The following is a 49935-nucleotide window of genomic DNA, read 5'->3' on the forward strand; positions in this document are numbered from 1 at the left end:
TTTTCTAATGGTGCTTTACTGTCTTTATCTATTTTTGTGATTTCTACATTCCCCGTATCTACCATTTCATTTTCTACTTTTAATGATAGGACTTCGGTCATGCCTTTTTTAATTTCAAATGATACTGGTTTTTCTAACTTTTTATAACCAGGTAAACTTTCTACCTCTACTAATTCATACTTTCCTACTGATAAATCTGAAACATTTGCTTTTCCTTCTTTATCTGTCGTTACTTTTTTAACTTCGTTACCTTTCTCATCTTGGACAACGAACGTTACTCCCGCTAACGGTGCTTTATTATCTTTGTCTATCTTTGTTATTTCTACATTCCCCGTATCTACCATTTCATTTTCTATTTTTAATGATAAGACCTCGGTCATGCCTTTTGTAATTTCAAACGATACCGGCTCTATTAATTTCTTATAACCTGGTAAACTTTCTTTTTCAACTAATTTATACTTTCCTACTGATAAATCATCAATTGTTGCTTTTCCATCTTTATCTGTTGTTACTTCTTTTACTACTTTATCTTTTTCATCTCGTACTTCGAAGACTACGCCTTTTAATGCTTTCTGGCTGTCTTTATCTACTTTTTTGATTTCTACTGAACCTTTATCTAACTGTTCATTCTCTACTTTTAATGATAGGACTTTCGTCATACCTTTTGTAATTTCAAATGACACTGGCTCTGTTAGTTTCTTATAACCTGGTAAGCTTTTCGTCTCTACTAATTTGTACTTTCCTACTGAAAGATCTGAAACGTTTGCTTTTCCTTCTTTATCTGTTGTTACCTCTTTGACTACTTTATCTTTTTCATCTCGTACTTCGAAAACTACGCCTTTTAATGCTTTCTGGCTGTCTTTATCTACTTTTGTGATTTCTACTGAACCGTTTTCTAACTGTTCATTCTCTACTTTTAATGATAGGACTTTCGTCATACCTTTTGTAATTTCAAACGATACTGGCTCTGTTAGTTTCTTGTAACCTGGTAAGCTTTTCGTTTCTACTAATTTGTACTTTCCTACTGAAAGATCTGAAACGATTGCCTTTCCTTCTTTATCCGTCGTTACTTTTCTTACTACTTCACCTTTCTCATTTTGGACTTCAAATTCGACATCCGCTAATACTGAACCGTTTTCTTTGTCCACCTTTGAAATTTCTACATTACCTTTATCTGTCATTGCATTTTCTACTGTTATCGGGAATATACCGTCCCCTGTTACATTTACTTCGAATTCTGTTTCTTTTAATTGGTATCCTTCAGGCGCTTTCGTTTCTTTTAAAATATATTTTCCTGGCGCTAACGGTTTAGAAATTGCCTTACCATCTTTATCTGTAATAATATGCTCAACTACTACACCGTCTTTTACTATATCAAACTCTGCATTTGCTAATGGTTTTTCACCATTTTCTGAATCAATTTTCTTTAATTCAATTTGACCCTTTTGCAAAGTATTTTTAATTTCAATTGCTTTTGTTTCTCCAGCTTGAAGTGTAACCTCTACTGGAATCATTAATTTTTGATACCCTTCTGGCGCTACTGTTTCATAAATTTTATACGTCCCAGGAGCTAAAGTTTGAGGTACTGAAAAGCCGTTTTCGTCCGTTATCAATTTTGCAACAACTTCATTTGCACTATTTCGAACTTCAAATTCAGCACCTTTTAACCCTTTGTTCGGATTCTCAGCATCTATTTTATGAATCGATACTGTACCTTCTTTTGGAGCTTCAGGCGGCGTAACAGTTACTTCTTTCGATGTTAATGTTTTATCATCAAAATGTAATTCCGCTTTATTAGGAATCTTCTTATCTACGTAAGAAGATAAATCTGCATTAGCTTTAATTTTCGCCTTAATGCTGAGGTTAATTACCTGGTCTTCATATGACTTATAGTCAAAATTATCACCAAACGTAAATGTTACTTCACTCTTTTGTTTATCTATATTTAACGTTCCTTTAGAAGTAATATCTTGACCATTTTGATCATATACTTTTGCCTCTAATACTTCTAAAACATCTTCTAAATCATCACTAATTACCATTGACGTATAATTAGACGGGTTTTTCGGTATATGTGTACCAACTTGGTATTGAATAGCTTGATCCATTTGTGTTAACTGCTGATTCTCTACAAGCTTACCATTCTCATCAACTATATTTTTTTCAATGCTAGGTGGATTATCGTCACCTGAACCGGTTCCTCCCCCACCACTTACAAATACTTCTCCAACTTTTTCTTCAGTTACAATATTTTTACCTTCTAATTTCACTGTATTTTTATGAGGCTTTGCAGCAGGATTAGTAATTTTTGTTTTATATCTTAAAATATAACCTTTTGAACTGTCTGGAAATTCAATTGTAAATCCAGTTTTCGTTGCATTAATTTTAATTTTAGATAAATCTGCTGGCTTAATATTTGTTGGTGCATAGCCATCTTCAAATACAGCCTCTTCTAATACTAAGCTATCTGTAATTAATTCATGCCCAGGTCCTAATGTGTCTGTTAATTTAAGATCTTGCATTTCTGTTCCAGTTGCATTTACATATACAAGCCAATCAGCAATGGACGGATCTTCTTGATTATAAGAACCCCATTTCAATAGATTATCTGTATTGGGCTGTGGCTTCGGTCTCTCTGTCGTATTATTTACACTTACTTCTTTATTAACGATTTGACCATCAACGTTAAATTCTAATGGAATTTCTTTGACACCATCATATGCTTCTAGCCCAAAGTAGAATTCTACGAATAAAGAACCTTTAATGTTATTCTTTCCTTCTACGTAATCACCCATAGTACATGTCAATAGACCCTTTTTCATCTCACATGTACCAACTGTTTTTCCTTCAGCATCTTTTAAAGGAAAACTCATATTCATAAGATCTTTTCTAAATTCTTTTGGCATATCAATTGTGAATTGATCTCCACTTTTTATTTTTTCTTTAGCTGACCACTTCACTTCTACTTTCATACCATCTGAGGCTTGATATGGTTCAGACGTTGTACCATCAGTACGGGAGATATTAATCTCGTCCACTGGATTTTTTATCACAGCGGCTTGAATAACTGGAGCCCACACATTTAGCACTGAAAATAATACTAGAAAAACTAATGAAACCATCGAAATATACCTTTTAGTACTTTTCATTTGCATAATTCCCTCCTATTTTTTATATTTATATAACAAAAAAAGACCGTCCGGTTGCATCAAAAATGTGCAACCAGACGATCTTAGTAACCAATATGTATTACCGTAGACTCTAAGCTTTGCGGCCTATCCTTTCGAATAGTGTGCTAAAAATATTTTTTATTCTTTTTTTGTTTCATTTTCCTCTTAAACCAAATATTACTATACCGTCTGGACGGTTATAATTCAATACTCTATGAAATTGTTCTATTTTTCTAATAAAAAAAATAATTCACCAGTGCATTAAATAAGCAATGGTGAATTATTTTACATTATATAGTTCGTATATTCTATTTATACGAATTGCAAATAAGAGCTTGAATCACTTTCTCTCTTAATTCGGGGCTTAGTCTTCCAACCCCTAAATATTCCGAATACCATAATCCATCTGCCGCTAATCTAATAATTGTGGCACAAACTGAATCTATCTCATCATTTTCTATTTTATGTTGCAGTTGCTGAAATGATTGTTGTAACGGTTCAAGTAATTCAGGTTTTAGCATTAATGCTGCCATCATACTACTACCCAGCTCTTCTACTCTTCTCTCATTACTTAATCTTTCCTCTACAAAAGAACGTACCCACCTTCCTTTCTTCTCTAAGTCTTCCGCTACTTTATTGTGAATAGCGTCTTGATACTCCTCCGTCCCTTTGAGTATCATGCTCTCTATTAAAGCTTCTTTATTTGAAAAGTGATACAACAATCCACCTTTACTTATCCCCGCCTCTTTTGCTACCGCTTCTAAAGTTAACTTAGCAACCCCTTTACATTGCACAATTTGAGAAGCGGCTTCTAAAATCTTTTGCCGTGTTATACTTGTACTCATTCCTTTTTAAAACCCCATTTCTACTAAATTTATATAAATACGTACCTTATTTTTAATATCGCTGAGTAATAATAAATATTTTCTTTATACAACAAAAGCTTCATTGCCTTTGAATTGTTCGTTGCTTCTTCTATTAAAAATTTCCATATCATTCAATATGATAACATTAAATACCGAAAGTTGACTATACATCTATACTTTTATATTCATTGAAAATATATCCATAAACACGAAATGTATAAAAATTGATTATCCTTATATATCTAATCTATAATTTAAAGAGGTTTATATTTTCATAAAAATAAAGTGGAATTTTATAAGGCTGATTCCATTGGAAAAATTCTCTATTAGTTATTTAATATGCTTACTGGTTTTTTCTATCATTGTGAACGTTTTATAGTATACACTAGTTCCAAATTATGCTGACTCCTGGGGACCGATTTGGGTATCTATTATTATGTTTCCAATTCTTGGAAGCATCCCTTTTCTTATCGGTTGTTTATTTGGTGAATTTTGTTATAGAAAAATAAAAAGAAGTCACGAATTAAAGATCGGAATTCCTTTATTTATATTGTTAGGTATTTCTTACAATCATTTATTCTTTATGTGGTTTAACGACAGAGATTTTTTATCCTTTTATTTAGAAGCTTTTCTGGATACTGGCCTTCCTATTACTGTATCATCTTTACTGTTTTATCTTGTAAGACGGCGTTAATTCTTTATTCACTACATAAAAAAATGTTATTACTCCTGTTACATTGAGTAATAACATTTTTATTTTAAGCTATTTAACAAATTTGTTTCCAACTAGCATCCTTCACATCTTCACTAGTCGGCTTTCTAACTGATTTCACAAAACATTCCTCGCAAGCACCAAATGCAATGAAATTTTTCTGTGCTTGTCTTAACGAGACTTCATTCGCCCCGTCTTCCGTAAAAGACGAGCCATTCTATTTAATCCGCACTTAATCTCTTCTTATACCAATCCTGCATTCTCTCCGCATCTGCTACTCTCGTATGCTCTAGTTTATAATTGGATGATGCGTTAGAGAACTTATACGTACATAAATCCGCTCGGCGCTGGAAATATGATTGTGTCTTTTCCATTGATTGGACGTGCCTTCTTCTAACAAGCCCTGTATATTTGCCGACGCTGCGATATACAAGCGTAATTTGCTCTCCGTTTACACAGTAACCATTTGTTTTAAATGTTGCGTATCCAAGTGTAAAGATGAGGATTGCTAGCGGAATTAATGCCCACATGATGTAATACTTTTCAAAGTATATACTTATTCCAGTAAGCGGGATTGCTAGCATAGCGAAGAATATAAAACTATCAATGAGATAGCGGCGTAATGCTGCTTTTGGTAATGAAATAATGTTTTTATTCAGTTCATATGGTAGTTGTAAATGTGCGAGTAACTGTTGTACGCGATCTTTTCGAATGATAGGATGCAACGTAACTTTTTCTTTCTCGTCCCCCAGTCCTTTACTTTGAATCACTTCTACTTGTACAGCACAATAACCGAATGGCTGACGCAAAATACTTTCTTTTATCGTAATACCTTGAATACGGTGCAATTTTAGTACAAGCTCTTTCTTTTCAAGCAAACCTTGCGAAATGCGGACTTCGTCATTCCTTCGATTCACTGTGAAATCTCCATGTTTTAGCGCATAACCGATTGTCGATATAATCCACGAAAGGACGATCAAAATGGCTACCATGAAAATCCAGCCATATATATCATGTTCCATTACATACGACTTTACGCCATTCTCTATCCATTTTGGAATGTACTCATCTACTTGGTGGTACACGAAAAAGATTAATGAGAATAATAGTCCAAACTGACCAGATGTAACAGATGCTAATAAAATTTCTTTCCAAGTTAATTTGTATTCTGTCGCTTGTTTTTCTTCTGTAACGCTTTCTTTTTCGACTACTTTTTCTGATGTATCTTCTGCTTTCACTTCTGGAGTTGGCTCATTTAGCATTGCAATAAGCTCTGTTGCCTCTTCTACTGTAATACCAGCTAAGCTAACTTCTGCATCATCGCCTCCGCCAGCTGTTTCAATCTGAATTTTCTTTAAACCGAGCATTTGATATAACACGTTAGAACTTGTGTTAATCGTTTGAACACGTTCTTTATTTAAATAGCTCTCCTTCTTCACAAAGAGCCCTTGTTTCACATGTAATACGTTATTTTCAACCCAATATGTTGTGTAGTACCATTTTTCAAACGCTGAAAAAACGGTGAGTAAACCGAATCCAGCGGGAATTAAATACCAAAACGGGAATTTTCCGTTTAAGCTAAACATGAAAATAATGAGTGGTATAAAGTCTGTTATTTTTAATTCTAATAACATCGTAATGGGATGCTGCCTCTTATACATCCTCATCACTCACTTTCGCTAATTCTGCGATTTTCGTTTTCAACATTTCCGCTTCATACATCGTTAAGCCTGGGATGCTGTGAGAAGTTGCCGCCGTTGAAATGTGTAATTCTGCTAAGCCATATTTTCTCATAATCGGCCCTTGTTCAATCGTCACGTGTTGTACACGAATCATCGGCACTAATACGCGCTTTACGACGAAAAGACCGTGCTGAATTTCAAGCTCTTCTTCATTTAATTGATAACTGTAATAACGTTGACGTAGTTTCGGGAATAAGAAGTACGAAAATGGTGCGAACGCAACTGTTAGCCCAATCATCACATACAAAATCCACGCCCACCAATCAAACTTTATCATGAGGAAAAGGTAAGCTAAAATAACGAGGATACCAATCCCTTCTTCAATGACAGCACGAACTTTCCACACCTTGACCATGTCAGGGTGAATTTCATTCTTCAATGGATCCATGTAACCACTCCAAATCTAGTAATCTAATATATGAATACTCTCAAATTATATTTTACATAACTTTACAGGGAATTGAAATTCAATCTTCTTTCTTCTCGGGAATAAAATATCCGAACCACAGTAGCCAAATGAAACCGATTAGCTTCATCCAACTTCCATCCGCTTGAAAAGCTTCTATCATGCCTGGAATTTTATACACTCCAATGAACCCAAGAAAACCGAGCCACCAGTTTTTTTGCATTTTCACTTTTATTCCTCCTTCATTACGTTTTTCACATTTTGAATCCAAATTTCTTTATACTTTAACTGGAATCCCATCAGCATGTAATTACTCATATTATCGATTACGAGCGCTAACGTATGAGCATTTTCTTCCGTTGCATGTTGTGACACAACGTCAAGTTCTACACCTTTCTTCAATAAATCGTGGAAACCATTTAAGAAATTTTCTTGTATTTCAAATAAGCGTTTCTGATACTTTTCATTTCGCGCCGCAGTTACGATGAATTCATTTATAACACGTAATATTCCTTCTTGGCCTTCATACTCAGAGAGCATATGTAAACCATCGGCAATTAATTTTTCTGCAAAGTTTTCTTTCGTATATTGTTCTTTATTGAAATAACTCACGAAATGATACCCAGAAAAAATTTCTTCAAATAAAAAATCAACTAACGCTTCTTTAGAAGAAAAATGATAATAAATAGCCGGTTTTGAAATACCTACCTCTTTCGCGATCATGGAAAGGCTCATTTTCTCAATGCCGTGCTCTGCCATGAGTTTAAATGATGCCTCTACAATGTTTTGCGATGTTTGTAAATTCTTTGTCATACTGTACCTCACTTATTTTTACTTACCGGTCGGTAAGTAAATTATAAAATGAAACGAAATGATTTGCAAGTTAGTTAGCGTTCCAGGAGGAATTTATTGGTAAATAAAGAAAAGTATAAAGTAAAAGCAACATATAACAATAAGGAGGATATTCCTATGGGACTTGGCGGTAAAGGCGGTAGTGGTGGCACTGGTGGCGGTGAAGCTGGACAAGACGGTAAGAGCGTTAGTAGTGGGTATATAGTACTCATTGTGCTCTTTATCGTATTGATTGTAGTCGGAGTTGGCTATAACGGCATTAACTTCTAAAAAAGCATCCTACATTACACATGTAGGATGCTTTCTTTCTAATTTCTATTAAGTATTCGCATACGATAACAATTCATCGTCACTTCTCCGAGCCTTTGCAGTAATTGATAGTTCGCATATGCGCCGACCGGGGCACCGATTATTGGTACGAGCTGAAGCATTTTTGCTAAATCGATATAGTCTCGGTACTCTGTTTGGAACTTTTCCCAGTCCATATGATTTTCTTCTTCTGTATCCCACGTTTCGATTGCTTTCCATATTTCTTTTCGGTGATCGTCACTTGAAAAGGCAAGTTGAAAAACGTGAAGGATAAAAAGGCGCTCTTCTTTGTTACTTGTATCAAATCCGTACAATGTTGCGGCATCGAATAAAAATTTAATTTTAATGCCGAGTAAAAGCGGAAAATCAGCAAGGCCAAGGAGAATACCGCCAGCTCCCGTCCCTGCTCCTTCTGCCGCTGCTATTTTTTTGTACTCATCCATTTTTTTACGTACTTCGTCGTCTCTTCTTTGCAATGACCAGTTCGTCTCTTTTAATTTCGGCTTTATAAAGTTTGATCCAGCACTAATCGTTTGCACCATCATCCGAATCGTTTCCGTTAATACTTTTTGCACTTTCGCCGGAATAAGCTGTTGCACTTTCGTCTGCACTTTCTTAGAGAACCGTGTCATCATAGAAGAATCTTTCATGAATGTAGCTTTCCACTGCTCCAATTCTTTTATAACCTTCTCTTCGTATGTAATCATAGGTTCATTCCCTTCAATTTAAACGCTCAATACGTTTCGCCCCGTATTGATAAACGAAACCGATACTAAATACTATGCTTACGACTAGTAAAATTCCCGTCATCATGAAATCTTTCGTCGCAAGGGCGAATATAACTGTAAATACAACGCTGCCGGTAATAAGGATCGCATTTAATAAGACAAGAAAATCTTTCTTCTTCTCTTCTCCCCCTACCGGATACAAATCAAGCCAAATCTTCATGCGGTGATGCTTCCATAAAGTTAATAGCTGATAACCGATTAAGTATAGGAAAATAAGGCTTACGATAAATCGTCCATATAAAAACGGAATGAAGTAAAGAATAACTCCTCCAAGCGCGAGCAGGCGCACATATAAGCCGAAATAGTTACCAGATCGTAAAAACGTTCTCGTATATAAGTATAAATATGTACGCTTCTCACCAATCATCGAAAGAATGAAATCAAGCCATTTTCTACGTGCTACTCTTTCTTTTAATGCTGGTACATCAACGAACATGTTCGCGATGCGGTACAGCAGCATCATCTTCTTACCTTCTTCAGAAATTAAGTACTCCCAGTTTAGCGGCTTTCCCTTCACCATTTGATGCAGTACTACAAGGTATAACACCATGAGAAGGACGATTCCGCCAACAAAAATAACGGAAGTACGCTCTACAAGGAAGTACACAAATAAACCGTTTAAAATAAAACGAATGAACCAATCAGCTCTTTGTATATTTTGATCTGTTAAAAATGATTTTTCCCATGCGACGAATAAGTTCCACGCTTTTACAATGACAAACGCGAGTACAATCCATATGTAAGCCGCTCCTGTTTGCTTCATTTGCTGGAAGTATAACGGGGCAAGCGCTGCCGCTACGATTGCGATTATGTATAACTGAATCATAAACGTAAAGAGAAATGCCTTTGTAAAGTACGGTTTTAACTTTTCTTCAACTGGCAGCAAGTAAACGAGATCTGCTTCTTTTAATAACGTTTGAATGGATCCGGCCGTTAATACGAGTCCGAGCAACACTGCCATAACAAGCGCTGTCGGAAATGAAGGTGTTAACGTTTGTAACCATTGCTGATAATAATACGCTCCTGCGCCGATGATAAATACGAAAATAAATTTCAAATGATCATTAAATACGTATTTACTATATGTACGAACTTCTTTTAGAAAGTGACGAAATCGTTCTTTCCATAATGCTGTGCTATTCATAATCTTCTTCCTTCGTTAATGCAATATAAATATCATCTAACGTTGCACCTGGCATATTAAACTGTGATTGCAGTTCAGATAATGTTCCCTTCGCTCTTACTTCGCCTTGATGCAAAATAATAAACGAATCACAATAACGCTCTGCCGTCGCTAAAATATGTGTACTCATTAAAATACCTGCACCGCTCTTTTTCATTTGATCCATCATTTGAAGGAGTGATTGAATCGCTAACGGATCAAGCCCAACGAAAGGTTCGTCCACAATGTAAAGAGATGGTTCCACTAAAAAGGCACTCATAATCATTACTTTTTGTTTCATCCCTTTTGAGAAATGAGATGGAAACCATTTCAAACGATTTTTCATGCGAAATTCTTGTAATAGTTGTCCTACACGTTCTTCATATTGTTGTTCATCGACACCGTACGCCATCGCTGTTAATTTCAAATGTTCTTCTAGCGTTAGCTCATCATATAATACTGGTGTTTCTGGGATGAACGAAAAACTAGAACGGTACGCTGTCATATCATCACGAATTGTTTTCCCGTTAATTGTGACAGTTCCTTTTTTCGGTTCCATTAAACCGATAATATGTTTAATTGTCGTACTCTTCCCGGCTCCATTTAAACCGATTAAGCCGACAAGTTCGCCTTTATTCACAGAGAACGAAACATCTTTTAGTACAGGTCGTTTCGTATATCCTCCTGTAACATTTTCTACACGCAATAACTCGCTCATACGACACCACTTTCTTCATTAGTATTCATTCTATATTCATCTTACCAAAAATAGCGCCGTACTACATAGTATCGATGCCCTCAAAAAAAAATTTAAATTTGTTAGCATATATTTTTACGAAAGCGGACATCATAATTAGTGAAGAAGGAACACATTGAAAAAGCAACCACCAATTGATGAGTACAACAACATAGTGAAGTCATCATGAAATGGGGTGTCCATGTTGGACAAAGAAATTTACACATAACCAGATCATTTGTTTCATTTTAGAAACGGGGTGTCTCCGAAAGAGCATATACTGTTTTAAAAAATAAACAATTTCCTTTTATAAAGATTGCAATTCATTTCACTTGAAAATGGGGTGTCTACGGCAGAAACTTTAGCCGATTTACCGTGCATTTCTTAAATAAATGAGGTGTCTGCGAAACGTAAATTACGATAATGCTTTTTCAATCCCTCTTCAGAAAACAGGAAGCTGAGTCAGCTTCCTGTTTTTCGTGTTTGTTCTCTTATATAATTATGGTAAAATACGGCTAAGGCTACTTGAAAGGATGAGATCAATGAACCATACAGCGGACAATTGTATTTTTTGTAAAATTATTGACGGGCAAATCCCTTGCTCAAAAGTATACGAAGATGAACATGTGCTTGCATTTTTAGATATTAGTCAAGTAACAAAAGGACATACTCTTGTTATTCCAAAAGTTCACAAACAAGACATTTTTGCGTTAACGCCAGAAATCGCATCACACATTTTTTCTGTCGTTCCGAAAATCGCAAATGCGATTAAAGCAGAGTTTAATCCAGTTGGCTTTAACCTACTTAACAATAACGGTGAAAAAGCTGGACAAACTGTGTTCCACTTCCACCTTCATTTAATTCCACGCTATGGTGAAAACGATGGTTTCGGTGCTGTTTGGAAATCACATCAAAATGAATACACAATGGAAAATTTACAAAAAATCGCAAGTACAATTGCAAATAGTGTGGAATAGTGACACTATAATAAGAAGTAATACATAACAAGCCACTTTCCTAAAGTGATTACATCTTGCATGGCTTGTTTCTCCATTCAAGATGCCGGGGACTGTGCACTGCACACTTTTCTTTCCCTTGTCTTAAAGATATGCATATTTTTTCACATCATGAATACGAACAAAAAATAAGGAGGTTTCCTTTTATGTCAAAAGCTAAATCCTTTATTACAGGTGTCATTTGCGGCGGAGCAGTTGCTGGATTAGCCGTTCTTTTCTCTACTCCTTCTTCTGGTAAAGCTATGCGCGGTAAGCTGAAAGAAAAAGGAACTGATATTAAAAAGACTTTAGCTGATATTACAGCTGATACAAAATTATTAAAACGTCAAATCGTTGAAACTGCTTCGGAAGGTAAAGAAGTGTTTCAAGAATTAAAAGAAGATATGCAAGACACGCTTTCTAACTGGAAGCAAGATATTTCTCAAAACAAACGACATATTGAGCAAGAAATTTTGGACATTCAAAAATCAATTGAGAAACTACAAGAAGCTGTTCCGGAAAAAGCGTAAACAAATTCCTGCTTAGTTTTTTGCATATAACAAATATTTTTTATATAAATTGACCTTAACACGGCATATCACACAGATATGCCGTGTTTTTATGCATTTACAATATATGTTATCACTTAACAGGTAAGGACAACACATGTATTCACGACTCATAAAACGCTTCCATAGTTATGCATGATTTGTATAGAATGTCATTTTTCCGAAAAATTTTCACAATTCTCACAAAAAGACTTTATTAATTTTTACTTTACTGGCATAATAGATAGTAATGAAAAAGAATGTTAAAGTGGGTGAGTAAATGAAAAGTGGAGAAAAAGATTACTCGGTAAAAGAAGCGATGATTTTCAGCCAACGCATTGCTCAATTATCGAAAGCGTTATGGAAATGTGTAGAGAAAGATTGGCAACAGTGGATTAAGCCTTACGATTTAAACATTAATGAGCATCATATTTTGTCAATCGCTTATCATTTAAAAGGGGCTTCTATTTCTGAGATTGCTAAGTTTGGAGTTATGCACGTATCAACGGCGTTTAACTTCTCGAAAAAGCTGGAAGAACGCGGCTATCTTGTATTCTCGAAAAAAGAAGATGATAAACGAAATACGTACATTGAGATTACAGACAAAGGAGAAGAATTACTACTTCGCTTAATGGAGGAGTATGATCCTGAAAATAACTCTGTATTTAATGGGGCTCTTGCACTTCGTAATTTCTATGGTAAGTTCCCAGAAAATATCGAACTTATCGCTATCTTGCGCAACATTTACGGACAAGACTTCATCGATATTTTTGAGAAATCATTAGAGAATATTGAAGAGAATTTTACGGAATCCGATCAGAAGTTAGTTAAGAAGTAATCTATTTATTTTTTCGCAATCATGCTTAAGAATTCATTCATAAGCGGATTAAATAAACCTTGTTTTGCTAGCGCTTCCGCAGTTTCGTGTACTTCGAGCTGATGTGGAAGCGCTTTTTCAAATTGATCTAACAGCGCATCGAACAAAAGAAGCCCTTCTGCTTTCTCCACTACATATTGCTCGTTCAATATTTCACAAAGATTTAGTATACGTTCAATATCTTTTTTACGAGCTTTTTTCTTTATGATCAAAGAATAAAATGGACACTTTTCTTCATCAATCATTTTAAATAGTAGGTCTACGTAGTATTCAGCTTGTTCTAATCTTCTAACAACGTCCATTTTCTCCCTCTCTTTCTAACACAAAGTCTTCTATTTCTGAATTTTATAACACGAACAAAATATCGTATGATACAATATATAAAGTATATGTATTTTACCAAAAGGAGGTCTCGCCTCATGACACTTATAACAGTTGTTTTTGTCGCATTCGCACTTCTTGTTATATTTTACACGAATTTCATGACACATACACTGTGTGAACGAAAACAAATAGCTGCGAGCCGCCAACCCGGTGTCTTTCGGGTTATTAATGTATGTATAACAATTTTATTAATTTCTAGTTATATAGAAATTATATTTCATGGAAAGTGAGGAAGGAAGCCCCTTCCTCACTTTTTTCCTCTATAAGCAAATTATACCTACTATAACCAATAAAATAAACAGTACAAGTAATAAAATAAGTTGAGAATTCATCCCCATCCCCCTCCTCTTTTCTGTATATGCGACATGCGCCCAATATGGAACACCTTCAAAATCTGACACGTACTGGTTAATTTTTCTTTATCAATATGAAATCGAGTCGAAATATGATATATTAAATTTTGTACATATTGCTTATACTATGAAATAAATGACACGCATCTTAACTTTATCCTCAGCCTCGGTAAGCCCTGTTAAGCGCGCTTTACCAATATACAAAGCAAAAGTATCAGTGAGACTTAATCGGGCTCTTATGAACTAAAATTCATTGGTGTAGGATAAATTAAAAATACATAATAGTAGGAGTGTTTATCGAATGAAGAAAGCTATGCTTGCCTTAGCCGCAACAAGTGTAATCGCATTATCAGCATGTGGAACATCATCATCAGACAAAATCGTTACATCTAAAGCTGGTGACATTACAAAAGACGAGTTCTACGATCAAATGAAGACACAAGCTGGTAAACAAGTACTAAACAACATGGTTATGGAAAAAGTACTTATTAAAAACTACAAAGTTGAAGACAAAGAAGTAGACAAAAAGTTCGATGAAATGAAAAAACAATACGGTGATCAATTCGATACACTATTAAAACAACAAGGTATTAAAGAAGAAACTTTAAAAACTGGTGTGCGTGCTCAATTAGCTCAAGAAAAAGCTATCGAGAAAACAATCACTGATAAAGAATTAAAAGATAACTACAAGCCTGAAGTTAAGGCAAGTCACATTCTTGTAAAAGATGAAGCGACTGCTAAAAAGGTTAAAGAAGAACTTGGACAAGGTAAATCTTTCGAAGAGTTAGCGAAACAATACTCTGAAGATACTGGTTCAAAAGAAAAAGGTGGCGACTTAGGATTCTTCGAACACGGTAAAATGGTTAAAGAATTCGAAGATGCTGCTTATAAACTGAAAAAAGATGAAGTAAGCGAACCTGTAAAAACACAATTCGGTTACCACATCATTAAAGTTACAGACATTAAAGAACCAGAAAAATCATTCGAGCAATCAAAAGCTGACATCAAAAAAGAAGTCGTTCAGAAGAAAGCACAAGACGGCGAATTCATGAACGATCTTATGATGAAAGAAATCAAAAAAGCTGACGTAAAAGTTGACGATAAAGATTTAAAAGATCTTTTCGAAGAGAAAAAAGCTGACGCTAAGAAAGACGAAAAGAAATAATGAATTGAAAAAAGCTTGGGCTTAGGCCCGAGCTTTTTTGTATACTCTCTTCTCTCGATAAATGAAATTATAAGGTTAATTCTCAAATAGATTAACCTTGGTCCTAAATATAGCAGTGATTTTTCAATTATATCGACTCACCAGTAAAAACTGACAGTGATTGCGATCCCCTCTTCAAAAACACAAAAAAACCTTGATCCACGTAGCACGGAACCAAGGTTTATCTTATTATCATTGATTAAATGATAAAATTATGTTAAATTAGTACAGAAACACGCTTTCTAAAATGAAAGGAACGTATTTATCCGTATCTTAATTGTACACCAAAACACATCTTCAGTCAACCTCTATTTTTCACTTTTAAAGGAGTGCTTACCGTATGAACAAAAAACTTGATTTAGAGCAAAAAAGATTGGATACCGTAATAGAAACAATTACGGAGCAAATTGATAAACTGGAAAACGAAACTGGCAGACGCCGGGCAGAAGTAATCCATATTCGTAAACACTTCTGGGATGACGTGAAAGTGAATACTGATACTTTTGATGATTATCTTGAAACAGTTATCAACTTAAGACAACAAGCTCAGTCACTAGCTGTCACACAAATTACCCATAAGCACACCTTTAATCGACTTGCCGCATTAAGACGCATGCATAAAGCACCTTACTTCGGACGAATTGATTTCAAAGAAGAAGGAGAATCTGCTGCGGAGAAAATTTATATCGGCGTAGCTACACTTACTGATGCAAGCGGAGAAAACTTTCTTATATATGACTGGCGCGCACCCATTTCGAGTGTGTACTACGATTATCCACCAGGACCGGCTGAATACAGTACACCAGGCGGCGTAATCCACGGTAATGTGGAGAAAAAATTACAATACATTATCCAAAATGGCGAGATTGATTCTATGTTCGATACGAGCCTTACAATTGGTGATGAAATCTTGCAGCAAGCGCTCGGAAAAGGTACAAACAAACATATGCAAAGCATCGTTGCTACAATTCAGCGCGAGCAAAATGAAATTATTCGTCACGATGAAGGCCGACTCCTTATCGTGCAAGGAGCTGCTGGTAGTGGTAAAACGTCAGCTGCCCTGCAACGAATCGCCTACTTACTATATAAATATCGCGAATGGTTAAAAGCTGATCAAATTATTCTCTTCTCCCCTAACTCTATGTTCAACAGCTACGTATCTAACGTATTGCCTGAACTTGGTGAAGAAAATATGCAGCAAGTGACTTTCCAAGAATATTTAAACCATAGACTAAGCAAGTCATTTGACGTTGAAGATCCTTATGAACAATTAGAATATATGTTAACCGAAACGAATAGCCCTACCTATAAAACGAGAAATGCGAGCATTCGATTTAAAGCATCAACCCAATTTTTCGAGATGATTAGAGCGTATAGACAATCCCTTGAATCTTCAGGCATGCTATTTAGAGGAATGAAATTTAGAGGAAAGTTAATTGTTTCTGCTAAAGAAATTACAGAGCAATTTTATAATACGGATTCCTCCCTCCGCTTCCATAATCGAATTGAAAAGTTAACGGATTGGCTAAATAAACAAATAGATGCAATTGAAAAAACAGAACTGAAAAAGCCTTGGGTAGAAGAAGAAATTGAATTACTTAGCAAAGATGAATACCAAAAGGCTTATAAATATTTACAGAAAAAAGGCGAGTTTGACGACAACTCCTTCCATGATTTCGAGAAAGAAACGAGAGTACTTGGACGTATGATTGTCCGTAAAAAATTGAAGCCACTTCGTAAAGGCGTTCAAACATTGCGTTTCATCAATTTCACAGGCATATATAAACAACTCTTCACAGATGCATCATGGGTTACTGGGGAAAAACCAAAAGAATGGGATGACATTTGCTCCTTAACAGTAAACATGCTTGATGAAGGAAAGCTATATTACGAGGATGCGACTCCATTTTTACTTTTAAAAGAATTAATTGAAGGCTTCCAAACGAATAGATCGATTAAACACGTACTCGTAGACGAAGCGCAAGATTATTCGCCGTTTCAATTTGAGTTTTTAAAACGTCTCTTCCCTGCTGCAAGAATGACTGTACTAGGAGACTTTAACCAAGCGATATTTGCCCATGCAAGTGAAGCAGTGAATTTCAATACACTTACTAGCTTATACGGACCAGATGAAACGAACGGCATCAACTTAACTCGTAGCTATCGCTCAACAAAACCAATTATTGAATTTACACGTGCTCTCGTACCGGAAGGCAAGAACATTCACGCCTTTGAACGTGACGGCGAGAAACCTACAGTGACGAAAGTATCGAATGACAGCGAACTGCACGAACATATTACTGCCAAAGTTGCTGAACTACAAAAACAACAGCACAATACGATCGCAATTATATGTAAATCTGCAGCTGAAAGCGCCGCTGCCTACGAAGCACTTCGTCATATCGAGAATATTAAACTTGTGAAAAGTAACTCAGCCGAGTATGAACAAGGTATTGTCGTGATCCCTGCTTACTTAGCGAAAGGTATCGAATTTGATGCTGTTATTATTTACAATGCATCTAAAGATGTATACAGCGATGAGAGCGTTCGTAGATTGTTCTACACTGCTTGTACGCGCGCAATGCATGAACTGCAACTTTATAGCGTTGGCGAGGTTAGTCCTTTTATACTTGGGGCTGATTCGGAGAGTTTTGAACTTATTACACCTTGATAACAATCAAGGTGTTTCTTTTTTTGCAGGATTTACACCTTTAAAGTAGAATATATCATTTTAGAAAAAAGTTAAGGAGTGAAAAGATGAACCATTATTTTATTGCTATTTATGACGGCGTATTTCCTACCGAAAAATTACATACCATTTTACAGTCTAATCCTACTTTTACCGACCTAAACGTCCGTCCTCTCGAAATCTCATCACCAAGACCTTTCACATTATTAGTTGGCGAAGAACACGATACACTCACAACTGGACTTACAGACAAATACCACTTATTAACGAAAGAGTTGCAAACACTTGAGCAGCAAGAAAAGTACTACTATGTATACGATTATAAAATTAGAAAGACCATCGAGAATCCTATCCAAAAATGCTTTCCATTAGCACAAATCCATATAAGTGTTACGAAATTCCATCAGATGATTCAAAAAGTAAAAGACTTAAAACGACCTGTTTTTGCAGGTTATAACATTGTCTCTCATGATGCAGACATACTTACGATTGATGTACTTCTTTCTTCACCTTTACTAGATCCTAACACTTCCGAAAAAAATGCGGAAGAATACGCCTATTTACAACAACTAGCTGAATCAATCTCTCGTTCCGAATTATGTATTTCTATTAAAGAGAGTTCACTTATTTAGAAACGAAAAAGAGGGTTATTTATCATAACCCTCTTCTACTATCTATTTACGTTTGTACTTGATCATAATAATGAATTCTTTTATATACAACTTATATAAGTATTAAGGTGTTTTTCTCGTTCTAAATGAAAGATCTTTACGTCGATATACACTCAGCACGATCCCCATTATAAGCGCATGAAATACAGTCGGCGTTAATCCGTAGCTAATAAACGGTAAGGATATAGCAGCATGCGGCAATAATCCTAGTATCATTCCAACATTATAAATGAACTGGAATACAAAAAGAGTCACTCCACCAACGAGCAGCAATTTACCGTACCGATCATTTATTTTATAAGATATAACTATTAATCTTGCTGCAAAAAGAGAAAGAACGAAGACAAGAATGAGCGCAAGCCAATACCCATAATAGTAAGTCAAACTAGCAAATACAAAATCAGTATCTCCAGCAGGGATGAACCTTGTATCTCCAGCTGTACCAAACCAACCTGCTGACGACATTATCTCTTTTAAACGTATATACATAAACCCTGCGCCACGTGCATCACGCTCTGGATTTATATACCCTAAAAATCTCTCCAAGTAGTATCTTTTTGCTGAGGCCATGGAAAAGGATACCTTAATAATAAATAAACAAATGGGTACAACCGTAATAATCAATGCCTTTTTCTTTCCTAACTTACTCCACCAAAGCATAACGAATACCATCGTGATATAAATAAACATTGTTGCAATATCTGATCCAAATAAAAATAAATACAAAGAAAATAAATATAAAACCACAAAGTATCTAACTTTCAACCTACTATTATTGAAAAAAGAAGCCCAAGCTAGAAAAAAGAACGGCAATACCATTAAACGCCCAATTGCAACTGGACCAATTTTTATTAATGGTTCTCCATTCACGTAAGCACTCGGAAAACAATTTAATATTAACAAGATAAGTACACCAATTGTATAAAACAGCCACCCGAATCTCTCTAGCTTCCGGTAATCAAGTAGCATCATCACTACAACTGTTGCAATACCGAGAATAACAGATATCACCTTATTCATTAGTAAGTCATTCATATGTCCAAAAGCCAGAACCGGTAAAAACCCTAACCCCATAGCAGCCACCAATAAAATAAGTAAAAACCAATCCACCTTTGGCTTATGAAGTTTATTAAGTTCTTGCCCTAGTTTAATCGGACTTCCCATTTGTTCAACAGCCTTATCTTCAGCAACTTCCTCACTTAACCCTTTTTCTATCCACATATTCTTCGCCTGTTTTAAGTGAAAATTTAGTTCAGTTGCTACTAAGTCCTTCGCTTCTTTTGATTTAATATGGTTCGTAACTTCCTTTAAAAAACGCTCCCCTTTTTTGTTCAATTTTTTCTCACTCCTGTACTAAGCCTTTTAATATAAATCGTGCCTTCGTAGCATTCTTCTCTGTCTTTCGTAGCATCTTGTTTCCTTTATCATTTAATTGATAATATTTAGCTCCCGCGTGATCCCAGCTAGATTGGATAAAGCGATTCTGTTCTAGACGATGTAATAAAGTGTATAGAGACCCTTCATCACCTTCGAATTTTTGAATCCCTCTCCCACGCAGTAACTGCATCAATTCATAACCTGTTTTTTCATTCATAAGAAGTTGCAACACTGCTAAAAGGATATCTTCTTCCTTTTCGGACGATTGATTGATTTTTTCACGCACCCGCTTTCGATGCTGATCAGAAAAACTCAAATGTTGAAACGTTGTATTCTCCATTGATTTTCGCAGGCCTTTTAATCGATCTTCCATTTGATTATTCCTCCAATCCTTTCTTCAAAAGCTCCTTCGCTTTTTTCAATCTCGTTTTTATCGTATTTTCCTTCACTTCTATTACCGTAGCAATCTCTTTAATTGATAATTCTTCATAATAAAATAGATAAATGACTTCTCGGTATTTTATCGGTAAATTCATTACCGCAGAAGCGAGCTCACGGTCCTCCGCATTTTGAATGACAGTTTGTTCGACACTATCATTTTGAACCCCCATATAAGCAGATTCATCCTCTGTCACGATCACCTTTTTGTTATACCAACTTTTTATATAGTCCTTACATTGATTAATCGCAATTCTCCATAACCACGTTTTTACATTCGAATTCCCTTTATATGTATGAAGAGATTTATAGCATTTCACAAATATATCTTGCATTAAATCCTCCGCAACCTCTTTATTATTCACATATGAATACACAAGCTGCAGGACTTCTTGTCCATACTTGTTCATTATTTCGTCGATAAGGAGTTCCTTATCTTCTATTTCAAACGCTTCTATCGTTAATTCATCCACATCATTTCCTCCTTCCCATATATTAGACGACGCACTGTATGGAAAAGTTTTATAAATTCATAAAAAAATACGGATGGCAATGTCCATACCGTTTTTTATGAATGTTTATTTGCTTATTGTCCCCACGCACTAATGCTCTGCTTAAAGACAGGAATTTTCATCCATATGTCTTGTTCCCTATTTTAAAACATAATACAATTAAAATGTAACTTAATAAGCTATAACTAGTAGGTGTGGCAATCATCTCTTCCATTTTGAAAAAAAGGGGGGAGGTGATAAAATGATCGCGATGTTTGTAATCAAATTAGTGTATGGTATCCTAACCGGAGCTGGCGTTGTCATCGGTAGAAGATACGTCGGTCCTTGGCTAATTTCTGTATACAAAAAAGCGAGAACCACCCTGCTTCGTGGAAAAGGTAAGGGCGGTTCTCGGCTAAAACGTTAATGTAATTGTCTTATAACCGCACCTACTACCACCACAATAGCAAGTTAGGTTACACAAGGCAGAAGTTTCTCAGGCTTCTGTCTTCTTTATTTTATGCAAAATTCATACTATATACTCTATCATCATTGTAACACATTTTATTTATTTTTAGTCAAGGTAAAAACCACCTGAAGGGGTTCTCTTCAGGTGGTTTTTACGCTAACGCAGCTGCCTGCTCTTATTGATCTAGACTTTTTCTAGTTCAGCTGTGCCGCTCTCATCATTTATAGCACCAATAAAGACGGATTATGTACCAGCTTCATAACAGTATGAGTAAACAATGAACAACACCTATTACGAATATAAAAAATCCTCTCACTATATAGTACCTATGTTTTCAGCAATACTCTATTACCATCAAACTAAATTTATATAATTTAAACTACAGAATAGCAAGCTAATTTTCAAATATCTTCTTGCGCATTATCCTAAATTTATTATCTATTTGTATCATGCTTATAAATAAAAGATATCCTACCGACGCACCGAGCATATTTATAGCAATCCGCCACACATCAAAAACATCAGACAAAGTTAGTAAATGTAATATCTCCCAAACAAGAAAGGTCATAACATACCACTTACGAGCTTTCTTATAGTTAGTCACTTTATTAATCAGTACTGGAACGAAAAATCCGAATGGAACTACTAATATTATATGTTGTAAAACGTTTAACCAATAAGTTGAGTTTCCCCAAGGACCTGGATGCGCAATAAAATCTTTAACTTGCCAAAGTGTTATTCCAAAAAGTTGTAATAACGTTTCTAAATCAGATATATGTAAAAATTGCCGCCAAAATTCAATGGGATGATAGACAGTCCCACCTGTCAAACTGCGAACAGAGTCAAATGTAGAAGTTGAAATAAATGTTCCTAAAAAGACAATAAAACAAATCATTATATAAGGAATACATAAAATTTTTGATAATACCTTTAATGGCCTAGGAACTTCGTATACCGATTTATTAATCTCTACGCCAATAACTTTTGATTCTCCAAAACTTTGAATCGCTTTATAAATCGCTTCTTTTTCATTCATACCTTGTTCCATATATTCTTCTTTCAAGCTGTTCAAGTGATCATACATTTCTAGAAATAACTCATCCTGTTCAATATCACTAAGTTCTGAGTAAGCTAAAATAGACTTAATATACTCATCAAATTCACTCATAAATAACTCCTTTCTGACAAGATTGAATTAATGATGTTACACGCTCCCAAGAGTTCACTTTCTTCTGCAATTCTTTTTTCCCTTTATCTGTAATAGTATAGAATTTCCTTTTCATCCCATTCTCAGATTCATTCCAATAAGATTCAAGAAACTCCTTTTTCTCTAATCTCTTTAAAGCAGGATACAAAGTTCCCTGCCCCATACTATACAAATCTTCACTTGCATCCTTTAAACTTTGAGCTATTTCATATCCATATGTATCACGTTTTGCAATGATAGAAAGTAATAAAATATCTATACTTCCCTTCAAGATTTCTTTGTCCAACAATACCACCTCCTTACGTACATCGTATAACAACATATGTCGTTATGCAACATAGTTAGAAAAATAACCCATAAAAAAACCACCTAAAGGCTCCCCTTCAGGTGGTTCTCTATTTTATGCTAACGCAGCTGCCTGCTCTTGTTGATCTACAGGAATTACAGCGTCTGTTAATGCTTTTTCTAGTTCAGCTGTGTATTTCATTTGCTCTTCTTTGCTCCAGCCTAGTTTCGCAGCCATGTAGTTGATTACTGCTTCTTTCCACTCGTATACCCAGTGGATATTGAAGAATACAGCGCCTCTGCGGCGTACGAAGAAGTCAACTGGTTTTGCTGTCATTTCGTAATCCATTGCGTATACAAGTGGGATTAGAACGTCTAGCGGCATGTTGTATTCTTTCGCTTCGTCTTTATGTTTTTTCGCTAAGTCGAATAGTACGTCTACGTTAGAGCCGTAGAATTTCGCGAATTCTTCTGCTTGTGCTTTCGTTAAACCAGATTTCGTACCCTCTTCTGCTTTTTTCGCAACGAATGCTGGGAATCCATGTGAACCATCTACATGTCCACCAGAGATTGGCATGTGTTTCGTGTCGCTCTTCGGATATGCACTATGACCTTCTTTTTGTAGTAAGTTCGTTACGTAGTCCACTACCATTTCAGCCATTTTGCGGTATCCTGTTAATTTACCACCTGCAATTGTAATTAAACCAGATTCAGAAGTCCAAATTTCATCTTTACGAGAAATTTCAGATGCGTTTTTACCTTCTTCGTAAATTAACGGACGTACACCAGCCCAGCTTGATTCAACATCTTTTTCTGTAATTTTCACACTTGGGAACATGTAGTTAATCGCATTAATGATGTATGTGCGATCTTCTGTTGTCATGTGTGGTACAGCTGCATCTTTATCATAGAACGTATCTGTTGTACCTACGTATGTTTTTCCTCCGCGAGGAATCGCGAACACCATACGTTTATCTGGTGTATCAAAGTAAATAGCTTGCCCTAACGGGAAACGTTTTTGATCAATTACTAAATGCACACCTTTTGATAACTGAAGTACTTTCCCTTTTTTCGAGTTATCTTTTTCACGAAGTGTATCTACCCAAGGACCAGCTGCGTTTACAATTTTCTTACCGTAAACTTCGTACACTTCGCCATCTAGTAAATCGATTACACGTACACCACATACTTTTCCATCTTTATATAAGAAACTGTCTACTTTTGCGTAGTTAACAGCTTTCGCACCATGCTCAATTGCTTCTTTCATTACTTCGATTGTAAGACGTGCATCGTCTGTACGATATTCTACGTAGTAGCCGCCGCCTTTTAATCCTTCTTTTTTCACAAGAGGCTCTTTGTTTAATGTTTCTTCACGGTTAAACATTTTTCTGCGCTCGCTTCGTTTTACACCTGCTAAGAAGTCGTATACACGAAGACCAATTGATGTACTGAATGATCCGAACGTACCGCCTGTATGGAACGGAAGTAACATCCACTCTGGTGTTGTTACATGGGGACCGTTCTCATATACGATCGCACGCTCTTTCCCCACCTCTGCTACCATTTTCACTTCAAGTTGTTTTAAATAACGTAGACCACCGTGTACAAGCTTCGTTGAACGACTTGATGTACCTGCTGCAAAGTCCTGCATTTCAAACACAATTGTTGATAACCCGCGTGTTGCCCCATCTAATGCAATACCAGAACCAGTAATACCTCCACCAATTACGATCACATCTAACTCTTGTTTATTTACTCCGTTTAATACGTCTTTACGTTGTTTACTTGAAAATTTCATGGTAATTCCTCCCTTTGATAACGAAAAAAGAGACCACGAACTCCGCTATAGATTTCGCCTCTATAGCGTGTTGTGGTCTCTCCAAATCTCCTACCGAATTATTAACTTGTCACCATTATAACACTGTTTATGATTATTTGAAAGCTTTTGTTGCTTCAATTGCTTTTTTCCATCCAGCATATAGCTCTTCGCTTGTTTCCGCTTCCATCGTTGGTTCAAAGCGTTTGTCCATATGCCACTGTTCTTTAATTTCATCTTGGTTTTTCCAATACCCAACCGCAAGACCAGCTAAGTACGCTGCACCTAAAGCTGTCGTTTCATTGATCACCGGACGCTCTACAGGAACGTCTAAAATATCACTTTGGAACTTCATTAAGAAGTTATTTTTAACTGCTCCGCCATCAACGCGTAATGTTTTCAGTTCAATACCTGAATCTGCTTCCATTGCGCATAGTACATCTTTCGTTTGGTACGCTAAAGATTCTAGTGTTGCACGAATGAAATGCTCTTTCGTCGTACCGCGCGTTACACCAAACATAGCGCCGCGTACTTCACTATCCCAGTACGGTGTACCTAAACCTACGAATGCTGGTACAACGTATACACCGTCAGTTGATTCAACGCGAGAAGCATATACTTCACTCTCACTTGCATCTTTAAACATGCGCATTCCGTCACGTAACCACTGAATTGCAGAACCTGCTACGAAAATACTTCCTTCTAATGCGTAGTTTACTTTACCATCTATACCCCATGCAATTGTTGTTAATAGGCCGTGCTCAGAAGCTACTGCTTTTTCACCTGTGTTCATTAACATGAAGCAACCAGTTCCGTACGTGTTCTTCGCCATACCTTCACCGAAACAAGCTTGTCCAAATAATGCTGCTTGTTGGTCACCAGCTACACCTGCAATCGGTATATTTTGACCGAAGAAGTGATAATCAATTGTTTCTCCATATATTTCAGATGATGGACGTACTTCTGGAAGCATGCTCTTTGGTACTGTTAACATGTCTAGAAGCTCATCATCCCACTGTAAGTCGTGAATATTAAACATTAATGTACGTGATGCATTTGAGTAATCCGTTACGTGCGCTTTACCGCCAGACAATTTCCATACAAGCCACGTATCAATCGTTCCGAATAATAGATCGCCGTTTTCTGCTTTTTCTCTTGCACCTTCAACGTTATCTAAAATCCATTTTACTTTCGTGCCAGAGAAGTATGCGTCAATTAAAAGACCTGTTTTTTCGCGAACCATTTCGCTATAACCTTTTTCTTTTAGCTCATCACAAATTTCAACTGTTTGACGAGATTGCCATACGATTGCGTTGTAAATTGGTTTTCCAGTCGTTTTATCCCACACAACCGCTGTTTCACGTTGGTTCGTAATACCGATACCAGCGATTTGTTCTGGTTTTACATCAGCTTCGCTTAAGCAAGTTGCGATAACTGCTAAAATAGATCCCCAAATTTCTTGTGCATTATGCTCTACCCAACCTGGCTTTGGAAAATGTTGTGTAAACTCTTTTTGAGCTGAATGAACAATTTCACCTTTTTTATTGAACAGAATTGCGCGTGAGCTAGTTGTTCCTTGGTCTAAAGAAAGAATATATTTTTTCATATCGGTTTCCCCCTATGCTACTTTTCTACTATTTGTATTGCTTTCACTTTTTTTACTTGTCATATAAGAGATTGCTAGTACAATCACAGTTGCAATAATCACATAAATAAGTGCTGCATTTTGTTTTCCTTCAAATACAACTTGATGGAATAATCCTGCAAGTGATCCACCTAAAATTGGACCAACTACTGGAATCCATGCATACTTCCAGTTTGAACCGCCTTTTCCTGCAATCGGAAGGAAGAAGTGTGCGATACGCGGACCTAAATCACGAGCCGGGTTAATCGCGTATCCTGTTGTTCCACCTAATGATAAACCAATACTTACAATTAAGAAACCTACGATAAATGGATTTAAACCATCTGCAAATTTATTTGCTCCAATTGCTAATATACCAAATACTAAAACGAATGTTCCAATCATTTCACTTAAAAGGTTTGTAAATGTGTTCGGAATTGCTGGACCTGTTGCAAATACACCTAACTTTGTTCCTGGATCTTCTGTTTCTTTCCAGTGTGGTAAGTAATGTAAATATACAAGAACTGCCCCGATAATTGCCCCAATCATTTGTGCTGCGATATACATAGGTACGTCACTCCATGGGAACGCTCCCTTAAAAGCAAGTCCTATCGTTAAAGCCGGATTTAAATGTGCCCCACTAATTGATCCAACCGCATACGCTGCCATAGCAACCGCTAAGCCCCAGCCCATTGTAATGACAATCCAACCTGAATCTTTCGCAAACGATTTCTTTAAACTTACACCAGCGCAAACGCCGCCACCAAGTAAGATTAACAACGCAGTCCCTACTAACTCTCCTAAAAATGCTGACATAGTATCCCTCCACAATCAATTTAAACGCTTCCAAATGTGATAGAGGTAAAATGAATGGCCATTCGTTTTTGTCAAAAGAAAAAGACCCACAGCTTTGCACGCTTCTATATAAGTTTATATAGAAACAATGAAATGTGGATCTCTACTTTTCTCCGTCACGTTTATTAACTTGTCTATAATGTTAACCTCTCATGAAAGCGGTGTCAACAGAATTTTTTCACATTTTCGTCACTTTTTTTGGTAATGTTTCCATAGTTCTTTTTTCGATGTCGTAATTGCTGTCGCACCAGCATTTAAAGCTCTTTCAACATCCTCCACAGTACGAATGAAACCACCTGCTAAAATCGGTACACCAGTACGCTCTTTCACTTCAGCGATAATGTCCGTCATTGCCCCTGGAAGCACCTCTATATAATCTGGCTTCGTCTTTTCTAAAAGATTGCAACTCTTCTCCATTGCACTCGAATCGATTAAAAAGATACGCTGAATTGCCACAACACCTTTTTGCTTCGCCTTCATAATTACGCTCGCCTTTGTCGAAAGTAACCCGTATGGTCTAAATTCCTGGCATAAATACTCCGTCGCATGCCCATCACTCTGCAAGCCATGAATTAAATCCACATGTAAAAACACCTTTTTACAATATTGCTTCGCAAGTGATATAACACTCTTCAATTGACCGACATGAATATCTAAAATAACGATATATTCATACGAACTATGTAGTAACTTCTCCAAATCTTTAATTTGCCTCACTGCCGGCAAAATCTTTTGTTCATGAAATTCCATTCTATATGTCCCCTTCTTTATGTCATCCTATCCTTTATAGTACACAATTTAAGTGAAAAGAACAGCTAGTGTCGGGGATTTCTTTCAAAACTTTCTCTTACCTATATATTTTCTTCAACTTATCAGATCCCATACCACCTATAACCATTAATAAGAGCGGTAAAAAATTCATTACATACGGTGCATCCACTATAATTGTAATGCTCGCTCCTGCAAACTTATTTAACATCCACACAACGATTTTTGTAACAAATAAAAATACGCCCATCATAAATAAGCTATCAAAAAACACCTTCCATTTTGGATACGCCAACTGCTTACTATCTTCAATAACTTTCTGTGTCAACTCTTCATCACTCCTTAGCAACTCATCAATCGTAATACCGAACAGATCGCTTAAATGAATAATAATTTCAATGCTCGGATAGTTCTTTCCCGTCTCCCATTTAGAAACAGACTGCCTACTTACATGAATCTTTTCAGCCAAATCATTTTGCGACCAATTTCGTTTTTCTCGTTCTTCTTTTAAACGTTCACTAAAAATCATACTGTGTTTATCACCTCTCTATGTCTAGTATGGTCAAATAAATGATGAAGAGTAAAGCGAGTTATCGTTGCGTAGGTTGTGCAACTTGTGCGTTACAGGTTGTAATGGTGCTATTTCATATGCTATGCGATGTAGGTTTCATATATTTTTCTTCTATAATAATTTCCCGAACAATAATACAAAGAACCGATACTGGTAAAGACTAAATGAGGCATAAAAAATATGCTACCCTTTCTTATCATTCTCCAGAAAGAATAACGTAAATATTCATTTTCAAACCTTTTCATCAAAAAGAAAAGAAGCTAACAATACATTGTTAACTTCCCCGCTGAAAGCAAAATAGTATTTTTCCTTATCTTCTAATATCTAGGTTGTGATTGAATATTTGTAAGATGAACATCATACATATCAATGATTTCAAGAAATCTATCAGCTTCACGGAAAACATGGTCTGCTAATAATGGATGGATGATACTCTTTATTTTGCATTGCTCAATTAAATCACGTGCTGTTTTCTTAAAATCCCGAAGAGATGTAACCGACACACGATTTTGATCTAAAAATTGATCTAAAAGAGGGACTGTTTGGGATTGTGGTTTCATAGATTCTAAGTCAATTGCTTGATACATTAATGCATCAAAATCATTGCTAAAATTCCGCGCTGTATCTACAAGCTTTCTTTCTGATGGATCAAGAAGATGACCAATAAATTTAGCATGGTCTGCCATAATCCTTAAAAAGAAAACATTTTCTTTAATAATAGCATCAGGAAGAGCATCTAATTTCCCTTCATTTAATTGTATTAAACGTTTTCTAAAATAATCAGCTTCCCTACTCGTATGGTCAACTAACAATGGAAAGTTATTTTGTCCTGGCAATTTACATGTGAGAATTAATCCTAAAATTTTTCGTTTAAATCCCCAAATATTAGTTGCGGCTTGTTGTACTTCTGCATTAAATCTTTTTATTTGCTCAGGATCTGTTTCATTTGTATAGGAATGTGCAATTTGTTCGATATGTTCAAACAATCGATAAAATTGATTAGCCTCTTCGATTAGTTGAGTATCCTCACATCTAAACCCTAAGCGAAGAAAAAAAGAATGCTCCTTCATGATTCTAGACCAAAAACGAATTTCATTTAATGAACGCTCAACAAACATTACAGATGTAACACCTGTATCAGGATGTAATGATGTTTCATCCCTATGCATTGTTAATCCCCCCCAGTAAATATCGCGCTAGTTCCATTCTTATGAGAAAAAATATATATAAATACCATCAGTAAAAGTTCATGATGAATTTCGTATACATGCTCTCCAAAAAGAAAAAAGCTATCACCTAGATGTAAAGTTTTACTAGATGATAGCCTTTCAACATTTCTATTAAAGTAATACAGAATCTTTATCACTATCCTGATTACGTTTCTCTCGCTCTTCTTCTAAGCGCTTCATATACACTTCGCCTTCTTTTTCAATAAACTCATTATCCATATCTTGCTCTTTTTTTGAAGTATATAAAACCATGTAGCCACTTAATACGATCCCAACAATTACAAGATACACCCACCATGGTAAAGTTTCCACTGTACTTCATTCCTTTCCTTAGACAAGCCTTATTAGTTTCACTGTATGAGGAAAGAAGTGCATTTATGCTTAAAATTTTATTGTGGATTCTTCGCGAAGAACGCTTGTACATACTCCATAAACTCAATTGGTTCCTGGCGAAACGGCGCATGATATCCTTTTTCAATAATATGGAACGTACTATTTGCAAATAGCTGGTGATACAGTTCACCATTTTTCCAGGAAACGCTCTTATCGTGTCGTCCCCATATAATTAAAGTCGGCACCTTAATTTTATCGGCTTCCATCGCAATGCGGCGCTCTCTCATTTTCGTCAGTTGATCATAATGCTCTTTATCATCGCGACTATTTTTCACTGCATTTTTATTGTAATCTGTAATCTCTGTTACAGTTTGTAAGTCCGTTGATAGCGGCGGCACTTCATAGCTTTCTTTTTGCTGGAAAGACTCGATCCCTGTAGAATCCGCTAAAACGAGATGCGTTACTGCATCCGGATATAAATACGCTAAATTTAGAGACATCTCTCCGCCCATCGAATGACCAAGTACTGCGAATTGATCGTATCCGAGTTTCTTCATTAACTTATAATATAAATTCACTTGCGCAGGAAACGAATACTGAAAATCAACTGGCTTAGAAGAACGTCCAAACCCTAAAATATCAACCGCAATAATCGTATGGTCTCGTGCAAGTTCCGGATAAATATCACTAAACCCATCTGAAGAACCACCAAATCCGTGAAGCATAAGTAAAGGCGGCTTCCCCTCACCAATTTGCTTAAAATAAATCGTCTGTCCATCAATTTGCGCCATACTCTCTTTCGTATGCAGCTTCATCATAACAGTATCCTTCACTTCTCCAACCTTCGCAATCGGCTTATCAACGAAGTTACATACGATAAGTAAAACAAGCACAATACCGCTAATGAAATAAAACTTAAACCGTTTCAACATTCCCGTCTCCTTTCTCTTGTTGCTATTTAAAGTTTTTACATTATTTGGTTTTTTTATGATTAATTTTAATTGTAACTATAACAGTTACAATTATACTAAAAAAATATTACTCACTGCCATTGTTAAAGATTACTTTGTAACTATTATAGTTACATATAAAAAGTAAGTCAATTATTTTATTCAATATACTTATAAAGCGAAAATAAAAAAACAAGTATTTTTAGCTATCAGCCAAAAATACTTGCTCTCCTACTTATTACCTCTACTTTTACTCTTTAATAAATTCCTTTGTACTTCTCACTGTATCGATTGGACGAACTAATTTTTCGATTTCTTCACGTTTTGGCTCTAGGAATGGAGGTAATGATAACTTTTCGCCAAGTGTTTCGTATGGCTCATCTCCCATAAATCCTGGGCCGTCTGTTGCAAATTCAAATAAAATTTGTGGTGCAACTCTTGCGTATAATGACTCGAAGAAGTGACGGTCTACATAGCCAGATGAAGGAAGTCCAACGCTACCGATTCTCTCAATCCACTCTTCTAATACAGCGCGATTTTCTACGCGGAATGCAGCATGGTGCACTGTACCAAAACCTTGTCTTGCTTCTGGAAGAACTGTATTATGTTCTACAATGACAGAAGCACCATTTCCACCTTCGTTTACTTCAAATAAATAGAATTCTCCTTCTTGCGCAACCTCTTTAAATAATAGAACTTTTTCTAACACTTCTTTAAAGAAACTAAAGTTCGCGATTCGAATAAATACAGGTCCTAAACCAGTAATTGCATATTCTAATGGAACTGGCCCGTTTTGCCACGGTGTACCTGATTCGATCCCTTTATCTAATTCATCAGATATTAATTGATAGTGTTGATCATCGAAATCAACGAAAGAAAGAGTTTTCTTACCAAATTGCTCTTTAATGCCTGTATGCTCCACTTCAAGACGGTCAAAGCGTTTTACCCAATACTCTAATGCTGCATCAGTTGGAACACGGAATGAAGTTTTTGAAATTTCATTTGTACCGTGTACTCCTTTTGGAATACCTGGGAAGTCAAAGAATGTCATATCTGTTCCTGCACTACCTTTATCATCTGCAAAGAATAAATGATACGTTTGAATATCATCCTGGTTTACTGTTTTTTTAACTAAACGCATTCCTAAAACATGAGTGAAAAATTCATAGTTCTTTTCTGCACTACTTGTAATCGCTGTAACGTGGTGAATTCCTTTTAATTGGTTCATTTTATATTCCTCCAGTGGTTTTAAGTTTTATATTTTCTCTACTATTACTTCTCTTCAATAGGTGCTAAATTCGCTTCAATTTCTGCACGCTGTTCTTCTAGAAACGGTGGTAAATCCAGTTTTTCTCCTAAATGTTCCACATCTCCATCAACTGTAAATCCTGGTCCATCTGTCGCAATTTCAAATAGGATTCCGTTTGATTCGCGGAAATATAAGCTTTTAAAATAGAAACGGTCGATGATTCCTGAAGACTGGAAGCCCCTTTGTATCACCTGTTCTTCCCAATAAGCAAGCTCTATATCGTTTTTCACACGAATTGCTAGGTGGTGAATGCTACCGCGGCCCGGCTTTTCAGTAGGACCATCTAAATATTTCACAACGATTTCTCCAAAAGCTTCTCCTTTAATGGACTGAAAAATCGCTTCTTCGTCATTTCGGCTAAACTCTGTATAACCAAACATCTCTGTAAGTGTACTCGCCATTTTATCAAGTCTACGAACTGTCATTTCCACAGAACCCATTCCTTGGATTTGATGTTCAGCAGGAACTTCTGATTTCTCCCAAGTCTCCCAGTGCTCCACTTTTTCTCCGTTTGAAACGAGTAGTACTAAGCGAAGACCTTCAGCATCCTCAAATTGCAAAGCAGGACGATTTGCATATGTTGTCATTTCACTATGTTTCACATCAAATTCCTCAAGTCGTGCTTTCCAGTAATGCAAGCTATCCTCTGAAGGAACAAGTAACCCAATTCGAGTAATCGCATTCGTACCACGGTATGTTTTTCCTACTAAAGGAATTTCGAAAAACGATAGCTCCGTACCTGGACTTCCCGTTTTATCTCCGTAAAATAAGTGATACATTGACGGATCATCTTGGTTTACTGTCATTTTCACACGACGTAAACCAAGTACATTTTTATAAAAGTGATTATTTTCATTTGCATTTTTCGTAACCATTGAAATGTGATGATGCCCTTTAATTTCATACATTGATAATTCCTCCGCTTCATTTTACTAGTCAAGTGATAATTAAAAAATAATATGCTTCTTAGCTTTTCAATTTATTCTCATTATATTTTTGTAAATTCATCTTAGTTTTTACTGAATAAGTTACTTCGTTTTTTAATCGAAAGCAAGTGAGTGTATGTTTTTCATATGACTCAATCGCTTTCGTTACTATCACTTTACACCTCAAGTGATTGAAAAGCAAGCGAAAAATCTCGAATTTGAGATTTTTTTTAGTTAAATAACATTTAGGGTGTAAAATCATTAATTTCTGGATAGCGTCACTATCCAGCTAAAAACTCAAAGCTCCCCATGCCCATCAAGCTAACAAGAATACACTAACCCAAAACGATAAAAATGAACTTCGTTGCTATAAAGGATAATTTTTTGGTCCGAGGGAATTATAGAATTTTATATCTTTACAATTATTTATGGGGAGTTAATTCATTTTTTTAAAGAATAAGTAATTTCTTAAATAAAAGGTCACGTACCTCTTCCTTATGATTATTAATTTTTGGTGATTGATAAGAAATTTAATGAATGATTATTCGAATATGCTTTCGTAAATGTTAAATGTAGTTTTTGGATAATGTTTGGTCAAGTTGATACTAATACCCTCGATAAACGAAAGAAAATTAAGAGTGTTCCGAGAAAAAGTAATTAAAAAACGCTCTTAATTTATTTAATTGAGTTATCCTTTCATACAAAAATCTGATTATTTATGTAATTGAAATTCCATTAAAACGCTCATTTACAGAATAACATTATTCAAGTGAAGCCCTCTATAATTCAATTACAACTCCTTGAAAGTTTATGATACTATCCTGATCACACTTTTTATATTTAATGTTTTAAGGAAAAAAGCTATACTATAAGCAAAACTAAAAACCAGAAAGGAAATACCAGAACATGGAAAATTACTTACTATTTATCCTTACAGCACTCCTTATTATAATGATGCCTGGTCCCGGTTTTGCTTTAGTTACAAAAAACACTATCTCTCATGGTAGAAATGGTGGGATAAAGACCGTTTTAGGAACGGTATCTGGAATGATGATTCATACAATAATGGCTACACTAGGACTCTCTGCTATCTTAATGAAATTTGCTATGCTATTTACATTAATAAAATATGCTGGGGCATTTTATTTAATTTATTTAGCTGTAAAGTCAATTAAAAGTGCTTTTTCTAAAAAAGAAGATATGTCAGGTTCAGTGGAAATAAACTCTAAGGATATTGGAACGGTTAAAAGTTTTAGACAAGGATTTACCACGGCAATCTTAAACCCAAAAACGGCTGTATTTTTCCTTAGTTTTCTACCCCAATTTATTGTGAGTAATCAAAGTCATTTCTTCCAATTTCTTTTGTTGGGATTCACATTTACGACTTTGACAGCAATATGGTATTTACTTTATATCTCTCTAATACGTCAATTAAGAACTTTTTTAAGAAAAGAAAAGGTGAACCGTACAATAGAGGGTATTACTGGCACAGTATTATTAGTATTTGGAGTTAGGCTATTTTTCCAAAAATAAATATGTAATAGAGAGAGTTTAAAACTTTCGGTTTTTCCAATAAATGAATCAATATAAAAAATATGGCTTTCAAACAGTAAAAAAGTTAACAAACGAGTGTGTTTGTGGAATAAGCTTCAATAAAATAACCAAACTTTTTATAAAGAATTGAATCGATTATATTAAATAAGAACATGTTTTGATTAACATGTTCTTTATATTTGCCTCTATATCATGATGGTTGTTTTTTGGCCGCGATGGTATTATTACGGAAAACGATCCAATCGAACAAGAAAAACGTATTAAATACAATGATTTAATCACCAATTCTGTAATTTTTCAAAATGTAGTAGATATCACTATAATTTTATGGCAACTAAAAAAGAAGGTTATCGCTTTTCACGCCAAGATTTAGAAAGGCTAAGTCCTTATATGACTATGCATATAAAACGCTTTGGGGATTATGTAATTGATTTACAGAAAATCCCCCAACCAATAGAAGAAGCAATCCCTTTATAAACTCAATAGGTCAAAGTTGGAAAAAAGGAAGTCTATGACCTATTTTTACACGTATCTCGGCTGTACCCCATATTGATATAAAGGCGTTATCCTTTCCTATGATTTCTCAGAAAGAATAACGCCTTTTTCTTTTTAGGGGGTATTTTGTCTAGTTAGCTTAATAGCGATGTGGTTCTACCCCTTATAAATGTTACAAAAATCTTTCAAATAGCTCTAACTTGCACAATGCTTCCCGTTAATATAATACGCTGATTCTGTGAAAACCGTAAATACAACCTCTACTTCTGGAAGTCCAAAATCCATTATATATGTAGTAATGGCCTTGGCAAATCGATCACGAATTTCCTGTCCACGCTCGAACCATTTCACTTCAATAAGAGGAAACGCTTCTATTTCTTCTCCATTGAATACAAACGTAGAACTTGGTAGTTCCAACGTAAAATTATCCGTACCACACTCACAAATCTCTGCGAGCTCTTCTACTAATGGCTTGCTTATGTGTTTTAATTGTTCAGTAGTAATTCCACGAAACACAACATGCGGCATGTGAATCCCTCCGTTAGATAGTTTTATATTTGCTCACATCATAGCACAATTTATTTTGCTACACTAGAATCTATTGATACATTTCAATGACATTCTTAAGAATGATCATATGTTATTGAAGCAATACAAGTATTGTAACTATTTAAAACATGTGAGAGCTCGGTAATTGGGTAAATAAAAAATGCCTTATCATTCTCCCTGTAAGGATGCATGAGAGGATCTCTATTAGGAAAAGGATGGTGCGCTTATATATTTAAAAAAGAAAGGACACCCTAAAGTGCCTTCCTCCGACTTGATAACCACTTTAATTTTAATAACATTGGATATTATTTTACCACGTTAAGTAATGTTGGTCATTGAGAAAGTCAAATACGTAGTGTTCATATATAGTGACCCCTAAGATCAAACAAGATTTAATACAGTTCTTTGGTTGATCCAAAAACAAACGAGAAACCTAAAACCGCGCCAGAATAGGAATGTATGAAAAAATGCATAGGTCCATAGAACGAAAAAAGGAGGTTCCCTTGAGAGAGTAGGGTTCCTCCTTTTCCTTGCTACTGATAATAGGACGTTATGTAAACATGAAATGAATACTTTATGCAATCAAAATACCTTTCATTATCTATATTCTTGATGTGGTACAATCTGGATAAAAGGTAGAAGGAGAAAGACAATGAAAGAAATTATTAAAGAGATTGTTTCCAAAAACAAAAGATACAAGGTTCAAGTGATCAAACGAAATAATGGTTTTTTCACTACAGAAGTTTTTGCTTGGTTTTTGGATTATGAATATGAGTATTGGGCTCCTATTAAACAAGGAATATCGTTAATTGATACAGAAAAACACGCTATAGCCATAGCAATGGAAGATTTAAAGGTATATTCAGGTGAGAATGATTAGTGAGTGTAGATGACTATGAAAGTCATTGTTTCTTTAAAAAACACATTAAGAATCTCGTTATTAATCAAAATTATGCAAAACAATAAGTTGTTACGTTTACTAGGTGAAGAATTTAAAAGTAAATTTTCGATTCACCACTTACAACTACTGGCAGTTAAAACTGGAATGATTCGCCGAAAAAGAAAGTGTAGAGCACAAGACCTCGTTTCATTATGCGTGTTTCTCAGCCAAGCGATTGGGACAGAATCTCTAGTTAGTTTATGTGAGAAACTAACTAAAGCTACGGGAATCCGATTATCTAGTCAAGGTCTGAACGAACGATTTAATGCACAAACTGTACAATTCTTAAAGGAATTGTTTTTACAAGTATTTCGAAAGAAGTTTTCTCCAATGCCTCCTTTATCTAACCGTTTTACACGTATCCGTATACTAGATTCAACAGCCTTTCAGCTTCCAGCTCAATATGCATCTTCTTAAAAAGGAATAGGAGGAGGAGGTTCAGAAGCTGGCGTGAAAATTCAATTAGAGTATGAACTGATTTCTGGAGAATTTTTAGAAACAGCTGTAAGAGATGGAACAAGTAGTGATTGCCGTTATGGACAGGAACGTACGCAAACATTAGAGCCAGGGGAACTTTCTCTTCGTGATCTTGGCTATTTTTCTATTTATGATTTAGAAAAAATTGCGGATCGAAAAGCATTTTATGTGTCACGTATTCGCTGGAATACACAAGTCTATCAAAAAGAGAAAGGTGGAAAATGGAATCTTCTCGATTTAGAAAAATTGACGAAAAACCTACCTGAAGGACAAATACTAGAATTACCGGGAATCTATATAGGGCTTCACCAAAAACATAAAACACGCCTTGTCATATATCGTCTAACACAAACTGAGTGGGCGAAACGTTTGGAACATCACAAGAAAGCGAAAAAGAAGATGCCGAAATATGCAAGTCGTATCAACCTTCTTATTACGAACGTATCTAGTAAACACCTTCCACACAATGAAGTGTATGAACTGTATTCTTTACGGTGGCAAATTGAAATTATATTTAAAACATGAAAGTCTATTTTTAAAATTCATGAAGTGAAACCTGTGAAACTGGAACGATTTCAATGTCATTTATATGGGCAATTAATTGGTTTGTGTTTGGTAGCTAGCATTACATATCGAATGAGAAGGCTTATATGGGAGAAAAAACAAAAAGAGGTTAGTGAGTATAAGTGTACATATATCGTCAAAATTTACTTCTCTAGTATACACGACGTGCTTTTCACAACCTTTCAACATCCTGTATCAGTGCTAACCAGGCTCTTCCAGGATCTTGTCAAAACGGACGAAAAGCACGAAGGTATAAGTGTCGTACACCGTTCGATATCCTTAGTATCACTCAAGAATGTACGAAAAGACTTCACAAAGCCGTATAAAAAATACGAAATCCAGAGAGTCTTATTTGAGTATGTCCAAAACGGCACTCTTCTACTCCCTATTGTAAAAAAAATGAGTCCAATGCCAAAGGGCATCGGACTCATTTTTTTAAACTTGATGGCTATGGTCCTGTTGGGCGGCTTTTTTTATGTTCGTTTAATTATGCTTGATATGCCATGCTATCTGGAAATTCCTCGTTCTTTCTAAGACATCGCACAATCCTAGTACACGCACAATTAAAATAATGTTCTCTCATATTTAATGAATCCACTGGTGCTTGCTCTAGGTCATAAAACATTCGTTCCTTTTTATTATAGTGCATCTTACCTATTTTAGCGGGTGATTCAGAAGGATAGTATTGATAAACAACTATCTCTTCATCCTCAAATTCTTTAGTCATTAATAAACATATTGCCATAAATAAGGGCCCCTTTATTTATATTGAATTTCATGTTTGAAGTTGTCTGAGAAAAATGATTTCCTGATTTCTAGTTTGAAGTTGTTGAAAATGACTAGCCTTCTTTTACAAATTCAATGTTGATTCTATCAACTTCAATTTCAACATACTTGTTAAAGTATTCACTGTGTTCCGGGAATATTTCATCTTCGTCTGTAATAATAATCCCTGCATCAATAAACCCACGATTTAATATTCCACTAATACGATACTTAAAAGAATTATCAATTCTCTTTAAATTTTTCACTCCATCTATTCCTTCATTTATTTCAATATCATCAAAAACTGTAATGTCGAGAATAACAGGATAATTTTTTCCTTCTTCAATTTTATATGGACAAACAGTGGAGAAACCTGTGAATACTACACCATTAATATTTATTGTAACTTCCTCATCGATTAGCTCAACGGTTTTTTCTACATATGCCATGTATTTCATATTTTTTCCTCCTATTATTAATTGCCAAGGTAAAGATGTTACTGTAAAAGAAGTCTATGTATAAGTCTATTAACCTAGTAACAGTATAAAAAAGAAACCGGCTCTTTATTTGAGCCGATTTTTTATATCCTTGTTTGTTTTGCTATACTCCGTATGTCATTTCCTCCAAAAATTCTCCACCACTCTTGATGCATTTCATTAATCTACTACATGCACAATGAAAGTAATGTTCACTTGTTGCAGCTGATTTTACCGGAACTGGATTTATTTCATGAAACATTTGCTCTTTTTTATGAAAATACATTTTTCCAACTTTATCTGGATACTCTGAGGGATAAAATTGGTATACAATTATTTCCTCATCTTCAAATTCTTTATTCATTGTTATATGGATTGCCATAGTGTATCTCCTCCATTTTTATTCTGCATCTATATCAGGTATTTTCCAAGGGCGACCGGATCTTAAAGTTGCATCATGTGCTGTTTTATAATCAGTTTTAAAAATCCCTTCAAATCGAGATTCGAATATTTCATGACGAATTAAGTCCATATCATTTGGCAAAATTCTCCACTTTCAAGACGTTTCCATCCTTGTGCTATTGGATAATCCGGATGAAAGCTACCGATCCCTAATTCTCGTAAATCATGTTCTTTAAAAAATACATGTTCTTTCGCTCTTCTTATATGTCTTTCATTTATTCCTGTATTTTTAGCTATAGCCTGAACATCTGTAGTGGAATTTCTAATTCCTTTATATAAACTTGATCTATACAGGAATTTTCTAGCGTATTCAATAGCTGAAAATCCTGTACTATCTTTTTAACTATTTCATTTTTAATAAAAAAACAGCCTCACTAAGCGTATTAACACTTAATGAGGCCACTTTATTCACACTATTAATTATGGAACGTCGGCTTATAGAACGAACGATTATCAAGTGCAAAGACACGCTCAGTGTATTCGCCTGGTTTTGTGCGTCCTAATGCGCGGTCCATCATGTTCATTTTTGCATCTAAGTTATCGATGTAGTGCAGAATCTCTGCTTCTTTTACTAACGGTGGTTTTGGACTACCCCATTCTGCTTTTCCGTGGTGAGAAAGAACGATGTGTTGAAGAATTAATACTTCTTCTGCATCGATTTTTAGCTCGTCTGCTGCTTTACCAATTTCGTTCACCATAATAGAAATGTGGCCTAATAAATTTCCTTCTAACGTGTATGTTGTAGAAATTGGGCCAGATAATTCGATTACTTTACCAAGGTCATGTAAAATAACGCCTGCATATAGTAAGTCTTTATCTAACGATGGGTATAAAGCCGCAATAGCTTTCGCTAAATCAAGCATCGATACAACGTGATAAGCTAGTCCCGATACGAACTCGTGATGGTTCTTTGTCGCCGCTGGATATTCTAAAAATTCGTTTTGATGCTTATTTAACAAATGTCTTGTTAGACGTTGAATGTTCGGGTTTCTCATTTCAAATATGTATTGCGTAATTTTTTCAACCATATCTTCTTTTTTCACTGGTGCTTTTTCTACGAAATCCGATATGTCCGTTACTTCATTTTCATTCGCAACACGGATTTGTTTCACACGTAATTGAATACGTCCTTTGTAGTTTAAAATATCACCAGCTACTTTAACGATTGTTTCTGCTACATATTGTTTCTCAACTTCTGGCGATACGTCCCATAGCTTCGCTTCAATATCTCCACTTGGATCTTGTAAGATTACTGTTAAAAATGGTTTTCCATTGCTTGCTAAACCTTTTGTCGCTGTTTTAATTAACAAGAAAACATCGACTTGTTCACCAACTTCATATTCTGCAATTTTCTTTTTCATTCGAATTCCTCCACCATATCAATTACTTTTAGTATAGCATACTACAACTCATTTTCTTTACGCTTATGCGTTAATTTTATAATCTGTTTTTCTGTAAAATACGTTAATAAATGCGCATGGCATGTAAAGAAGATCACTTGTCTATCTTGCGCAATTTCCTTTATTAGTTCAATCGTACGATTCGTCCTTACCGCATCAAAATGCACGAAACTATCATCAATAATAAACGGATAATCATGCTCAAATGTTTTCGCTAATGCAAACCGTAACGATAAATATAACTGCTCTGCTGTCGCTTGGCTTAGTTCATGACTGTAAAAACGCATACCGTCGTTACGTTCCACAATAAAAGGTTCCGCCTCTGACGGTGAAAAGATTTTACTATATCGTCCGCCTGTTAAATAGACGAAATACTCTTCTGATTTTTGTAAAATACGAGGAAGGTGTACCTCATGATAATATTGCTTCGTTTTCGTTAACACTGTCTTTGCCGCCGCATAAGCAGCCCATTTCTTCACTTGTTCACGCACTTGCGCTTTTTTCATTTCCCATTCGTGCATTAAATCGCCGTACGTACTGCCTTCTTCTAAATTTGCAATTTCCATACGATGTTTCGCAATACGCTCTGTCAGTTCTTTTTCTTTTGCCAGACAGTTTTGCGCGGCCGTCATTTCTTGCTTTAATTTTTCATCATAACCGTCAGCCTCATAATGTTCAGCTAATGATAAACTCGTTAAACGCTGTTCTAATAGATCAATTTGTGGTAACAAACGCCCTACTTGCTTCTCAGCATCTTCACGTTTTTCCGCTAATTTACCTGCTTCTAAAAACATCTCTTCATCTGTAGAATGTGCGATATGCCATAAGCTATTTCTTTCTACTAACAGTTGTTTCAATTGCTCTTGCATAAATTCATACTCTTCTTGCCATTCCGTGAGCTTCTCTTTTAGCTGCTTACAAGTTTGGCGCTTTTCTTTCTCATTTTGCATACGGATTTGTGCCTCGTGCAGCTTACTATACTCCGCACTACCGATAACAGTTTCTAGTTTATGTTCAAATTGCGAAATCATTTCATATAATGAAGATTTTCGCGCGCCTTGCTTCTCTAATTCGCGATATAATTGCTGCATTTTTTCCATACGCTCAAACGCCGGCAATATGTGTGCATACGTATATAATTCAGGGAACATAAAGCGCACTTTATACACATTTACTTGTTCGCTAATGCGGAACGTTTCTCTCTCCCATTCCTCATACGATGAAACGACTTTATCATACGCTCGCTCCATTTGCTGTAACTTATATGACTCACGCTCAAATAATTTACGTATCTCTTCATCTTTTTCTAATTGATAACGAACTGACATTGCTTCTTCACTTTGTCTCCCGCCAGCACTTTGCTGAAGAGTAAGAAGCTCTTCTTGTAATCCACTTGACGGATCTTTATATAAAACGAGGGCAAGAACGATCCCTACAAAAATAATGACACTAATAAATAAGAGTAGGCGGTTGTCCATAAATAAGCTTGTGAATAAAACGACTGTGTTAATAAGAAGTAACAGAAGACAAACTCTTTGCCACTGTTTTTTCTTTTGCACTGCCGCTCCTGCCTTCTCTTCATACTTGCGCTTCATTCTCTCTGCGCCCATACCGATAAACGCCGCATCTTGGAATGACTTTTCTTTCTCAACTAGCGTATTTCGTTCTTCATCCGCTAACATTTGTTGCTTAACCTGTTTTATGTTTTCTTCTTGTTCTTCTAATTGCTCCTGCGCTACTTTAAAACGCTCATCAAGCTGTGTTTTTTGCGTTTCTAGTTCGCGCGCCTTTTGCACCGTTTGCGTAATTAACTCTTTCGTTGCCAAACTCATATCAAACGAAAGAACTGTTTCTTTTTCAAAAGTAGCACCGATTTGTTGCTCTAGTTCTGCCAGTTCTTCTTTTATATTCGTAATTGTTCCTGTCATATCACGCATTTCTTGGCGTGCATTTTCGTAAGACATATGCTGCATACGAAGTTCTTCTACATAACTTTCTTTTTGTAAAAACTCTTCATCTATTTGAATCGATTCCATTTCCGATTGCACATTCTCTATTTTTTTATGGAGCGAATCAACTTGTAATTGGAGCGGCTCCATCTTCGCCTTAATCGCTTCATAGCGCGCCATCCCGTTTACAGGAAATTGCCCGCTCTCGTTTTGTAACACTTTCTCATGCGCACGCTTTTCAATAACGAGAGGCTCAAGCGCAGCTAATATTTCATAATCTTGCTTTCTCTTTTCCGCACTCTCTTTCTCTGCACGAACAAACGCCAGTTTCTCCTCACTTCCTTTTAACTGCTCGACCTGCTTTTCATACGTGCCAATTTTCCCTTGCCACTCTTTCATCTTCTCTTCAAGCTTCTTCATCTCTTGTAGTGACACGTTAATTTCAGGTTTACGCCCACTCGGCTTAAAACGCTGATCCATTTCTTTCTCTAGCTTTTTATCTAGCTGTAATAACGCATCGCTTCCGACTGCACTTGCCGAAAATAAATAATTTCCGATATCCGCTTCGCCTAGCTGATGAATATTTTGAAGACCGTGCATATCAAATGAAAAGACAGATTCAAATAAACTTTCATTCATCCCGCTTAATATATCGTGTAAAATTTCCTCGTTGCCCGTTTTCCCGTCTTCAAAATAAACGGTCACCTCGCCAGCTGCTGTCTTTGGCAATCGTTCAATCTTCAAACGGCCGTACTTCTCTGTTTGCACAGTCATCGCACCGCCATACTTGCCGCCTTCTTTCGGCTCATAACGGCGCTGTCCTCTCGTTGGAAAACCGAATAAAATACTTTTCATAAACGAGCGGATTGTCGATTTACCCGCTTCATTTTCACCGTATAACACCGTAAGCATTGACAGATCCATTTCCACATTTTCTAATTTTCCGTACCCATAAATATGGAGTTTTTCAATTCTCATTTCTTATCCCTCTCTTGCTGGAATAATTGCTCTAAAATAATGTTTTCTGCTTCCTTTTGAATCTCTTTCTTCTCTTCTTCTGTAAAAGATTCAATACTATTACGCGCTACAGGAGATGTCCAAATCGTGCGCAACACGCCGTCCATATTGGTGAAAGCTTCTAACTCCTTCAGCACACTACCGACGAAATGATTTTCCTCTTTTAAACGCTCGATTTCCGCAAAAGAAACCGTCTCATTTTTCCACTTCATCGCATATACGAAGTCTTTTCGCTCTTCGCCAGCTGCTAAAATATGAAAAATCTCTTCTACACGCTTTTCATCACGTAAATATGGCGAAAGTGGGCCTTGTCCTGTAAATATGACAGTTAATAATGTCCCTTCCTCTTCTCTTCGGCACTCATTCATCGCACTTGATATCACAGTCATAAGTTCATCGACAGTTTCCAGTCCATCAATATTCACTTCTATCTCATCCCACACAACATCTGCCGTATGGAAAAATGAACATTGCGTTCCTTGTTTCGTAAGTTTAATCAGGTACGCACCCTTCTCGTCTGTTTCCTTACGATGACGCCCTTGTATATTCCCTGGATAAATAATGCACGGTTCTTCTGATAAAATTTCACGTTTATGTATATGGCCAAGAGCCCAATAATCAAACTGCTTTTCTTTCAGCTCACGAATTTGAAACGGTGCATAACGATTATGCTCTGCATCACCTTCCACACTTCCGTGAAGCATCCCAATATGAAAAGGCGCATCACTCATTTTCGTATACTGCGCTGTCATATTATCCGTTACCGCTTGTTGCAAATAACTAAACCCGTAAATAGAAGCTAACAACTCACCATTTTTATAAAACGACTTCTCTTCTACATAAGGCTCCGTAAACACATGAACATTTTCCGGAAACTCAATTGCAGCCCAGCTTCCCCCTAAATGATCATGGTTACCGTGAATAATAAAAACAGGGATATCGTACTGCGACAGTCTCTTCATTTGCTCGCGCACAAACACTTGCGCCCTCAAACTTCTCGTCTCCGCATCATACAAATCCCCGGCTAGTAATACGAAATCAACGCGCTCTTGAATCGCTTTATCAACAATACGTTCGAACGATTCAAACGTACTTTGTTTCATTCTTTCCCAAACAGACTGCGGTACATTCATTTCCATCCCTTTAAACGGACTATCCAAATGCAAATCAGCCGCATGTATAAACTTCACTTGTTTCACAAATAACGATCCTTTCTATATTTCAAAAGTTTCATTTTATCCTCATGAGCACAAACAATACATGCTCAATTGGTGAAAACTAGTAATAAGCAGGAAATAAAAAACTCCCCACTGATTAAAGTTTCACTTTACCCCGTATTAACGGGCAGTAAGCCTAAGAAGTCAGTCTGAAAGCAAACTGCCCGTAAATACCCGATTGGTTCCACTAATAACTAGTGGGGATGAAAAGACTCCCCACTAGTTAAAGTGTCACTTTATTGTAACACGCAATGTCATATATTTCTTTGCATATTCTAGTGATTTATGCCAAAATAGTTATAAGATTCTGATTTTTATCATTGGAGGGAATTTTCATGGGAGTATACGTTCTAACAGTCTTTGAAAAAGATGGTTCTAAAGCATTAGACGAATCATTCGAGGCGGCAACTGAAAAAGAAGCGAAAGCAAAAGGTGAATCTATTTTACAAGAAAAAGGATTGCACGAAAAAACACATCGCTGTACATCTTCTGCAGGTAAGCTCGTTTTATTCCAGCGCTAAAAAAAGAAGCGTCATCCGCTTCTTTTTACTCTACTATATCTTCGTCACACCACGTAAACACCACATCTAGAATGCGATTACCGATACGTACGCGCTTATTCCATTTTCCTGTTTGGATCTGATGTTGCAATTCTGCTTTCATCTTTTCCGTCCAGTCGTGAATCGTTTCACTACCGTTGTACGGATATACGCTCGGAAACTCTTCCTGCAGTAGATGCAAGCTCTCTGCATCAAAATGAAAATGGAAGAAGTAGTTTGCTGTAAGCGATGGTTCTTGCAATCGTAAAAAATGATCATCAACTTGCTTTCTATTCCTATAGAAAGTAAAGATATTCACTTTACCGCTCGTAATTTGGTCAATTTGAATTTCGTGCTTCTCTATAATCACGTCTTGCCCACCTCGTTATATACTATCCTTAGTATATATGTCTTTTGCAACAAAGTTAACCATTTTCGCGCGAAATTCATTTCCTTCATTATATTACCTGTACCTCCATATGCAATCAGAACAGATAAAGTGAAACTTTAATCATTGGGGAATCTTTTCATCCCAAATGATTATTAGTTGAACCAATCGGGCATTTACGGGCAGTTGATCTCCCACCTAACTGCTTTGCTTCATAGCCCAATTTCAAGGTGGGAGTCTTACTGCCCGTTAATGCGGGGTAAAAACAAAGTTGAAGGGGAGCGATCACATGTATTTCGGAAGCAAAGGTTGGTATGTAAAAGAACTTAAAAAATTAGGTATTCGTACTTATGAAGGTAAAAAACTAGAATCATATCGTACGCATGTGTTATCTAGTTTACTTGAGAGAATGAAGAAGGCTTCGGCTTAATAGATGTAGGAAGCAGCTGCGGTTGCTTCCTTTTTATTTAGTAAATAAAAAGAAAATCATCATACCTTAACTTTTTAACTTTACCGTTATACTTCCTTGATAGAAACCACCCATTATCAACTGAATCTCTATTATCAAATCCCCTTCCAGATAATCTTTCGTATATATTTTAAATTCTCCATGCTTATTAACCCGTCCGCTTCCAACATACATATCACCACTTGTTATGACAATTGTTGAATGAGGTTCTGCACAGCCCAATATAAAATCATCACTATATTCCACAGAACCTATAGTTATTTTTTGATGAATATTATTATCTGAATCTATACATTTATTTTTAAACAAATTAACATTGCTTTCTTCCGCCCTCGAAAGCGCTCGATTCCTGCTAGTCTTTTCTGAAGAGAAAGCAACATTCCCCAACCAACTAAACCTATCAAATATAGTAATAGGTAGAAACATCTATGTTAACTCCCCCATTCTTCCAATAATTCCTTCTCATTTTTTATCAACTACAGTCTTTTAATGAACTGGCAGCAATACGTTTTATGTTGGGATAAAAGAAAACAGCTTTGATTTCCCATTCAATTTCGCACTGTTAATTTGTACAGAACACATAGAATACTGGTTTTCACCCCAGATGTAATGACAACACTACACAAAAGAAACCACGGTCCATTAAATGTAAATCCATCTTCAAATATGTTAATAATAATTATGTTGCCAATGATTAAGAGAACCCATGAAATGGAAAACTGTTTTCCATTTGTAATATATAAAGTTTCATCCTCATAACAGACTGTAATTCCCCCACCTTGCCAAACACCAATAGCGAAAGAAAAAAGCGTAACTGCCAGTAACTCTGCTTGTAAATCCCTAGTCATTGGTTGCGGCGCCATATAAGTAATAATCCCTATCATCATGAGAAAAGTTAAAATATCTATCCAGTTTAATTTTCTTTGTTTGCTTTGCAGCCAAATAAAGAAAATTAATACAGGAATTAAAAGCAAAGTTTCCATTTACTTATTCTTCTTCCTTTCCTACATTAGAAACGCCTGTAATTGTAATACAATTACAATGTTCTTAAATCTCTCATACTTTCTGAAGCATAACACGAGAAAAAAATAAAAAAATCGTACAAAAGGGCAAGCCTATAATGTACGATTGGGCATATATAATGTTTTAAAAATGAATTAACTTCCTTTCAATAGATACAGCTACTGCTTCTGACCGGGAATTAACACCTAATTTATTGTATATATTTGTTAAATACGCTTTTACCGTTCGCTCAGCTATCCCCATATCAAATGCAATTTCTTTATTCTTATATCCGCGTGCAATAGCTTTCAACACAAACAATTCTTTTTCTGTTAAGCTGTTCCCTTCAACCTTATCAGCATGTATTTCTTTCCTTTTATAGTTCACTATCTTTTCCATAATATTTGGTTGTAGTAAAATCTCACCTCGAATAGCCGCTTCTAACGTTCGAAACAAATTCTCACGATCCGTATCTTTTAGCAAATATCCTTTTGCTCCTAACTCAATTCCCTTTAACATTAATTCATCTTCATTATAAGTAGTTAATATGATAATCGGCGTATGGTTTTGTTTTTTATTCAAAGCCTCAATTGTTTCTAAACCACTCATTTTAGGCATATTCAAATCCATTAAAATGACATCAGGTTCCTTTTTCTCTATGAAAGAAAGAGCTTCTTCTCCATTTGCAGCCTCACCTATAATTTGAAATGAATCACTCGTTTCTATTATTAATTTCAGACCTTCTCTTACAACGAAATGATCATCTACAATTAATACATTATGCTTCATGGCTATCTCCTTCATTATTGATAGGCACTTGAATATACACTTTCGTACCTTTCATCTTTTCACTCAATATATGTATTTCTCCCTTAATCAATCGAACACGCTCATTTAGACCAATTAAACCATAATGTCCAGGATTCTTACCGATATATCTAGTGTCAAAACCAATTCCATTATCTTCAACTTCAATAGTAAGTTGTTCAAGATCACTGATATATTCAACTTTTAAATGTACATCTGTGGCCTGTGAATGTTTTGCGATATTCGTTAAACATTCACTAATTACATATAAACAGTGCTCTTTTACTAAGTTTGAAATATGCGGGGGACTTTGAATAGTAAATCTCACTTGTATAGATGTAGCCTCAGAAAAACGTTGAATCTCTTCCTCTACTGCTTCATTAAATGAATTAGTAGTATGACGCAAATCATCAATAACCAACCTTGCATCATGTAAAGTTTGTCTCGCCCTTATCATAGTTTGTTTCATAATCTCTTGAGATCGTCCTATATTCCCTTTCTGCATATGGGCATCTATTGCTTCCAATTGCATAATTAAGCTGGCTAAACCTTGCGCTAACGTATCATGTAAATCTCTTGCCATACGCTGCCTTTCATTAGCTAATGTCAATTCTTCTACTCTCATATATGCAGACTCTAACTCTTGAATATAGCTCTGTATACGATTACGTGCATCAAATTGCTGCTTATTAATATAAGAAAAAGGAATAATAATTGCTAACACTAAAAGAAACATAGAGATAAGAATAGCTAATTTATTCACACCATAATTTATACTAATTGCAGTACAAAATATTGCATACATAAGAGTAAAAACTGCTATTACTTTAAATATATTGTGATAAACATATAGACTTTGGGCAATTAAAATAGGAGTTAATCCAACAAAAATAGCTATTGAACCATTTGGTACAATAAATGCAGCGAGAAACACAATGAAGAGTTGTACAAAAAAGAAGTACAACAATTGCCTATTCTTTAATGAACTCGCATACCAATGAAAAACAGTATGAATAACAATGACCATTGTAAAGAAGAAATTATCCATCGAGAGAATATTATTACGAAATTCTAAAAGCAATGAAGCTATATATACGAGTGTAATCCATAAAACAATAAACCTTCTCGGAATAAATACCGCTTCCAATACATTTTTATCCAAATCAATATTTGAATTTATTTTTTTCATATTCGACCTCCACCATTATATTATACAAGATGCAGCTTACATTTTGATAAAGTGAAGGCTTTTACATGCAGCCCGCCCCCCACAAATAGCAGGATAAGTTACTGATTCCTCTTCATCCTCATTACCAAATATAAATATGAAATATTGTATATCGAAATGCATCGATATTTACGTAAGCGCTTACTATAATGATGGTATAAAGATTCATTACATCTTACCATTAAAAAAGGAGGCAATCATATGGAAATCACAATGGCAGTTTTAAAATTTGTAGGTGGAGTAATTCCATTAGTTCAAGAGCTTTTAAAAGCATTCATGTAAGGTTATCATTCAGCAATCATTTATAAGAATTCTCATACAAATGATCTGTATATCAAAAACAAATTGATACACAGATCATTTGTGTGAGAAGACTTTATACGAGAACTATGTAACCTAGCAGAACAATAATGATGCATCTATCTCAAGTTGGAAAAAGACGCTCACAAATGGTCTTATCCCTGTCAAGTAGACAGTATTAAAAAGACTAAGCAGCCATCGAGATTCGATATTCTACCGGAGCTC

52 protein-coding genes, 4 pseudogenes and 1 riboswitch are annotated in these 49935 nt (G+C 35.7%); of the genes and pseudogenes, 17 read left to right on the forward strand and 39 right to left on the reverse strand.

From position 1 onward, the window contains the following. Nucleotides 1–3155: SpaA isopeptide-forming pilin-related protein (locus JDS82_RS26880; protein WP_199714218.1), on the reverse strand; the 3155-nt coding region annotated here is incomplete at its 3' end. Between the two features lie 59 nt (nucleotides 3156–3214). Beyond that, nucleotides 3215–3307: riboswitch (cyclic di-GMP riboswitch) on the reverse strand. 171 nt (nucleotides 3308–3478) lie between these two features. Further along, nucleotides 3479–4015, reverse strand: coding sequence for a TetR/AcrR family transcriptional regulator (locus tag JDS82_RS26885; RefSeq protein ID WP_098058789.1), 537 nt, complete (start codon nucleotides 4013–4015; stop codon nucleotides 3479–3481). Nucleotides 4016–4454: 439 nt separating this feature from the next. Here JDS82_RS26885 and JDS82_RS26890 point away from each other — a divergent pair, with 439 nt between their 5' ends. Then, a complete protein-coding gene (locus JDS82_RS26890) occupies nucleotides 4455–4730 on the forward strand; it encodes a hypothetical protein (RefSeq protein WP_346011136.1) in 276 nt (91 codons plus the stop codon). A gap of 73 nt (nucleotides 4731–4803) precedes the next feature. On the opposite strand, the pseudogene JDS82_RS26895 reads toward JDS82_RS26890, so the two are convergent. The 5 genes and pseudogenes from JDS82_RS26895 to JDS82_RS26915 form a co-directional block, all read right to left on the reverse strand. Further along, a pseudogene (locus JDS82_RS26895) lies at nucleotides 4804–4947 on the reverse strand (CPCC family cysteine-rich protein); the annotation flags it as partial. Between the two features lie 22 nt (nucleotides 4948–4969). Continuing rightward, complete coding sequence (locus JDS82_RS26900) at nucleotides 4970–6409, reverse strand: PH domain-containing protein (RefSeq protein ID WP_199714219.1); 1440 nt, start codon at nucleotides 6407–6409, stop codon at nucleotides 4970–4972. Then, nucleotides 6402–6878: a PH domain-containing protein gene (locus tag JDS82_RS26905; protein WP_000371356.1), complete on the reverse strand. Its 477-nt coding sequence runs from the start codon at nucleotides 6876–6878 to the stop codon at nucleotides 6402–6404. Before JDS82_RS26905 ends, JDS82_RS26900 begins: the two co-directional genes overlap by 8 nt. A gap of 79 nt (nucleotides 6879–6957) precedes the next feature. Next, the gene (locus tag JDS82_RS26910; protein WP_000783815.1) at nucleotides 6958–7125 is read right to left on the reverse strand and encodes a hypothetical protein; all 168 of its coding nucleotides are present in this window, start codon (nucleotides 7123–7125) and stop codon (nucleotides 6958–6960) included. 2 nt (nucleotides 7126–7127) lie between these two features. Then, on the reverse strand, nucleotides 7128–7709 hold the full coding sequence (locus JDS82_RS26915; RefSeq protein WP_199714220.1) for a TetR/AcrR family transcriptional regulator: 582 nt from the start codon (nucleotides 7707–7709) through the stop codon (nucleotides 7128–7130). A gap of 156 nt (nucleotides 7710–7865) precedes the next feature. Here JDS82_RS26915 and JDS82_RS26920 point away from each other — a divergent pair, with 156 nt between their 5' ends. Continuing rightward, nucleotides 7866–8018, forward strand: coding sequence for a sporulation protein YjcZ (locus JDS82_RS26920; RefSeq protein ID WP_075310498.1), 153 nt, complete (start codon nucleotides 7866–7868; stop codon nucleotides 8016–8018). A 38-nt stretch (nucleotides 8019–8056) separates the two neighbouring features. On the opposite strand, the gene ecsC is transcribed toward JDS82_RS26920, so the two are convergent. From ecsC to ecsA, 3 genes are read right to left on the reverse strand one after another with little or no spacing between them, the layout of a single operon-like run. Next, a complete protein-coding gene (gene ecsC, locus JDS82_RS26925; RefSeq protein WP_064471027.1) occupies nucleotides 8057–8764 on the reverse strand; it encodes an ecs operon protein EcsC in 708 nt (235 codons plus the stop codon). A gap of 13 nt (nucleotides 8765–8777) precedes the next feature. After that, a complete protein-coding gene (ecsB, locus tag JDS82_RS26930) occupies nucleotides 8778–9989 on the reverse strand; it encodes an ABC transporter permease EcsB (protein ID WP_001089115.1) in 1212 nt (403 codons plus the stop codon). Continuing rightward, entirely contained in the window at nucleotides 9982–10725 is a 744-nt protein-coding gene (gene ecsA, locus JDS82_RS26935; protein WP_001292607.1) for an ABC transporter ATP-binding protein EcsA, read from the reverse strand. Before ecsA ends, ecsB begins: the two co-directional genes overlap by 8 nt. 560 nt (nucleotides 10726–11285) lie before the next feature. Between ecsA and JDS82_RS26940 the strand changes: the two genes are divergently transcribed. The 3 genes from JDS82_RS26940 to JDS82_RS26950 all read left to right on the forward strand — a co-directional run bounded on the left by JDS82_RS26940 (nucleotide 11286) and on the right by JDS82_RS26950 (nucleotide 13124). Next, nucleotides 11286–11720, forward strand: a complete 435-nt coding sequence (locus tag JDS82_RS26940; RefSeq protein WP_048561778.1) for an HIT family protein — start codon at nucleotides 11286–11288, stop codon at nucleotides 11718–11720. Nucleotides 11721–11905: 185 nt separating this feature from the next. Then, entirely contained in the window at nucleotides 11906–12268 is a 363-nt protein-coding gene (locus JDS82_RS26945) for a YtxH domain-containing protein (RefSeq protein ID WP_000030297.1), read from the forward strand. Between the two features lie 298 nt (nucleotides 12269–12566). Further along, a complete protein-coding gene (locus JDS82_RS26950; RefSeq protein WP_000834920.1) occupies nucleotides 12567–13124 on the forward strand; it encodes an HTH-type transcriptional regulator Hpr in 558 nt (185 codons plus the stop codon). A gap of 5 nt (nucleotides 13125–13129) precedes the next feature. Here the strand turns inward: JDS82_RS26950 and JDS82_RS26955 are convergent, their stop codons facing one another. After that, nucleotides 13130–13465: a DUF1878 family protein gene (locus JDS82_RS26955; RefSeq protein WP_048561777.1), complete on the reverse strand. Its 336-nt coding sequence runs from the start codon at nucleotides 13463–13465 to the stop codon at nucleotides 13130–13132. Nucleotides 13466–13582: 117 nt separating this feature from the next. Here JDS82_RS26955 and JDS82_RS26960 point away from each other — a divergent pair, with 117 nt between their 5' ends. The 4 genes from JDS82_RS26960 to JDS82_RS26975 all read left to right on the forward strand — a co-directional run bounded on the left by JDS82_RS26960 (nucleotide 13583) and on the right by JDS82_RS26975 (nucleotide 18425). Then, on the forward strand, nucleotides 13583–13777 hold the full coding sequence (locus JDS82_RS26960) for a hypothetical protein (RefSeq protein ID WP_000172690.1): 195 nt from the start codon (nucleotides 13583–13585) through the stop codon (nucleotides 13775–13777). A 424-nt stretch (nucleotides 13778–14201) separates the two neighbouring features. Continuing rightward, entirely contained in the window at nucleotides 14202–15065 is an 864-nt protein-coding gene (gene prsA, locus JDS82_RS26965) for a peptidylprolyl isomerase PrsA (protein ID WP_199714221.1), read from the forward strand. A gap of 379 nt (nucleotides 15066–15444) precedes the next feature. Further along, nucleotides 15445–17775 (forward strand): RNA polymerase recycling motor HelD, encoded by a 2331-nt coding sequence (gene helD / locus JDS82_RS26970; RefSeq protein ID WP_199714222.1) that lies wholly within the window; start codon nucleotides 15445–15447, stop codon nucleotides 17773–17775. Nucleotides 17776–17861: 86 nt separating this feature from the next. Continuing rightward, complete coding sequence (locus tag JDS82_RS26975; RefSeq protein ID WP_199714223.1) at nucleotides 17862–18425, forward strand: hypothetical protein; 564 nt, start codon at nucleotides 17862–17864, stop codon at nucleotides 18423–18425. 102 nt (nucleotides 18426–18527) lie between these two features. On the opposite strand, the gene JDS82_RS26980 is transcribed toward JDS82_RS26975, so the two are convergent. The 3 genes from JDS82_RS26980 to JDS82_RS26990 are packed head-to-tail and all read right to left on the reverse strand — an operon-like array spanning nucleotide 18528 to nucleotide 20752. After that, complete coding sequence (locus JDS82_RS26980; protein WP_199714224.1) at nucleotides 18528–19799, reverse strand: FtsW/RodA/SpoVE family cell cycle protein; 1272 nt, start codon at nucleotides 19797–19799, stop codon at nucleotides 18528–18530. A 7-nt stretch (nucleotides 19800–19806) separates the two neighbouring features. After that, nucleotides 19807–20214: a PadR family transcriptional regulator gene (locus tag JDS82_RS26985; RefSeq protein WP_199714225.1), complete on the reverse strand. Its 408-nt coding sequence runs from the start codon at nucleotides 20212–20214 to the stop codon at nucleotides 19807–19809. Between the two features lie 4 nt (nucleotides 20215–20218). Then, nucleotides 20219–20752, reverse strand: coding sequence for a sigma-70 family RNA polymerase sigma factor (locus JDS82_RS26990; RefSeq protein ID WP_075310486.1), 534 nt, complete (start codon nucleotides 20750–20752; stop codon nucleotides 20219–20221). A 280-nt stretch (nucleotides 20753–21032) separates the two neighbouring features. On the opposite strand from JDS82_RS26990, the gene JDS82_RS26995 reads away from it, so the two are divergent. Beyond that, nucleotides 21033–21197, forward strand: coding sequence for a hypothetical protein (locus JDS82_RS26995; protein WP_000561154.1), 165 nt, complete (start codon nucleotides 21033–21035; stop codon nucleotides 21195–21197). A 436-nt stretch (nucleotides 21198–21633) separates the two neighbouring features. Here the strand turns inward: JDS82_RS26995 and JDS82_RS27000 are convergent, their stop codons facing one another. From JDS82_RS27000 to JDS82_RS27055, 12 genes are all read right to left on the reverse strand, one after another. Then, nucleotides 21634–22407 carry a VanZ family protein gene (locus JDS82_RS27000; RefSeq protein WP_048567002.1) on the reverse strand — a complete coding sequence of 258 codons (774 nt, stop codon included), beginning with the start codon at nucleotides 22405–22407 and terminating at the stop codon, nucleotides 21634–21636. Further along, the gene (locus JDS82_RS27005; RefSeq protein WP_046957114.1) at nucleotides 22400–22732 is read right to left on the reverse strand and encodes a PadR family transcriptional regulator; all 333 of its coding nucleotides are present in this window, start codon (nucleotides 22730–22732) and stop codon (nucleotides 22400–22402) included. Before JDS82_RS27005 ends, JDS82_RS27000 begins: the two co-directional genes overlap by 8 nt. Before the next feature lie 114 nt (nucleotides 22733–22846). After that, complete coding sequence (glpD, locus tag JDS82_RS27010) at nucleotides 22847–24529, reverse strand: aerobic glycerol-3-phosphate dehydrogenase (protein ID WP_199714226.1); 1683 nt, start codon at nucleotides 24527–24529, stop codon at nucleotides 22847–22849. Nucleotides 24530–24662: 133 nt separating this feature from the next. Further along, on the reverse strand, nucleotides 24663–26153 hold the full coding sequence (gene glpK / locus JDS82_RS27015; RefSeq protein WP_000759998.1) for a glycerol kinase GlpK: 1491 nt from the start codon (nucleotides 26151–26153) through the stop codon (nucleotides 24663–24665). Between the two features lie 12 nt (nucleotides 26154–26165). Further along, on the reverse strand, nucleotides 26166–26987 hold the full coding sequence (gene glpF / locus JDS82_RS27020; protein WP_098275824.1) for a glycerol uptake facilitator protein GlpF: 822 nt from the start codon (nucleotides 26985–26987) through the stop codon (nucleotides 26166–26168). Between the two features lie 228 nt (nucleotides 26988–27215). After that, entirely contained in the window at nucleotides 27216–27776 is a 561-nt protein-coding gene (gene glpP, locus JDS82_RS27025; protein ID WP_199714227.1) for a glycerol uptake operon antiterminator GlpP, read from the reverse strand. A 97-nt stretch (nucleotides 27777–27873) separates the two neighbouring features. After that, nucleotides 27874–28323, reverse strand: coding sequence for a helix-turn-helix domain-containing protein (locus JDS82_RS27030; RefSeq protein ID WP_199714228.1), 450 nt, complete (start codon nucleotides 28321–28323; stop codon nucleotides 27874–27876). Between the two features lie 359 nt (nucleotides 28324–28682). Further along, nucleotides 28683–29534, reverse strand: a complete 852-nt coding sequence (locus JDS82_RS27035; protein ID WP_199714229.1) for a DUF2935 domain-containing protein — start codon at nucleotides 29532–29534, stop codon at nucleotides 28683–28685. 171 nt (nucleotides 29535–29705) lie between these two features. After that, complete coding sequence (locus JDS82_RS27040; protein WP_000449223.1) at nucleotides 29706–29906, reverse strand: sporulation YhaL family protein; 201 nt, start codon at nucleotides 29904–29906, stop codon at nucleotides 29706–29708. A 77-nt stretch (nucleotides 29907–29983) separates the two neighbouring features. Then, complete coding sequence (locus JDS82_RS27045; protein ID WP_199714235.1) at nucleotides 29984–30856, reverse strand: alpha/beta fold hydrolase; 873 nt, start codon at nucleotides 30854–30856, stop codon at nucleotides 29984–29986. Nucleotides 30857–31127: 271 nt separating this feature from the next. Continuing rightward, complete coding sequence (locus JDS82_RS27050; RefSeq protein ID WP_016089023.1) at nucleotides 31128–32105, reverse strand: ring-cleaving dioxygenase; 978 nt, start codon at nucleotides 32103–32105, stop codon at nucleotides 31128–31130. A 44-nt stretch (nucleotides 32106–32149) separates the two neighbouring features. Further along, the gene (locus tag JDS82_RS27055) at nucleotides 32150–33094 is read right to left on the reverse strand and encodes a ring-cleaving dioxygenase (protein WP_199714230.1); all 945 of its coding nucleotides are present in this window, start codon (nucleotides 33092–33094) and stop codon (nucleotides 32150–32152) included. Between the two features lie 924 nt (nucleotides 33095–34018). Between JDS82_RS27055 and JDS82_RS27060 the strand changes: the two genes are divergently transcribed. Both JDS82_RS27060 and JDS82_RS30275 read left to right on the forward strand, forming a co-directional pair. Then, nucleotides 34019–34645 carry a LysE family translocator gene (locus tag JDS82_RS27060; RefSeq protein ID WP_000432978.1) on the forward strand — a complete coding sequence of 209 codons (627 nt, stop codon included), beginning with the start codon at nucleotides 34019–34021 and terminating at the stop codon, nucleotides 34643–34645. 217 nt (nucleotides 34646–34862) lie between these two features. Beyond that, nucleotides 34863–35143 (forward strand): annotated as a pseudogene (locus JDS82_RS30275) (Tn3 family transposase); the annotation flags it as partial. Nucleotides 35144–35356: 213 nt separating this feature from the next. On the opposite strand, the gene JDS82_RS27070 reads toward JDS82_RS30275, so the two are convergent. Further along, the gene (locus JDS82_RS27070; RefSeq protein ID WP_016089025.1) at nucleotides 35357–35689 is read right to left on the reverse strand and encodes a DUF1904 family protein; all 333 of its coding nucleotides are present in this window, start codon (nucleotides 35687–35689) and stop codon (nucleotides 35357–35359) included. 673 nt (nucleotides 35690–36362) lie between these two features. Here JDS82_RS27070 and JDS82_RS27075 point away from each other — a divergent pair. Continuing rightward, nucleotides 36363–36590 (forward strand): hypothetical protein, encoded by a 228-nt coding sequence (locus JDS82_RS27075; RefSeq protein WP_016089026.1) that lies wholly within the window; start codon nucleotides 36363–36365, stop codon nucleotides 36588–36590. 63 nt (nucleotides 36591–36653) lie between these two features. After that, a pseudogene (locus tag JDS82_RS27080) lies at nucleotides 36654–37876 on the forward strand (IS4 family transposase); the annotation flags it as partial. Between the two features lie 302 nt (nucleotides 37877–38178). Here the strand turns inward: JDS82_RS27080 and JDS82_RS27085 are convergent. The 7 genes from JDS82_RS27085 to JDS82_RS27115 all read right to left on the reverse strand — a co-directional run bounded on the left by JDS82_RS27085 (nucleotide 38179) and on the right by JDS82_RS27115 (nucleotide 44959). Then, complete coding sequence (locus JDS82_RS27085) at nucleotides 38179–38436, reverse strand: hypothetical protein (protein WP_000952060.1); 258 nt, start codon at nucleotides 38434–38436, stop codon at nucleotides 38179–38181. A gap of 94 nt (nucleotides 38437–38530) precedes the next feature. Beyond that, the gene (locus tag JDS82_RS27090) at nucleotides 38531–38914 is read right to left on the reverse strand and encodes a hypothetical protein (protein ID WP_070168520.1); all 384 of its coding nucleotides are present in this window, start codon (nucleotides 38912–38914) and stop codon (nucleotides 38531–38533) included. A 142-nt stretch (nucleotides 38915–39056) separates the two neighbouring features. Then, a complete protein-coding gene (locus JDS82_RS27095; protein ID WP_070168519.1) occupies nucleotides 39057–39314 on the reverse strand; it encodes a hypothetical protein in 258 nt (85 codons plus the stop codon). An 18-nt stretch (nucleotides 39315–39332) separates the two neighbouring features. Further along, nucleotides 39333–39476 (reverse strand): hypothetical protein, encoded by a 144-nt coding sequence (locus JDS82_RS29935; protein ID WP_240317808.1) that lies wholly within the window; start codon nucleotides 39474–39476, stop codon nucleotides 39333–39335. A 334-nt stretch (nucleotides 39477–39810) separates the two neighbouring features. Next, complete coding sequence (gene yhaM / locus JDS82_RS27105) at nucleotides 39811–40755, reverse strand: 3'-5' exoribonuclease YhaM (protein ID WP_199714231.1); 945 nt, start codon at nucleotides 40753–40755, stop codon at nucleotides 39811–39813. A gap of 41 nt (nucleotides 40756–40796) precedes the next feature. Beyond that, the gene (locus JDS82_RS27110; protein ID WP_199714232.1) at nucleotides 40797–43721 is read right to left on the reverse strand and encodes an ATP-binding protein; all 2925 of its coding nucleotides are present in this window, start codon (nucleotides 43719–43721) and stop codon (nucleotides 40797–40799) included. Continuing rightward, the gene (locus JDS82_RS27115) at nucleotides 43718–44959 is read right to left on the reverse strand and encodes a metallophosphoesterase (protein ID WP_199714233.1); all 1242 of its coding nucleotides are present in this window, start codon (nucleotides 44957–44959) and stop codon (nucleotides 43718–43720) included. The genes JDS82_RS27110 and JDS82_RS27115 overlap by 4 nt, the downstream gene beginning before the upstream one ends. A gap of 353 nt (nucleotides 44960–45312) precedes the next feature. On the opposite strand from JDS82_RS27115, the gene JDS82_RS27120 reads away from it, so the two are divergent. Continuing rightward, nucleotides 45313–45498, forward strand: coding sequence for a YhzD family protein (locus tag JDS82_RS27120; RefSeq protein WP_000539550.1), 186 nt, complete (start codon nucleotides 45313–45315; stop codon nucleotides 45496–45498). A 25-nt stretch (nucleotides 45499–45523) separates the two neighbouring features. On the opposite strand, the gene JDS82_RS27125 is transcribed toward JDS82_RS27120, so the two are convergent. Then, the gene (locus tag JDS82_RS27125) at nucleotides 45524–45886 is read right to left on the reverse strand and encodes a hypothetical protein (protein ID WP_000582797.1); all 363 of its coding nucleotides are present in this window, start codon (nucleotides 45884–45886) and stop codon (nucleotides 45524–45526) included. Between the two features lie 307 nt (nucleotides 45887–46193). Here JDS82_RS27125 and JDS82_RS27130 point away from each other — a divergent pair, with 307 nt between their 5' ends. Continuing rightward, nucleotides 46194–46334: a YflJ family protein gene (locus JDS82_RS27130; RefSeq protein WP_000273536.1), complete on the forward strand. Its 141-nt coding sequence runs from the start codon at nucleotides 46194–46196 to the stop codon at nucleotides 46332–46334. A gap of 66 nt (nucleotides 46335–46400) precedes the next feature. Here JDS82_RS27130 and JDS82_RS27135 read toward each other — a convergent pair whose 3' ends face one another. The 4 genes from JDS82_RS27135 to JDS82_RS27150 form a co-directional block, all read right to left on the reverse strand. After that, nucleotides 46401–46799, reverse strand: a complete 399-nt coding sequence (locus tag JDS82_RS27135) for a hypothetical protein (protein WP_147786973.1) — start codon at nucleotides 46797–46799, stop codon at nucleotides 46401–46403. 122 nt (nucleotides 46800–46921) lie between these two features. Beyond that, nucleotides 46922–47356: a hypothetical protein gene (locus JDS82_RS27140; protein WP_147786974.1), complete on the reverse strand. Its 435-nt coding sequence runs from the start codon at nucleotides 47354–47356 to the stop codon at nucleotides 46922–46924. 163 nt (nucleotides 47357–47519) lie between these two features. After that, nucleotides 47520–48164 (reverse strand): response regulator, encoded by a 645-nt coding sequence (locus tag JDS82_RS27145; protein ID WP_016133827.1) that lies wholly within the window; start codon nucleotides 48162–48164, stop codon nucleotides 47520–47522. Then, entirely contained in the window at nucleotides 48154–49371 is a 1218-nt protein-coding gene (locus JDS82_RS27150) for a sensor histidine kinase (protein ID WP_199714234.1), read from the reverse strand. The genes JDS82_RS27145 and JDS82_RS27150 overlap by 11 nt, the downstream gene beginning before the upstream one ends. A gap of 136 nt (nucleotides 49372–49507) precedes the next feature. On the opposite strand from JDS82_RS27150, the pseudogene JDS82_RS30280 reads away from it, so the two are divergent. Beyond that, nucleotides 49508–49692 (forward strand): annotated as a pseudogene (locus JDS82_RS30280) (hypothetical protein). The last annotated feature ends 243 nt before the right edge of the window (nucleotides 49693–49935 follow it).

The organism is Bacillus cereus group sp. N14 (assembly GCF_016483555.1).
Lineage (GTDB): Bacteria > Bacillota > Bacilli > Bacillales > Bacillaceae_G > Bacillus_A > Bacillus_A wiedmannii.

Coding starts and splice junctions, on each gene's coding strand:
- JDS82_RS26885 (WP_098058789.1), bottom strand. CDS start 4,015: ATGAGTACAAGTATAACACGGCAAAAGATTTTAGAAGCCGCTTCTCAA.
- JDS82_RS26900 (WP_199714219.1), bottom strand. CDS start 6,409: ATGTATAAGAGGCAGCATCCCATTACGATGTTATTAGAATTAAAAATA.
- JDS82_RS26905 (WP_000371356.1), bottom strand. CDS start 6,878: ATGGATCCATTGAAGAATGAAATTCACCCTGACATGGTCAAGGTGTGG.
- JDS82_RS26915 (WP_199714220.1), bottom strand. CDS start 7,709: ATGACAAAGAATTTACAAACATCGCAAAACATTGTAGAGGCATCATTT.
- JDS82_RS26920 (WP_075310498.1), top strand. CDS start 7,866: ATGGGACTTGGCGGTAAAGGCGGTAGTGGTGGCACTGGTGGCGGTGAA.
- ecsC (WP_064471027.1), bottom strand. CDS start 8,764: ATGATTACATACGAAGAGAAGGTTATAAAAGAATTGGAGCAGTGGAAA.
- ecsB (WP_001089115.1), bottom strand. CDS start 9,989: ATGAATAGCACAGCATTATGGAAAGAACGATTTCGTCACTTTCTAAAA.
- ecsA (WP_001292607.1), bottom strand. CDS start 10,725: ATGAGCGAGTTATTGCGTGTAGAAAATGTTACAGGAGGATATACGAAA.
- JDS82_RS26940 (WP_048561778.1), top strand. CDS start 11,286: ATGAACCATACAGCGGACAATTGTATTTTTTGTAAAATTATTGACGGG.
- JDS82_RS26945 (WP_000030297.1), top strand. CDS start 11,906: ATGTCAAAAGCTAAATCCTTTATTACAGGTGTCATTTGCGGCGGAGCA.
- JDS82_RS26950 (WP_000834920.1), top strand. CDS start 12,567: ATGAAAAGTGGAGAAAAAGATTACTCGGTAAAAGAAGCGATGATTTTC.
- JDS82_RS26955 (WP_048561777.1), bottom strand. CDS start 13,465: ATGGACGTTGTTAGAAGATTAGAACAAGCTGAATACTACGTAGACCTA.
- JDS82_RS26960 (WP_000172690.1), top strand. CDS start 13,583: ATGACACTTATAACAGTTGTTTTTGTCGCATTCGCACTTCTTGTTATA.
- prsA (WP_199714221.1), top strand. CDS start 14,202: ATGAAGAAAGCTATGCTTGCCTTAGCCGCAACAAGTGTAATCGCATTA.
- helD (WP_199714222.1), top strand. CDS start 15,445: ATGAACAAAAAACTTGATTTAGAGCAAAAAAGATTGGATACCGTAATA.
- JDS82_RS26975 (WP_199714223.1), top strand. CDS start 17,862: ATGAACCATTATTTTATTGCTATTTATGACGGCGTATTTCCTACCGAA.
- JDS82_RS26985 (WP_199714225.1), bottom strand. CDS start 20,214: ATGGAAGATCGATTAAAAGGCCTGCGAAAATCAATGGAGAATACAACG.
- JDS82_RS26995 (WP_000561154.1), top strand. CDS start 21,033: ATGATCGCGATGTTTGTAATCAAATTAGTGTATGGTATCCTAACCGGA.
- JDS82_RS27000 (WP_048567002.1), bottom strand. CDS start 22,407: ATGAGTGAATTTGATGAGTATATTAAGTCTATTTTAGCTTACTCAGAA.
- glpD (WP_199714226.1), bottom strand. CDS start 24,529: ATGAAATTTTCAAGTAAACAACGTAAAGACGTATTAAACGGAGTAAAT.
- glpK (WP_000759998.1), bottom strand. CDS start 26,153: ATGAAAAAATATATTCTTTCTTTAGACCAAGGAACAACTAGCTCACGC.
- glpF (WP_098275824.1), bottom strand. CDS start 26,987: ATGTCAGCATTTTTAGGAGAGTTAGTAGGGACTGCGTTGTTAATCTTA.
- glpP (WP_199714227.1), bottom strand. CDS start 27,776: ATGGAATTTCATGAACAAAAGATTTTGCCGGCAGTGAGGCAAATTAAA.
- JDS82_RS27030 (WP_199714228.1), bottom strand. CDS start 28,323: ATGATTTTTAGTGAACGTTTAAAAGAAGAACGAGAAAAACGAAATTGG.
- JDS82_RS27035 (WP_199714229.1), bottom strand. CDS start 29,534: ATGCATAGGGATGAAACATCATTACATCCTGATACAGGTGTTACATCT.
- JDS82_RS27050 (WP_016089023.1), bottom strand. CDS start 32,105: ATGAACCAATTAAAAGGAATTCACCACGTTACAGCGATTACAAGTAGT.
- JDS82_RS27055 (WP_199714230.1), bottom strand. CDS start 33,094: ATGTATGAAATTAAAGGGCATCATCACATTTCAATGGTTACGAAAAAT.
- JDS82_RS27060 (WP_000432978.1), top strand. CDS start 34,019: ATGGAAAATTACTTACTATTTATCCTTACAGCACTCCTTATTATAATG.
- JDS82_RS27070 (WP_016089025.1), bottom strand. CDS start 35,689: ATGCCGCATGTTGTGTTTCGTGGAATTACTACTGAACAATTAAAACAC.
- JDS82_RS27075 (WP_016089026.1), top strand. CDS start 36,363: ATGAAAGAAATTATTAAAGAGATTGTTTCCAAAAACAAAAGATACAAG.
- JDS82_RS27085 (WP_000952060.1), bottom strand. CDS start 38,436: ATGGCAATATGTTTATTAATGACTAAAGAATTTGAGGATGAAGAGATA.
- JDS82_RS27090 (WP_070168520.1), bottom strand. CDS start 38,914: ATGAAATACATGGCATATGTAGAAAAAACCGTTGAGCTAATCGATGAG.
- JDS82_RS27095 (WP_070168519.1), bottom strand. CDS start 39,314: ATGGCAATCCATATAACAATGAATAAAGAATTTGAAGATGAGGAAATA.
- yhaM (WP_199714231.1), bottom strand. CDS start 40,755: ATGAAAAAGAAAATTGCAGAATATGAAGTTGGTGAACAAGTCGATGTT.
- JDS82_RS27110 (WP_199714232.1), bottom strand. CDS start 43,721: ATGAGAATTGAAAAACTCCATATTTATGGGTACGGAAAATTAGAAAAT.
- JDS82_RS27120 (WP_000539550.1), top strand. CDS start 45,313: ATGGGAGTATACGTTCTAACAGTCTTTGAAAAAGATGGTTCTAAAGCA.
- JDS82_RS27130 (WP_000273536.1), top strand. CDS start 46,194: ATGTATTTCGGAAGCAAAGGTTGGTATGTAAAAGAACTTAAAAAATTA.
- JDS82_RS27135 (WP_147786973.1), bottom strand. CDS start 46,799: ATGTTTCTACCTATTACTATATTTGATAGGTTTAGTTGGTTGGGGAAT.
- JDS82_RS27140 (WP_147786974.1), bottom strand. CDS start 47,356: ATGGAAACTTTGCTTTTAATTCCTGTATTAATTTTCTTTATTTGGCTG.
- JDS82_RS27145 (WP_016133827.1), bottom strand. CDS start 48,164: ATGAAGCATAATGTATTAATTGTAGATGATCATTTCGTTGTAAGAGAA.
- JDS82_RS27150 (WP_199714234.1), bottom strand. CDS start 49,371: ATGAAAAAAATAAATTCAAATATTGATTTGGATAAAAATGTATTGGAA.